Source organism: Rhodococcus sp. T2V, from assembly GCF_029269925.1.
Taxonomy (GTDB): domain Bacteria; phylum Actinomycetota; class Actinomycetes; order Mycobacteriales; family Mycobacteriaceae; genus Rhodococcus_F; species Rhodococcus_F koreensis.
The window spans coordinates 1-57,671 of record NZ_JARJBD010000008.1 but is presented as its reverse complement, the minus strand read 5'-3'; the positions used below and the strand labels follow the sequence as shown (position 1 = coordinate 57,671).

The following is a 57,671-nucleotide window of genomic DNA, read 5'->3' as shown; positions in this document are numbered from 1 at the left end:
CGCCGCCGACCAACCGCCGGCTCCATCAGCAATCCGTAAAACACTGCGCACCATAGACATTCACGCCCAACAGTGCATCGATAACGCCAGGCTTCTGCCCACAGCAGCCTGAAACTCGAGACAACTCTCGTACTTCTAGCGGCCAAGGTTCACTAGAGTCTGTCTTCAATCGGAACAGTCCGGCAATGACTTCGCACGCGACACCGACAATTTGGACGCTACTGTTTCGATCGTGGCGGCCGGTGAGGAGCGCAGCAGTGGCTTGGGCGACCCCAGGGGCAGCCCGTCGATTGCGGAGCGCGGGGCTGGGAGATTGCCGGCGCCAGCCTGGTCAGACAGGTTTCGGGCTGCCGCTTTCGTCGTCGCCGAGCTTGTTCAGGGCGTCGAGGCTGCGCATCGCCATGTCTGCGAGAAAGGGGCCGACATCGCTCGAGCGGGCGGCAGAACCAGACCGAGTGGCATCCGATACCAACAGAGCTTGCACAGCTCGAGTGGCGGTGCGTAGGCGATCAGCGGACCACCCGGGATAGAGCTTGTCCAGGCAGTCGGTCCAGCGACCGATGTAGCTCCGGAGCCGCCGTTGATACCGTCGCCTATAGGGTTCGGCGAGGGCCCGATGTTCGCGTTCCCAGATCCCAGCCAAGCGACGATGTGCAAGTGCGAACTCGACGTACGTATCCACTAGGTGTCGCAGTTCCTCCCGCGGGTCGTCGCGGGGTGCCTCCAGCCCGACGAGCAACGCATCGATGGCGCGATCGAAGAGCGTCGCGAGTATCTCGTTCTTCCCCTCGAAGTGCCGGTAGATCGCCGAGCCGGTGACGCCGGCTGCCTTGCCGATCTCGTCGACTCCCACTCCGTCGAAGCTGCGCTCGAAGAACAGCTCTTCGGCCACTTCCAGAATCTTCTCGTCCCGTCCCACCGGAGGTATCGTACGCGATCGGATCCTGTGAACGACCGTTGCCGGATGATGAATGGGTTTCGGAAATCCTGGTTCCGGATCTTCCGCGTGCCGGCAGGGGCATCTGCTTGAGGATGACGCAACGGCGGCGGGGCGCCGGACCCGACGGGTGACAGTTGATGACACGGGTGTTCTACGGCGTGGCGGGGAAGCGCGGACCCTGACGCGGCACCGGCGCCGCGTCAGGCCAACTCCGGATCGAGCCCGACGGACCGGGTCCCAGCGAAGCGGTCGATCAACCTTCACCGACCAGCGCGCGCCGGAGCTCGACCCGGACGCCGGCGTGCACACCGATCGTGTCGAGATAGGCGTCGAACGATCCATGGAGATTCGTCACTGTGTCCACGGCCGCGAGGAAGTAGCTTTCACGGACCCCGAGGACGAGTTCGGACAGGTCCGCGTTCGGCGAGTGACGTCGTTGCACCTCACGCAGATATTCGACCGCGTCGTTGCTGACCAGGAAGTCATCGACAACAGCCTGGTCGGGAACCCCGGCAGCGCGCAGGACAGCCCCGACAACCCACCCGGTCCGATCCTTTCCGGCAGCGCAGTGAACGAGAACCGCGTCGTGTGAGCGATCGATTACCGCGGAAACCACCCGCTGGATCGCTCGACCTGCCCCGTCGAGAGTCGCGAACTTGCGATAGGCCGCTTCCATGTAGGCGATCCGCTCCCGATCGGACGTCATGATCGGTAGTACGTGTGGCACCACGGTGGCGACACCGCGCTCGAACGGGTGGCTGTGCACGAGCGTGCCGGCCGGCACCCGGTCACTGCCGTACTCCGCGACTTCTCGAGCTCCGCGGAGGTCGAAGACGTTTTTTACATTCAGGGTCACGAGGCGGTCGACGCCTTCAGGGTCCAACAGACTGAGAGCGGAGGATCGAAACAGAATGCCGTTCTGCAGGGCACCACCGCCTGAGACGTGCATCCCGCCCACGTCTCTGAAATTCCACGCGCCGCGGAGTGTGGCGGTGTGGGACCCACGACGGCGGGTGGCCTGGTCGCTGTTACGCATACCGGACTACCGGTCCACATTCTCGAGTGCTTCGACGGGGACTTCGATGAACAGCCCCTGCGCCTCGGCCAACAGCCGGCCGCTCGCCTTGTCATGTGCGGTTGCCTCGATGAAAAGCTTGCGGCCCTCTCGGCGATCAAGTCGCCCACGAAACTCGACCTCGATACCGATCCGAACCGGCGCCCGATAGGAGACCGTCATACTGGCTGTGAAGCCGGACAGGCCATTCAGCGTCGACAGCACGAAACCCATCACGTCGTCGAACACTGCTGCGACCGGACCACCGTGTGAGACACCAGGCATGCCGGCGCACCCCGCGTCGAATAACGCTGTGGCGACAACATCGTCTCCATCGCGTCGCACTGTCACTGCCAAACCCAATGGATTCTCCTGCCCGGACACCGGACAGGAGGGGTAATGGTCCATCGACTCCCCGTCGCGAGGCGGTGGGCACGAGAGTTCCTTCACCAGGTCGTCGACGGAACGCCTCACAGTCGGGAACGCGATCACCGACTCCGCCAGCTCCTCCGCCAACGCCTCGATGCGCTCCAACAACGCCTCGTCGATGTCGTGTTCTACGAGGCGGTGCCCAAGCTTCCGCAACGCGGTGGCGGTTCTTACTCGCGCGCCGTTGCCAAGCACCTGTGCAGTCATATTCGCTCTCTCCGCTCTTACTGACAATGAGGCAACTCGGCTCGGTGGGCCGCGCATACGCGCGTCGGTCCGGAATTCCGGAGCTGCGTGGGACCGACACGATCCTCGTGTATGCGAACCGCGCCACCTCGTGCCGGAGCCGCTTATCGAATTCGTACCCCCTTCAGGCGAGTCCGAGCTGCCTGAGGAGATCGAGGTTGTTCCAGAAATCTCGGTTACGCACAATCTTGCCATTCTTTACACGTGCAATAGACGCGCCGGGAACGGTGAAGAATTTTCCCGTTGCGGGCATGCCAGGAAGGTCGTGTTCATGTATGCCGCCCATGTGCCAGGCGATAGCGAACCCCTCGTCCGTGGCGTAGCAGGTGTCCACGAGCCACCGGACACCGAGCGCGCTCATCGACTTGGTGTAGAACTCCTTGACCGCGTCGATGCCGTAGTACACCTGATTCACCGCAGTGTCCTCGTAGACGATGTTGTCCGCATAGAACGCCCACACCCGTTCGAGGTCACCGGAGCCAATGGCGCGCACGTAGCCTTTGACGAGCTCTTCGGTCTCCGGGTCGTTCGGCATAGGCGCTGTCCTTCTCGAAGCGGCTCCCGACGGTCTCAGGACGCCCCACACTCATTTTGATTACGTTAGTCTCAATATATGTGGGCGCAGCGGGGCGGTCAAGACCGAAGTCGGCCCCTGATCGCCCAGGGCGTGCTCCAGCGCGCCCGCTACCGGCCGATCGAAGGAGCACGATTGTTCACCGCCCGTCCTGTACAACCCGAATGCGGAACGATCGTTTACAATGACTCTGTCACCCGGTTCGACGAGCGGCGATGCGGACGCCCGCGGCGACTCCCCTGTCCGCAAGCTGGCATCGAAATGCCCAGCGGGCCAATCGAGTAGTAACCCACAGCCCGATCCTAGGAGAAAATACATGACATCGACACCTTCCGGAGGTCCCCTCACCGGGCTCCGAGTTGTGGAGCTCGCCGGCATCGGCCCCGGCCCTTTCGCGGCAATGCTGCTTGCCGATCTCGGCGCCGAGATCGTACGCGTCGATCGGCCCGGAGAGGGGCCGAGCGTCATTCCACCCGAACTCGACGCCATGCGCCGGAGCCGGAAGTCGATTGTCCTGAATCTTCGTTCCGAAGCAGGTGTCGGTGCCGTCCTCGATCTGGTCGAGAAGGCCGATGTACTCATCGAAGGCTTCCGGCCGGGTGTCACCGAGAGGCTCGGGTTGGGCCCGGACAAGTGCTGGGAGCGCAACCCGAAACTCGTGTACGGGCGGATGACCGGATGGGGACAGGATGGGCCGCTCGCCACATCCGCCGGTCACGACATTTCCTACCTCGCCCTGACCGGCGCCCTCCACGCGATGGGCCGCGCGGGCGAGGATCCAGCCGTCCCACTCAACCTCGTCGGCGACTTCGGTGGCGGCTCGCTCTATCTCGTCGTCGGGGTTCTTGCAGCAGTCTACGAGGCCGCGCGCTCAGGAAAAGGCCAGGTCGTCGACGCGGCAATCGTTGACGGTGCAGCCTCGTTGACGACAGTTCTACACGGAATGATGTCCGCCGGGATCTGGCGCGACGAGCGCGGCGTCAACGAACTCGATACGGGGCGCCCGTGGTACGACGTGTATTCGACGTCCGACGACAAGCACGTCGCGGTCGGGCCGATCGAACCCAAATTCTTCGCCGAGTTCATGACAACGCTCGATCTCGATCCCGCCGAGTGGGACCGCACAGCGCCCGAATCCTGGCCAGTCCTCCGCGAACGGATCGCCGCGATCTTCCGAACCAAGTCTCGCGACGATTGGGCAAAGGTCTTCGAGGGCACGGACGCTTGCGTTTCCCCGGTCCTGAGCCTCACGGAAGCTCCGACGCATCCCCATCTCGCCGCGCGAAACACCTTCGTCGAAGTCGGCGGCGTCACCCAGCCCGCGCCTGCGCCCCGTTTCAGCCGGACTCCCGCAACAATCCAATCGAATCCGTCCGCACCGGGCTCACACACTCGCGAGGTTCTCGAGAGCTGGGGTGTGCGAGACGTGGATTCGTTGCTGGAGCAGGGAATCGCGGTGCAGTCGTGAGCGCAGAAGCCCAACACGCAAGCGCCGACGACCATGCGGACAGCGAGTTGCAGGTACTGCGCAGCGGCCCGGTTGCGACGGTGTACCTGAACAGACCCAGTCGGCTCAATGCGCTCAGCCATGACCTGCTCGTCACCCTTCGCCGACAGTTTGCCGAACTCGACGCCGACGACACGGTCCGCGCGATAGTGCTGACCGGGCGCGGACGGGCCTTCTCGTCAGGCGCGGATCTGCGTGGCGCTCCGAGCGACGCCGAGGACGTGGTGCGGAGCCTGTACAACCCGTTGATTTCCGACATGCTGGCGATGAGAACACCACTAGTGGCAGCGATCAACGGGGTTGCGGCCGGTGCCGCAGTCTCTCTCGCGCTGGGGTGCGATTTGCGCGTCGCATCGGACAACGCGACCTTTCAACTCTCTTTCGTGAAGGTCGGACTCGTACCCGATGCCGGCGCAACCTGGATGCTGCCCCGCGCCATCGGGACCGCCCGCGCCGCGGAAATGGCCCTCCTCGCACGTCCGGTGGAGGCACAGCAAGCGCTGGCCTGGGGTCTCGTCAATGACGTCGTCCCAGTCGGCAACGCAGTCGATCGCGCCACCGAGATCGCGATGCAGCTCGCCCACTTGTCGTCGTCGGTGGGAACCACCCGGTGCCTACTCCACCGTGCCAGCGTGGTGGATCTCTCCGACCAACTCGACGCCGAGGCGACTGCCCAGGGGCTCGCGCAGCATAGCGACGACTACAAGGAAGCCCGGCGAGCGTTTGCCGAGAAGCGCATACCCCAGTTCATTCACTGATCCCGGGAACACGGGCCACGGAGAGCTCGCCGCCGACTACGCGGCGAGCTCTCTCTATTACCTAGAGAAACGACCTATAGAAACGACCGCTCACCTCTACAAGTCGTGCTCATCCCACGAACCTCGGATCCCATTCACGCATTGTCCCGCAACCCAGGCAGCCAAGTCTTCCAATCTCTATCCTGCACTACAGGTTACGGAAGCCGACTACACGGGACGACGGAATCGTTAGCAACGCGAGAGAATCATGCCAAGTTCCGAAGAGGCCCGCAGGCGCAGTCTTGATATCAACGATCGTTCACACGGACTTGCGTTTCGTGACGCCCGTCACTAAGCTCACTGGTGTCGCATCCCCACTGGGAGTCAACGCAAGGCGCCCAACCATCGACTGCTGGGACCGACAACTCGACCGCACCTTTCCAGCATTCCAAATCAGACAAGATCGCTGGGCCAACCGAGAGGGAATCCACATGTCCGACCTCACTCCCGAGGACGTTGTCCGCAGCTTCTACGACGACTGGGACTCGCTCGGGTTCCGCAAGTCCTACGAGAAGCACCTCCACCCCGACGTCACCGTCGAGAACACCGGGTTCCCCGACTGGCATGGACGTGAGTTCGTGCTCGAGATGCTCGACATCTACATGGACACGTTTCAGCGCCCCTTTGCTCGGGTGGAGCTGCACAACATCGCATCGAACGGAAACACAGTCCTCACGGAGCGGACCGAGCACAACGAGAATCGTGAAACCGGCGACGTCTACACCGGCAAGTTGATGACAACGTTCGTCATCGAGGACGGCTTGATCAAGAGGTGGGCCGAGTACTACGACCCCGCGCCCTACAAGTTCGGCTCAGCTGTCCCGCTCGGGCAGTCCGGGTACAAGGAGAAGCACGCCTCCTGATCCCGTGCAGTCGGTTCAGCCCTGTGGCTCTGGATGTTCCATTCAGAGCCACAGGGCTGTTCGGCGTGTGGGGGCGCATTGCCGGCCGCCGACACCTCGCCAAATTCACCTCACACAATTTGAGATTTTCTGTACATAAATCTGGGAACCGAACTACCGTACAAAGTTCGAGGCGCCTCGGCGGACGGGGCGTTGCGCACTCACCAAGGAGCGACCGCAGATGACCACCCTGTCCCCTTCTCGCACCGCCGCGCACCCGGGTCTCCCGCTGGAACCCACACCTGACGAGTTGCTTCTGCGCCAATCAGTGGCCGCCATCTCACGCAAGTACGGGCCGGACTACTTTCAGAAGCTGTCCACCGCGGGCGAGCCTCCAGCCGAGCTGTGGCGGGAACTCTGCGCATCGGGATTCCTCGGGGTGCACCTTCCGGAAGAACACGGCGGTGGCGGTGCGGGCCTCTCCGAATTGAGCGCTGTGATCGAAGAGACCGCCGCAGCTGGAGTGCCTGTTCTGAGCGCCATCTTCTCTGCCGGCGTCAATGGAACCATCCTGGCCCAGCACGGCACCGCTGAGCAGAAGGATCGCTGGCTGCGGCCACTCGCAGAGGGAACGGCCATGAGCTCGTTCGCCATCACAGAGCCCGACGCAGGAACCAACTCGTTCGCGATCAACACATGGGCCAAACCGGACGGCGACGACTTCGTCATCAACGGCATGAAGTACTACATCTCGGGCATGGAGGAAGCGTCGTTCGTACTCGTAGTAGCACGGACGGGAACGGACGAACGGACGGGCCGCGGACGGCTCTCGCTGTTCATCGTCGATGCAGACGCCGACGGCCTGACGCGACAGGTGATTCCGACAGCCCTGCAGGTACCGGAGCGGCAGTCCACGGTGTACTTCGAGAACGTTCGGGTGAGCGCCGATCGCGTGGTCGGTCGGATAGATCACGGTATGAAGGCTGCGTTCGCGGGCATCAATGCCGAACGGCTCTTGGTGTCGTCCATCTGTACCGGCGTCGGACGATATGCGCTCGACAAAGCTGTGAAGTACGCGAACGAGCGTTCCGTATGGGGCGTACCGATCGGCAGTCATCAGGGTGTCGCGCACCCGTTGGCCGAATCGAAGATCGCTCTCGAGTCCGCGCGCCTGATGACTGCGCGCGCCTGTGCGCTGTATGACGCCGGTATCAACCCGGGCGAATCCAGCAACATGGCCAAGGTCCTCGGAGTTGATGCCGGTCTGCACGCTTTGGACGCCGCGATACAAACGCATGGCGGAAACGGGGTGGCGCTCGAATACCAGCTGTCCAACTACTATTTCCTGCTCCGGATGCTCAAGATCGGACCTGTCTCCAAGGAGATGGTGCTGAACTTCATCGCGGAACACACTCTCGGACTTCCCAAGTCGTATTGACGGCCGTCGATCCTCTAGAGATTCGCCCGGCCCGGGAGCGGGATGAGATGAAGACTGCGTCACGAAGCGGCGAAAAGCGCACGCACTGCGTGCTTCTGCAGCTTCCCTGCATGGTTGCGGGGAACATCCCCGATGACGACTTCACGCGGCAGCTTGTAGTCCGCGATGAGCCCGCTGCAGTGCTTGCGCAGTTTCTCCAACGACGGCTGTGTACCCGGAGCCGGCGTCACCACGGCTACCACTGTTTCACCCCAATCCGAATTCGGACGGCCCACCACGGCGCAGTCGGCGACCTCGGGGTGACTCACTAACGCATGCTCGACCTCCGCGGAGTACACGTTCCGGCCGCCGGAGATGATCACGCCCTTCGCCCTGTCGACGAGTCGCATCGCGCCACCGGGCGCGATCTCCATCAGGTCGCCGGTGTGAAGCCACCCGGACGTGAGCACTTCCGCCGTCTCCTCCGGCTTGCGCCAGTACCCCTTCATCACCGGCTCACCCGACAGGAGGAGCTCACCAACCGCGCCGGGTGCCACATGATTGCCGTCGCCGTCGACAACGCGCGCCTCGACAAACGGCTGCGCTAGGTGCCCGGACGAGTACGGCTCATCTCGCACCTGCGCCATCGTCGAATAGATCCCGGTCGGTCCCGCTTCCGTTTGGCCGCACTGCTGGAAGAACTCGACGTCAGGAAAGGTCTCGAGCAAGGATTCGACCGTGTTCGCCGGCATCGGTGCAGCACCGAAGATGCCGGTCCGCCAGGACGACAAGTCGCGTCGGTGAACGTCGTCATGGCGCAGCAGGAATCGATACATCGTGGGCACACCGAGAAGAGTGGTAATTCGGAAGCGCTCGATCGCCTGCAGGACGGCGCCAGGCTCGAACTTGTCGATCAGGACGTTCGTTCCACCGAGAAGCGTGGTCGCGTTGAGGAATACGACACCGCCGGAATGGTAGAGCGGAGGCAGGTGAAGGTATCGGACCCCGTCGCGCAATCCGAGAGATACGATCTGCGCCATCGCCGCCCACACTGCCCGATGGTGGTCCAGCAGAACCCCTTTAGGTTGTCCCGTCGTTCCAGAGGTGTAGACGATGTAGGCATCGTCGTCCTCTGCAGCGTGATCGGAGGTCACCGACTCCCGATCGCAACGCGCTGTCAGCAGGTTCGGATGTGGGCCCTCGTCATCCAACCCGAACAATCGCGGGCCGGAACCGCCGACCTCATCACAGGCAGCACGCACGACATCATTCGATGACGAGCCGAACGCAAGGACCGTCGGTTCGCAGTCCCGCAGGATGTAGGCAATCTCGGGGGGCGCCAGCCGCGTGTTCACGGGCACGGCGATCGCGCCCAAACGTAGCGTTGCAAGCGCTGACACCACATAACCTGGACTGTTGCCCGCGAGCAACGCGACACGGTGGCCTCGTGAGACCCCCGCAGCGGCGAGAGCGGCCGCGACCTGCCCACAGTGGCGGTCGAGCTCGAACCAGCTCCACACGAGTGGTCCGGAGATCAGCGCATCACGATCAGGCACGCGTCGAGCGTTCTGGATGACGCACCCACCGATGGTCGGCATTTCCGGTTTCTCCATTCACCCCGCGGGGAAGACAACGTGCTCAGGTTCGGTTGTCGCTACGGATGAACAACCCGGTATCGTCGCGTAGCTGCGGCGGGCCGGTGCGATACCGGGCCGGTGTCCGCGACAGTGTGATCGGATTGTTGATCTGAGCCACCCCGTCAGGCTCGTCCTCGGGACGGACGACGGGAGTCAACCCCAGTCGATCAGCCAGTTCGAGCGCCTGCTTCATATCGTTGATAGGGGCGCAGGGCACACCGACCTGGCTGAGTATCTCGAACCAGTGATCGGCCGGCGCCTTGGTCAGTTCGCTCTCGAGTTCGGCGACCAGGTCCTCGCGATGCTCGACCCTCCCGGTGTTCGTGCTGTAGCGCACGTCTTCTGCCAAGTCGTCTCGTCGGATCGCGGACACAAGCTTCCGAAACTGGCCATTTGTGGTCGCAGCGATCGCCAACGGACGGTCCGATGTTCGAAGCGGCTGGTACGGAGCGACGCTGGGGTGAGCGTTTCCGAGAAGAGTCGGTACAACGCCCGTGAGAATGTGGGCCGACGATTGGTTGCTCAAAGCCGACAGAACCGACGACAAGAGGTTGACCTCGACCCACTGGCCCTCGCCGGTCCGGAATCGATGGTGCAAGGCCGCCTGGATTCCGATCGTCGCATGTAGTCCCGTAATGATGTCGACCAATGCGACGCCGGCCTTTGTGGGGCCCGACTCAGGATGTCCAGTGACGCTCATCAGTCCACCGGCGGCCTGCGCGATGAGGTCGTATCCGGCGAGGTGGGCCCCACCTGCCGAACCGAATCCCGTGATCGAGCAATACACGATTGCCGGGTTGACTTCCTGCAGCTGCTCGAAGCCGAGGCCCAGTTTCCCCATCGTGCCGGGTCTGAAGTTCTCCACCACCACGTCGCAGGTCGCGGCCAGCTCGAGCAGCTGGTCACGACCCGCCTCGTCCTTGAGGTCCAATGTGTACGAGGACTTGTTGCGATTCACCGAAAGGAAGTACGTAGACCGATCCTCGAACCACGGCGGGCCCCACGATCGGGTGTCGTCACCATCTCCCGGGCGCTCGATCTTGATGACTTCTGCTCCGAAGTCGGCAAGCAGCATCGTGGCGTAAGGACCGGCCAGCACTCGGCTGAAATCAAGTATGCGCACTCCGGCGAGGGCACCGTCCACCGCATCGCTCATGTCATGCCTCGTTCCGCGACAACGGCCGGATCGGCGCCGTCACCAGCTTCTCACTGAGACCGAGAGCCGGGGTACCAACCACGGAGGTGCCGCCGGACTCGACCGTCCAGTGCGCGTGGTTGAGCTGGTGGATCGAGAAGCTCGCATCCAAAGCCGTGGTGAAGCCCATGGCATCGACGCTCTGATTCACGGAATCCTTGATAGTCAGGGCGGTCATCGTCGGTAGTTGCGCGATCCTTCGCGCGAACTCCAGAGTTTTGTCGGCAAGCTGGTCATCGGCGAAGACCTTGCTGACCATACCGAGACGATGCGCCTCGTTGGCACCGATCGAATCGCCAGTCAACAGAAGTTCTTTCGCCTTCCGCGCCCCGAACTCCCACGGATGCCCGAAGTACTCGACGCCGCACATTCCCAGCCGGGTACCCACCACATCGGCGAATTCGGTGTTCTCGGCCGCCACGATCAGATCGCAGCACCATGTCAGCATCAGCGCCGCGGAGAGAACCTTCCCGTGAACTTGGGCGATCGTGATCTTCCGGAGGTTTCGCCAGCGGCGCGTGTTGTCGTAGAAGTAGTGGTATTCCTGGCGGTACCGACTCTCGACCCTTCCGCCCGTGGCTCCGTTGCAGGTGAAAGTGGGGTGCTGATGCGGACCTGGTCCGCGCTCGGCGACCATGTCCTCGGTACCCAGATCGTGTCCGGCCGAGAACGAAGAGCCGTTTCCACTGAGGATCACGACACGGACGGTATCGTCGCGTTCAGCACGGCCGAAGGCGTCGTCGAGTTCGACGAGCAGGCCGCGATTCTGCGCATTTCGATACCGCGGTCGATCCAGGGCAATGCGTGCAATCGTGCCGTCGTCGATTGTCTCGTAGGAGATGTACTTGTATTCCGCCATCCGCGTGCTCCTGTGTCATCGCACGGGTCGCGTAGCACCCGTACCCACCGCGGTCCATTATGAACCTATTGGTCTCAATACTATCCTCGGGCGGCTGACCGATCAACCATCCAAGCGTCGGACCAGATCGGAATGGGCTAACGCTCCAGCGCCTGAACAGCGTTCGTAGCGGCGGACACCAGCAATTCTTTCAGATGCGCCGAGCGCGGCACCTCCGACGGCCGGGTTCCGTCGGAGGTCATCATAGCGAGAACGGCCCTCGTGATACTTGCCAGGTCGGAGCGGCGCCAACCCGGGTAACACGCATCGAGGCACTCGATCCATCGGTCGATGTACTGCTTTTGTCTGCGTTGCACGCGACGCCGGTAAGGCTCAGCGAGCGCGTGTCGTTCCCGGGTCCAGATCGCCGCGAGCCGCACGTGTGTAAGGGCGAACTCCGCGTGCCCCGCGATGAGATAGGCCAATTCTTCTTTCGGATCAGGATGGACGACTGCAGTATGTCGCTGCAGCGCGTCCATCGCCTCATCGAACAGAACAGCGAGGATCTCATCCTTGCTCTCGAAGTGACGGTAGATTGCCGACGGTGACACACCTGCGCGGGCTCCGATCGCTGCGACGCCGACGCCGTCGAAGCTGCGCTCGTAGAATTGCTCCTCGGCGGCTTCGAGTATCAGGCGATCGCGTCCCACCGTTCGAGTGTACGGGCAAACCGGCATGGACGCGGACAGGACGCCGGGTTCGGTCGGACCGATCGTTCACCACCTCGACCGCACCCTACTCGTGCGGACCGGACTCCGGCCGCCCAGATGAACCTTTCAAAGGTCAGCAGCGCCGACTGATCGGAACCGCCGGCTCCTACGGAGGCGACGCAACGCCGCGCTCAACAGCATCGCGACCTCACACAACCAGCTTTGCCCGCAGCCCCTGGACAGTCTCCGGCGAGAGCTTCAGCCCCATTTCAACGAAGTTGTCAAATGTCCCATAGAGCCGATCGACCTCGTCGAATGCCGCCTCGAGGAAATCTGCGTTCACTCCGTATGCGACGCGGGTCGCCTCCGCCGCGTCAGCGCCTTTGTCCTGCGACACCGAGGCAACCTTGGCGTCGATCGCGCCCCGCGAGTACTCATTGGTCAGGAGGTAGTTCGCGATGACGTCTGCGCGATCGACGCCCGCGATGGTCAGCAACAGCGCGCTGGCCCACCCCGTCCGATCCTTACCCGCTGTGCAGTGAACCAGCACTCGTCCTTCAGCCTTTCCGATGTCGGATATCAAGGCGGCGAACTGTGCCCGCTGATTCGCATTCGCGACGAACTGGCGGTTCGCCTCCAGGAGAAGTGCACGCGATTGTTCTGGCGAGGAAAGACTCTCCGCAACGGCGGCGTTGGAGTTCGGCGCCGCATCTCCCATGATGTTCACCCGAACGTAATTGGCGCCGAGCGGCACACGGTCGGGTGCCCTGTCGATCTCGGCGGTTCTGCGTAGGTCGAAAACGGTGGTAATTCCCTGACCGTTCAGTACAGCAAAATCGGAGTCGTCGGGGTTCAGGGCATTGGATCTGAGCACGACTCCGGTCTGCACGGCCCTACCGTCTGCGGTCCTATAGCCTCCACCAGGACCTGCAAGATCCCGAAAGTTGTCGACCGAGCGCAAGCGGGGGGCCGAATACGTTTGCCCCGAGTCTACTTCGGCGGGCAAGGCCGCTGTCGTGTCCAGGGTCGGCGAACTGCAGGCTCCGGCGACGAGAGCGCCTGCGGCCGCGGTCGTCAGAATGCAACGGCGTATTATGCGCTTCTTTGTATCATAAATGGTCACCAGCTCAGCATCTTCCCCGCTCGGGCACGGACGCAGGCCAGCGAGTGAACAGATGTGAAACAGGAGCGAAACCTCCCGGAATGCGGGAGACCAGTGAGTTCGCGGAGGATCCGAAATGCGGCATCCCGCGCTCTGCCGACGGTCCCATCAGGTCCTGCTCGCACCGCCCGGGCGACGGCGCCTGACCCGGGCGATGCATCTGGCCGTCACCGACGACGAACCACCATTCCCGCAGCTTCCCGGTCCCAGGTCGTGGTAGTGACACCCTCGGCTCGTAGATGATACTTCTGAATCTTGCCGTTCGGGGTCCGTGTGAGTGTCGACCTGAATTCCACGTACCGGGGAACGGCAAAGTACGGCAAGTGATCGATCGACCAGCGGCACAACTCTTCCTCGGTGAGCGACGCGCCTTCCTTGAGAACGATTGTGGCCTTCACGCAGTCCTCACCGCGACCGGTCTCCACCGAATGCACCGCCGCTTCGCTGATAGCGCTGTGGCTCACTAGCGTTCGCTCCACCTCGAAGCTCGAGATGTTCTCGCCGCGCGATCGCAGGTAGTCCTTCTTCCGATCGACAAAGTACAGATATCCGTCTTCGATCCGGCCGAGGTCGCCGGTATGCATCCAAAGGTTTCGCCACACTTCAGCGGTGGCGTCCGGGCGGTGCCAGAACCCCGAGAACATGGTGTTCGGGGCTTTCGGTCTGTACACGATCTCGCCGACCTCGCCCGGTGGAACTTCGACGTCTTCGTTATCGAAGATCCGCACGTCGAAGTCCTCGTCTGCGATGTGCCCGCATGAGCTCAGCGGTGCCGGATCGGACTCCGGCGAGAACGCGATGAAGACGCCCTCGGACTGACCGTATCCGAAGCTGTTGACGAACTTGACTCCGAACCTCTCCTGCCAGATCTTCCGCACTTCTGGTGTCACGGGAACCCCAGTCACTGTGTGCAGTTGTCCGATGCAGCGCTTCATGGCGTCGTCGTCCGGTGCGTGCGCGACCCACGGAAAGATCGATGCCATGATCAGTGCGCGAGTTGCACCAGATCGTTCGATCTCCTCCCAGAAGGTGGACACGGAGAATCGAGCTTCGATCGCGACCCGACCTCGGTTGATCATGGCCGACATGACCAGCCCCAACGCGGACTGATGGAACAGCGGTAGGCATGTCCAGACCGCTTCCCCTCGAGGCTGGGGGACGAACTGTTGCCATTGTCTGCCCTGATTGCACAGATAGTTGTGACTGAAGATGCATCCTTTGGAGGGCCCCGTCGTGCCCGATCTGTAGATCAGGCACGAGATGTCCCCGGGCCTGGTCACAGCCGGGATTGGGGTCTCGTCGGTACCACGGAAGGCATCCACCGTGTCCACAGCGACCTCCGCGGCGTTGGATGTGGCGTCCCCACCACGAACCAGGATCCGCTTCAACTCTGGTGCTCCACCGGCGATATCGGTGAGCGCTGGGAGATACTGCACCTCGCAGATCGCCAGCGTTGCCCCGGCGTCGGCGATCTGGTGTCGGAGAAACTCGCCCTTGTATGCGGTGTTGATCGGGACCCAGATGGCACCCAGCTTGTTCACCGCAAGCCAGATTACTATCAGGTCTGCGTTGTTGTCGAGAACGCTGACAACGGTCTGGCCCTGGGTTATTCCGAGTTCGGCGAACGAATGAGCCAGCCGCGTCGACATCCTGTCGATGTCACGGTATGTGAGTAACTCACCACTGAAGTCGAGGAACACGTCGTCCGGACCCTGGGCGACGGCGCGTTCGAGGGCACCCAGCACAGTATCGGGATTGACCGGCTTCAAAGGGTCTCGTTGCTGAGCGGTGGCAGCGGTCATCACAGTGCCCTTTCCACGATTTGGATGTCTTGTATCGGATCCTCGGCGGCGAGCGCGAGCTCGGTGTCGATTCGGTACCCTGTGACACCGCAGATGAACTCTCGCAACACGAACCGATCCGCAACTACCCTGTCTGCAGCGGCGTACTCGGGACCTATTTCGCAGACCGCGGTCTCGCGAACGATTGCCTGGGCTTTGTACCCGGCGGTCAACGGGCCGAGGTCGGCCCCATTGCACCACCAGCGGCCGTCCACCACGTAGACCAGCTCGCCGACACGGCGAGCACCGTGCGGCGGCGTCACGAGTTCCTTCGGTTCGTGACCACCGAGGCGCTCACGGCAGGCCGAGAGCCTGCATTCGTTGGTGCTTGCTGTGTCGACCGCTTCGTCCGAAATGACCACACCGTACACCCGAGTCGCAACCGCCTCGTCGAGCATTTGCGCCCGAACATCAGCCAGGACGAGGGCAGGATCCCGGAGTAACGGGTCACCGTAACCCGCTGCTCCGGGTGAGACCCATTCGACGACGTCTCCCGGCCCCATGGCCTGGGGCGCACCCTTGTAGGGCAACACGGTTTCCTCGCCGGCGATGTCGTCGATCGATGTGTTCACCTCACTGCCCTTGAACTTCTCCAGGACGTCGGTGCCGTGTTTCACGCGGCATGTCGCCAACGATCCGGGGTTGCCACCGAACAGACCCTGTCCACGCGGAAAGGATTCATTCTGGTAGACGACCAGCGAGGCCCCGAGAACGCGGTGTGCCATCAGGGTCTCCTTGAAACCCACTCCCGCGCGGTATTTCCCGCTGCCGTCCAGCCCGACGGGAAGCAGCTCGCGGGACAGCACCAGGAAGGGTGTCTGGGCCTCCAGATCTTCGGAGTTTGCGGCCGTCGCGTCCGGGATCCACCAGTGCCCGCCCGAGTCGACGCCGTCACGGGAGGCGCGTCCGGCAAGGGAGCCCATCAGGCCGTTGGCATCGATCAGCATGAACTGGTTACCGCTCTCGTCGAGGCCGGCACCGATGAGTGAGGCCAGGTTCGGGGTCGGCGCTCCCAGCGTGAGGTTGCGGGTCTCGTCACTTCCACTGGCGAGCATCTTGCAGACTGCGCTGGCGGCCACGTTCATCATGGCCTCGGAGGTGAACACACCGGATGAACTCACAGCGGCCGGATGATCCGCGCAGTTCAGCAGGCCGGGGATCGGCCGGAACTCCACCCGACGGTATGCCCCGCCGTAGGCGCCGGCCATTTCCGGGAGCATCTGCTGTGTCAGTGAGGACAGCACACAGCCGCTGAACCCGGCGAAGCTCAAATTGATTCCACCGGCTTGCGGGTCGGTGCCCTCGTTGTCGACGATGAGCTGATCACCTGTCTTGGTGATGTTGACCTGGTAGACGTACGTGCTGCGGTCACCAGGGACGGCCCCTTCTATCGCACCGCGGTGGGACCAGCGACCGTCCGGGATGTCGGCCAGCCGCTCGACGAACACTGCCTCGCCGGCGTCCAGGACACGGTGCATCACGCCCTTGACCACGTCGGCTCCGTACTTGTCGATCAACGACGTGAGCTTCGTGCGGGTCGCCGCGAGCGCGCCCATGCCTGCCCGGAGGTCCATGCGCGACAGCCCGGGGTACCGGCTCTGCCGAACGAAGAGTTCTTCGATGTCGGATCGCAGTCGGCCATGTTCCACCAGAGTGACCGGTGGCCAGACCATCGGCTCCTGCCATGAGTCGATTGCCTCGACGCACTGACTACCCGGCGTCGGTCCCCCGACGTCTTGATGGTGCATGGAATTGGACAGCCAGCAAAAGATTTCGTCGCCGACCATGACCGGAGCGGCCAGTGTTACATCCGACTGATGAGAGGATCCAATGTAGGGGTCGTTGGCCAGGAAGATGTCCCCTTTTCGGATTCCATGGGCAGCGCGGTGCTCGAGAATGAATTTGACCGTCAGCGAATTCTGATTCGAGAAGTACTGCACGCCTGCACCGAGATTGACGACTTCACCGATTTCCGTCAGCACAGATGTCTGAAAGTCGCGAGCCGTCATGACGATCGGAGACAGTGAGAGTCGCTGGATCAGATCTGCATGCTCGAGATTGGCGTTCATCAGCGAATACCTGATGACTTCATAGGTCACTGGATCGATCTGATCGACCACGGACCGGTGTAGTTTCACCGCCGGATCGACACGGGGTGGATCGGCGGGGATGTATCCGCGCGCAACCCCGTCCCAGACGACGTTGGATTCGCGAGAGGGCAGGGTGTCGGTCATCAGCACGCATCCTTGTTCACTGTCAGCACACAATTGCCTGAGGCGTCGGTGTGCAGGAATTGATCTGGCGCCACCGAGATGGTGGTGTGCGCCAGCTGGACGACGGCCGGACCCTCGATCTTCGCATCTCCCCGCGGTTGACCGTCGTACACAGCCGTGGTGATCCAACGTTCGGCGCCGGGCCAGAAGACCTCGCGCGTACGGACGGGGTCGGGCGAACCAGTACCCGTCGCGCATCCCGGAGCGGCGCCGAGGCCTACGGTGGCCGTCACGCGAACCGCGAAGATCTCGGGTGCATGGAACGGCGACAGAGCGGCTTCCCCATAGAGCCGAGCATATTCGGAGGTGAAGGCGCTCGTCAGCTCCGCACACATAGCCTCGTCGACAGGGCCGCTGCCCATCGGCAATGGCAGTTCCTGCATGAATTGCTCCGCATACCGCGCGAGCGCGGTACGTTCGAGCCGAACCTGGCCGGCCTCGAACCCAGCTTCTGCCATCTCCGCCAGCGCGCGCGCCTCGACCGATTCAGTGACGACGGCCAAAGCCGGAGCATCGAACGGCACCCGGATCGTGCATTCCTGCTCGAGTACATGCGTGGCGTCGCTGACCGCAATGCCGTACGCGGAGAGGGTGGACGCGCCGTTACCGAGCGGGATGAGGACTTCGCGCACGCCGAGCTCACGCGCGAACGAGAACGCGTGGACCGGTCCGGCACCACCGAACGCGTACACGACGAAGTCGCGGGGATCCAACCCCTGTTCAATCGTGCGTTGACGAATCAGGGTGGCAGCGTTGGTGCCGTTCACCCGCAGGATGCCGGAGGCGGCCTCCTCGACCGACAGTCCGGACTCCTTCGCCAGCAACTGAACCGCATCAATGGACGCCTGCTGATCGAGTTCCATTCGACCGGCGAGAAAATTGTCGGGGTCGATCAGGCCGAGGACCACGTCCGCATCGGTCACGGTCGGTGCGGTGCCGCTTCCGTAGCACGCCGGTCCGGGGTCGGATCCGGCCGATTCCGGACCCACTTGGAGTGCGCCACTGTGCCTGTCGACCCGCGCGATGGACCCACCCCCGCATGCGATGGACCGCACGTCGAGCTGAGAAATCTTGAATGTGTACTGTTCGATGACGTTCTCGCTCGACAGGACAGGATTGCCGTCGATGAGTAGGCCCACCTCGAACGAGGTTCCGCCCATGTCTGTGGCGATAACGTTTCGGTGCCCACTGGATTTCGCGATGGCTGCGGTGCCCGCGAGACCACCCGCGGGGCCCGAACCGATGGTTTGCACGGGGCGTCGACGCGCCACATCGACCGGGAGCACGCCGCCATTGGACTGCATGATGAACGGAGGCCGGTTCAGGCCCCGCCCTTTCAATGCGTCCGCGAGTTCACCAAGGTACCGGCTCGATGCGGGCCCGACGTAGGAGTTGATGACCGAGGCCACCGTCCGCTCGAACTCTCCCTGGCGAGGTGCGATGTCCGAAGAAATGCTGACATACATCTCCGGACAGATCTCATGAACCATGTCGCGAAGTCTGCGCTCGTGCGCCGGATTGCGAAACGACCACAGCAAAGCGATGGAGATTGCCTCGACGTCTGATCGCAGCAATTCGGTCAGACTCGCGCGCGCGGATTCCTCGTCCAGGGGAGCGAGAATCGATCCGTCCGGAGCCACACGCTCGGCCACTTCGATCACATTCCGGCGAGGGACGAGCGGAGCGGGCTTGTCGGTGTCACGAACGTTCAACACCCGGTCGGCCGGAGCGCCGGCCGTCCGGCCGCGGCCGCGCATCATAACCAGCGCGTCGCTGTGCCCTTTGGTTGCGACGAGGCCGACCCGCGCGCCTTTCCGTTCCACGACAAGGTTTGTCCCGATCGTTGTTCCATGACTGAACTGGTCTGTTGCCGCGAGCAACTGTTCCACCGTTTGACCGGTGGCTTCTGCCAGTTGACCGAGCCCGTTCAGTACACCTTCCACAGGACTGGTCGAATGTGTCGAGAGCGCTTTGCCATGGAAGACACGCCCGTCCTCACTCACCGCGACACAGTCGCTGAACGTGCCGCCGATATCGACACCTATTGCGTACGTCATGCCGCGGCCCCGTTCCCTTCGACGCGTTCGTGCTGTGCCATTATCGTTCCTCCTGTGTTCGCGTGAATCTTGTTGCACGGTGGGCGTGCGCCTCACAAACTGCCGACGGCGTAAGAGCCGGCTTCGAGTCGCGTTGCCAACCAGGATCGAATGGATTGGTCAAGGCACATACAACGCGTCGATCGCATCGACGTATTTGCTGTGGATCACCCGGCGTTTGAGCTTTGCTGTCGGAGTCAGTTCGTCGCTGTCCGGAGTCCATGCCGTGGGGAGCAGCGCAAACCGCTTGACCTGCTCGTTGCTGTTCAACCGATCGTTGGCGCGATCGACCGCAGCTTGTACCTCTTGGCGGATCTCTGCGGATTCAACCAACTGTGCGAGTGGTGCATCGCCGAGTCCGAGACGAGCCGCGTACACGGGCACCGCCTCCGGGTCCAAGGTGATCAAAGCCGTCACGTAGCGACGGCCGTCACCGATAGCGACCACCTGGCCGATCAGCGAACTCTCGCCACGCACTGTGGATTCGATCAAGGCCGGCGACATGTTCTTTCCCGCCGAGTTGATGATGATTTCCTTCTTGCGGTCGACGATCGCGACGTACCCGTCGGCGTCGATGGTCGCGATGTCCCCCGTGTGGAGCCAGCCCTCGATGTCCATCGTCTCGGCGGTCTTCTCAGGGTCGTTCCGGTAACCCACCATATTGCCGTCGAAACGGCACAGCAGTTCTCCGTCGTCGGCAAGGGACACTTCCACTCCGGGCAACGGTTTTCCAGCGGTCCCTGTTTTGAAGTCGTCGACCCGATTGAAGATGTTCAGCGACACCTCGGTCGCTCCATAGGCTTCGAGCAGCGGCACGCCGATTGCGCGGAAGAACTGGACCACCTCAGGCGCGCAAGGCGCGCCACCGATGTAGGCAGCCTTGATCCGGTCGAGTCCGAGTCGAGCCACAATCGGCTGCAGCAGCTTCACAACGCCGGGGCGCTCCCACTCCAGCTCATCAGCCACCGCGGAGCTGACGTCGCTACCAGCGTCGACAGATCGGACCCATCTGAGTCCGAGATCGACGGCATTCTTCATTTCCCGACGCACTCCCTCGTCGGGAACTGCCTCGATCAATCCCTCCACAGCTACCTGTAGCTTCTCCCAAAAGCGCGGTGGGGCGAAGAAGGCGTCGGGGCGTGCATCGACCAGGCAAGCGGGAACCTCCCAGATGTCCGGACACGCAGTCAGAGAGGCGCCGTGGATCAATGCCATATAAAGCGCGTTGATGCGACCACCCGCATGCGCCAGCGGCAAGAACGACACAATAGCCTCGGACGGAAGTGGCAGAGCGGCCGCCAGCGCACGCTGCTGTGACATCACCGTGTGGTGCGACCACTCCACCCCCTTTGGCGGCCCGGTGGTTCCGGAGGTGTAGATCATCGTGGCCAGGTCCCCCGGCAACACTTCGCGCCAAGCAGCGTCGAAGTCGAAGTCGGGATCACCGGCAGCAACCACAGAATCGAGGGTCTCCATTGTGTCGTTGCCGTCCACGACAACAAGATGTGCAACCCCGGAACCGACCTCGTCTATTGCACGTCGTGTCTTGGCGAGGGCTTTGCGCTCCGTCACGATCACACGCGCCCCCGCGTCACTCACCTGGAAGGCAATCTGAGAAGCCGACGAACTGTTGAAGATGTTGAACGGCACCGCACCGATATGAGCCGCGGCGTAGTCGATGACATGTGCATCGATGGAATTGGGCAACAGAAGTGCCAGCGTGTCGCCGCGTTGCAGACCCAGCGCGCGCAAACCCGACGCGACCCTACGAACACGAACTCCCAGCTCCGACCAGGTCAGTTCCGTTTCACCGCCGAGTGAACGGAGCGCGACCCTGTCGGCAAACGCCACCACGGCTCGTTGAAAGGCCTCGGGTACGGTCGTGCCCTCTACCGGGGCACCCCAGTCCCGCCTACTCTGCTCGACCACTGCCGAATTCATGCTCATAGCGTCGCCCTTCGATGCTCGATTCGACCGTCAGTACACTCGCCGGATGTATCCGTATTCGGACAGGCCGTATCCGAATTCGTTGTCGGGCCCCACGAACCCGACGACCTCGTCGAACGCAGCGAACGTCGGACCGTTCCGCTTGGGCAAGCCGATCGGGCACCAGCCACCCCATACACGCTCATCGCGCGCGAGTGTCCGACTGGTTCCGTCCTCGAGATCCACGGTCACCTCGTATGCGAAGCCGGCGCGATCCTTCGGCAGGTGCACATCCGTGATCATGATGGTCTCCGTCTCGTTGACGAGGGCCCCTCCAGTCTTCTGACGACCGTCGGGGTGCACGTGCTTGATCACCGAAACGGCGTAGTCGTCGAACGTCGCCCACAGGTAGAAGTACTCCGGGAACTGCTCGGAATCATCCCGATATCCCCACGTTCTCGTCCGGAATCCGAGAGCGTCGATGTCGTAGTCGACACCGTCCAACTGCAGACGTCCCTTCAGAGTCAAGCCGCTCTGGAAGTGCTGTAGCGGTTCCTGATCCGCCAGGGCCGGAATGGAGCCGCCCGGACCGTAGTTGATGGCACCGAACTGCGGGGCCATCGTCAACGTGCCCTTCAGCCGTTCGTGCTTATACTCGATGGTGCCTTCGAGATCGAACTCGGCCGAGTCGCTGGAGAAGTGAGTCGCCTGCGGGGGAAGTTCCTCGATGAGGTCGAACTCCTTGCCTCCGAGTGCGATGTTGGCCTGGACCTTGGTGGTCGGATGGTTGGGCGAACCATTCCAGTGAAGAAATCCGTATGATGCAGACTTCGGATCCCAGAATGCAATGTAGATGTGGTCCTTCCACGGCTGCCTACCCTCCTCGATCGTCTCGAGGGCCGGATGGCTGAGCGGTCCCCACACAGGGTCGCGATCGTATTCGAACTGGAGGGCACTCTTCGCATCGGTGACTGTCATTGGTGGTTACCTTTCGTCTTCTGGTGGAGGTCTTCTGTTCAGAGGAGATTGTCTGCGCGGGAAAGGATCTCGACAGTTCCCTTCGCGCCGTCGACCCTCAGGAGATCACCTGTGGAGACGGTGCGGCTGGCGAGTTTCGTGTTGACCACGCAGGGAATTCCCAGCTCCCGAGCCACGACCGCGGTGTGACTCATGACTCCGCCGATATCGGCGATCAGCGCGGATGAGAGGAACATGAGCGAAGCCCACGCCGGATCAGTGTCTCGCGCAACGAGGATCTCACCTTCTTCGAGGTGTGCATCCGTGGGGCGGAGAACGACGCGAGCGCGCCCTTCCACGGCACCGGGGCTCGCCGGCGTTCCCTCGATGAGCTCGATCGCCGCGCGTTCGCTGGGATCGATCTGCTCCGGTATGCCCTGCCAGGCATCGGGCACCTCGAACGTCTGATAGCGAGCTCGAATCTCCCTCCGCTCGTGAACAAGCATGCGCGCATTGCCCGGGGGAGTACCGATCACTTCGTCGCGAGTGAGATAGAAGACGTCCTCGACATCGTCGATCACGTTCTCGGCCACAAGGAATTCACCCATACGCCGAACGACGGACCGCGCAACATCCAGCGCCTGCAGGAAGGAGACCTTGGAGATGCCTCGCATGGGCAAATAGGTGGACGCCAGCTTCAGAACGAAACGTGCCCACGATCGTCGCCTCGCCGGGAGCGCTTGCAGGAAACGATCTTCGAGCCCAACTCGGCGCTCGAAACGACGATCTTCGGCATCGTGGGGATTCTCGCTGTCCGGCCGAAGCCTGTAGGCGGCGGCTTGCGCGAGGACCATCGAGGGATCTTCACGCCAGGTCCTATTGGAAAGCTCGCCTTCCTGCCACCCGTGGTATCCGTGCTTGGAAAGGAAATGATCCAGCGTGATTTTCTCGCGCGACAGGTCCCACATGTCTTTGACCAGTTCGGATTCCTCGTGACCGCCGTAGCCGGCGACCAGCTCGTGCGCCGATACCTCCGACTGCTCGGCCGCCAGCGCCCCAAGTAGCTTACTAACGGTCGCAAATGCGCCCATCGTGAGCCGGACCTGTAGACCGAGGCTCAAGCTGAAGTGGTTGTACGCCTCCTCGATCAGTTCCTCTACCTCGGAGCGCGAGGACTGCTCGAGGTCCGCCAGCGACGATCGCCAGAACTCCTCGACTCGGGCGCGGTTCTTTCGCATCAGCGGCGGCACGGCGAGAAACTGTGTCGGCATCTTGGCCAAAGCGCGCGGATAGTACGTGCGGTTGCGCTGGCTCGTCATACTTCCCGGGAGCGAGGAGAAGAACTGCATCACCAGTGCTTCTCCGCTCATGCCGGGAACTCGGTCAGCCCACTTTCCGAGTAGATCGACCCGCATCGCACAGCGGCCGTAGAACAGGCCGAGGATCCATTCCTTCCGATCGGCCGGGGTGCGCGCTTCGGAAGCGGACAGTGCACCAATGTGATGAAAGTGATTGCGCAATGCGTACTCACCCCCTGGTCCGAAGTAAGACCACGTCATCGGCGTTTCGACCCCGGGGATCGACTCCTGGATATTCGTCACCGTCCACAGGGCAGAAGTGTCGCCCATACCGTGCAGGACGTTTACTTCGTTGGGGTCGACGAGAACAGAACCGGTTGCGGCGTCTGGTGCACGCCGCTTGCCCTCACGGCTCCACACCGTCTCGGGCCGGGTCTGCAGCAGGACGAGAACGCGCTTACCCTCCGCTCCAGGCGCCAGGGCCCACTCGATGTCCTGAGGCGATCCCAGAACGCTCTCGATATGCGCACCCAGCTCGGCGATCTCACGAAGTTCGGTGTCTGTGATCGACGGGCGATTCCGTTCGTCGTCGGGAACGTCGACCAGTTCTACTGTGTCGGACGATTCGACGAAGCGATGTGCGTGTGCCTTCTCCCGAACCTCGGAACGTGCTGTGGTGAACGTGTCACGGTCCACCCAGAAACTGTCCGAACCGGTGTCACCCTTGACGACACCCTCCCCCAGTCCGTACGCCGACTCGACGTAGATCTGCGAACGATCTCCGGTCGCGGGATCCAACGTCATCATTACCCCGGCAGCCTCCGCGGGCACCATCCGCTGAACCACCACGGCCATCGCAAGATCGTCCACCGGGACCGCGAATCGAGAGCGGTACCCGATCGCCGCCGCAGCGAACAAGCTACCCCAACAACGCAGTACATGGTCGACGACCGAGTTCGCGCCGTGGATCCACAGATACGTGTCCTGCTGGCCTGCGAACGAGGCTTCGGCAGTATCCTCCGCGGTGGCACTCGATCGCACGGCAACGGGCGTGCTCGGGGCACCCAGGCTCGCATATGCAGATTCGATCTCCGCAACCACATCGGGGAGCATCTTGTCCCGCGTGAACAGAGCGCGAATGCCCTCTGACGCCGTAGTCAACTGTTCATGCGTTCGAGCACCCTCGGCCAGTTCTGAGATGCGCGCCCTCACATCGCCCGAGATGCTCGAGCGGTATGCCTCCGTGGTGACCACGAATCCTTCGGGAACCATCAGATCGTGCGACATCAACTGCGCCAGTCCGACAGCTTTACCGCCCGTCAGGGTCGTCGAGTCGGAGCCACATTCATCAAGTTTGAGTACGTACTTCATTGATCCTCCGGTAGGTCGTGACGACTTGGGGTGCGCCTCGTGTCCTCCATAGGACCGGGCGGCGGAAACCGCAGACATCCGCCATGGCCTGCGTCACTCACCAAGAAACGTGCTGCATGTGATGAAGATCGTAACTAGTAATCTTCATCACGTCAACGATCATTCACAGGTATGCGGTACTGAGCACATCGGCCCGCAGCTGCGAGGCAGTGCAGTTGCCGATTTTCGGCCTCGACATCGCATCTCTGAACGCTATCTGGGGTGCGATGATCAGAGGCGCGACCTTCCAGGCTCGCGATATTTGAAGGCGATTCTGATGTGAATGATCGTTCCGCCGGTGTGCGGCGCAGATGCCATGCAGGTCATACGGTCGGAAGGTTGTCGGACCGCCCCAACTCGGTTCGGGCTCCCCATTGCGAGGCCGCAAGCCCCGGCCCCGCTCTCATTCCTTCACGAAGCGATGAGCGCAGCTGCCCACAGGATGGTCGACTCCAGCGGGGACCTGGCCCCGCGACGACACGCATCCAATGCCTGGCGCGACATCGGTCGATATCGCGGCTCGTCGAGTCCCGCCCCTGCCACGGATGCGACGGACGGTTGACACACAGTCACGACCGGCCATATATTTGAGACGACCAAGCTAATAATTAGCGAGCTGCGACTCCGCTCAGCCTGAACCACGCAGCGCCCACGAAGGAGTCATGCGTGTCAGCATTCATGATCCAGCACGAAGGGAGTACAGAGTGACCACCACCTCTCGAGGGCTGATTGCCGAGAGCGAATCGAGCAGCGATCTGCTCGGGGATGCATTGCGCGATGCCAACATCCCCACTCTCGTCGCAGTACTTGCTCATCTCACCGAAGACGACAAGTGGCTGCACAAGCCCTACGCCCCAGAACGAGCCAGGGGCCTCGACGACAACGACGACGGAGGCCTTCCGGCTGAGATTCAGGACGAGATTCGTCAGGCCGTCCATGCGGCTGTGGCGGACTTCGAGGCGGGACTTCTGATCCCAGCCGATCCCAGCCCGGACCGCATCACCGAAATTCTCAGCGCCGTCCTGCACGAGCCGGTTCCGACGGCGTATGGCCCGCTTCTCAGCGAGGAGCTGGGTATCACCAGCCGGTCGGTCGCCCTCACGACACCGGCGGCCGGTACCGGATTCAAGGTCGGCATCATCGGCGCAGGAATGTCGGGCATTGCAGCGGCACGGGAACTAGAGGCTTCCGGCATCGAGTACGAGATCCTCGAGAAGAACGACGGTGTCGGCGGAACGTGGTTGGAGAATTTCTATCCGGGCTGCGGTGTCGATACACCGAGCAGTCTGTACTCCTACTCGTTCGCCCCGAAGAGCGATTGGTCGCGCTACTTCGCCAAACGCGGCGAGGTCAGCGCCTATTTCGAGGATGCGGCCGAGGCCGCTGGAATCCTTGGCAATGTTGTGTTCGGGCTGGAGGTTCAGTCCGCGACCTACGACGCGGCCCTGAGCAACTGGACCGTCATTGCTCGTGATCGAGCCGGCGAAGCAATCGAGCGCACCTACACCGCGCTCATCTCTGCTGTCGGTCAGGTGAACCGTCCCAGTATCCCCGACATCGAGGGCGCCGACACGTTCCGGGGCGACACGGTGCACACCGCGACGTGGAACGCAGACCTCGATCTCAGCGGGAAGAGGGTCGTGGTCATCGGAACTGGCGCGAGCTCGATGCAGCTCGTGCCGGCCATCGCGGACCAGGTGCAGGACGTCACCATCTTCCAGCGCTCCAAGCACTGGGTTCTGCCCCACCCCAACTACCAGCGATCCGTTGCGGATGAAGTCAAGCTCGCCAACGACTTGGTGCCCTTCTACACCCGGTGGTATCGACTTCGCGCTTTCTGGAACTTCGGCGACCGTCTACACGAATCGCTGGTGATCGATCCAGAATGGCCGCATCCCGACCGTTCGATCAACCGAATCAATGACAGCCACCGGGAATTCTTGACCGGATACGTCAAGAAGCAACTCGGTGATCGCCTCGATCTCCTCGACGCCACGCTGCCGACCTACCCCCCTTACACTAAGCGCCCGCTTATTGATAACGGCTGGTACCGGACTCTCACCCGCGACAACGTGCACCTGGTCGAGTCCGGAGTCGTGCGGATCACCGAGACGGGTGTCGTCGCGAGCGACGGATCCGTCCACGATGCCGACGTCATCGTCTACGCGACCGGATTCAAGATCCAGCAGTTCCTCTACCCGATGGAGGTCCGCGGCAAGTCGGGTCGAACCCTTCGGGAAGTGTGGGGACCCGACGATGGGCGGGCCTATCTTGGTGTGACGGTTCCTGACTTCCCCAACCTGTTCATCTTGAACGGCCCGAACACCTTTGCAGGCCACGGAGGTAGCGCAATCCTCGCAACAGAGTTCCAGCTGCGTTACGCGCTGCAAGGAATCGAGCGGCTCACTTCGGGGGCGGCGAAGTCCGTCGAGGTTCGCCAAGATGTGTGCGATGAGTACAACGAGAAGGTCGATACGACGATGACCGGAATGATCTGGTCACACCGAGGTACCAAGTCGTACTTCAGGAACGACGCGGGGCGTGTGGTTGTCAACAGCCCGTGGAAGTACATCGACTACTGGCGCATGTCGCTGGAGTATCAGCCCAGCGAGTACATCGAGACCCGTTGACACGACGACGTACGGCCCGATCGAGACGATCGGGCCGTACGTCGTTGCGGTCGAGACTCACCCCGTGCAGGTGCTCAGCTGAATGTCGCTCAGCGATGAGCACTGCTCGCAATCGGTCGAGTCAGTGCTCATCGCTCCCTGCGAGGACGCGAACGAGGAAATCGTTCAGTGCAGCAGGGTTCTCGAACATCGGGTAGTGACCGACAGAGGGCAGGACGTCGAGTGTGGAAGCGTGCAGGCGCGCCTGCAACCACTCGGCTCCAGCAGGCGAATGTACCCGGTCCCGCTCACCGACGATCTGCGCCACTTGCATCGTGGTGCGGTCGATCATCTCGATCTGGTCTGTTGCATACATCGCTCGGAAGCATGCAACTGCCGACCACGACGGCATGTCCAGAAATATTCCGGTCAGGAAGTCGAGCACCGCGTCCTCGGGTTCGACGGCGAAACCAGCTGCGAGCGTCGCACGTCGGCTGACGACACGGTTGGCACGCTCGGCCGAGATCAGCGCACCGCTCATCTTGTCGCCGTCCGCTCCGAACGGGAACCTGTCGCTACGGCCCGCCCGCACTGCATTGCTACCGACCAACATCAGTTTCGCCACTCGATCCGGCTTGCAGGCAGCAATGTTGAAGGCGACCATGCCACCGAACGAGTGTCCGACGAGTGAGAACCGTTCGACGCCGACCCCGTCCAACGCCTTGATGACCAGTTCGGCCTGGTTCGCGGTGGAGTAGCCGTCCAGCGGCTTGCTGGACTGCCCGGTTCCGAGAAGGTCCACGCAGATCACTCTGTGGCTCTCCACCAGGTGCTCGACCTGGCCGTCCCAGATGCGGTGGTCGAGGCCGAACCCGGCAATGAACACCACCGCCGGGCCGCTCCCGATGGCGTGCACGTTCAGGGCGAGACCGTCGCCCACGCCGACGGCCGTCACCGGATCCGTCGCTGACCGGTTGCGTTGCCGTCCTGAATCATGCCGATTCCGCCTTACGGAAATCGAATCCCTGCGCGATGATGACCTTCATGATTTCGCTCGATCCGCCGTAGATTCGGCTGACGCGACCGTCGAGGTAGAACTGCCCGACGATGTCGTCCGCGTTGTAGTGTGACAGTCCGAGAACTCTGGTGCATCGATCGACCACGCGTCCGTGCAATTCGGTCGCATATAGCTTCGCGATCGCCGCGTCGAGCGGATCCAGGCGACCTGCGATCAGGGCCTCGAGCGAGCTATCCATCAACGCCTGGCCGGCCGCGGTCTCTGCGCGGCATGCAGCGAGTGCAAACTTCGCGCGCTGATCGGGTGACGTTCCAGCGAGTGCTGCAACGGTGGCGTCGATAGTCGCCCGGGCCGAGGCCTGAGAGTTCAGCGCGATGGACAGTCGCTCCTGCGCAAGGTTGAACGTGAGCATGGAGAATCCGTCGTTCTCGTTGCCGAGGAGATTCTCGATCGGGACCCGCATGTCGGTGAACGACAACTCTGCCAGGTCCTGGGCGTGCAGGCCGAGCTTGTTCAGCCTCCTGCCTCGCTTGAATCCCGGCGTGTCTGTTTCCACCACAATGAGGCTGATCCCGTTTCGTCCCGCGCTCGGGTCCGTCTTACAGGCCAGCACGATGAGGTCTGCCCCACCCCCGTTCGAGATGAAGGTCTTGGATCCGTCGATCACGTAGGCGTCGCCGTCCCGGCTGGCGCGCGTTGACATCGCTTTGAGGTCCGACCCGGCGCCGGGTTCTGAAATACCGAGCGCGACCACAGAGTCCCCGGACACAAGACCCGGCAGCCATCGCGCGCGCTGCTCCGCGTTCGCGTACTCGAGGAAATAAGGCATCGCGATGTCGGTATGAATTCGAAGGCCACCCAGCGCGAACCCGAGCCGCTGGGCCTCCTCGGTCACTACCGCGCTGTACCTCAGATCCGAGTCGGGCAGTCCGCCGTACTCCGTCGGCACGCCGATTCCGAGGATGCCGAGTTCACCCGCGCGCTTCCAGAACCACCGCGGCGGCATTCCATGCTCTTGCCAGTTCGGGTAGTCCGGCAGAACCTCGTCGGTGAAGAACTTCCGAATCATGATCCGGAACTGCTCGTGTTCGTCGCCGAAAACACCTCTGTCCATCAGCTTTCCTTTCGACCGGGGCGGGGCGACTGGCGCAGGCGGCTCACGATTACTCTGCCGTCCTGGTCGACGGTACCGCTCCGAAGACGCTCCACGTCCCGTTGAACTTCGTGCAAAGCTGCCCTTTTCGGTCGAGGACATCGATCTCGACGAAGAGCAACGTCTTGCCGCCCCTGACGACGCGGCAGTCCAGCTGGAGACCTGGAAACGCGGGTCGTAGATACTCTGCATGAAGCGTCGCCGTGGCCGGCAGCGCCCGCTCGCCGAGCGCAGCGACGGCCGCGATGCCGCCCGCCTGGTCCGCGGCCGCTGCAACCAGCCCGCCGTGCACAGCCGAGTTGGGGTTGAGAGGCCACGGTGACTCGTCGAGAAACGCGGTGGCGGTTCCAGGGCCGACAGAGGTGACTCTCAGGCCCAGGCATCGGGATGCCGGTAGATTGCTTGCCCACGTCGGCCATGCGCTCCAGTCGTCGGTCGACGGAGCAAGAAAGGCCGAGTCGAAGCTCGGGGTGGTGTCGATATGCTTTGTCATCGGAGTGTTTTCCTTCTCAGCTGGCTCGTTCTGATCGGCACGACTCCACGAGTCCTCCGCTGCTGTCTGCTCCGCAACACGGTTGCGAAGGGCACATTCACCGGCTGACGCGTGTCTCGCCGGCTATCTCGAGAAGACCTGCATCACGTGCCACCGTCTCGGTCAGACCGGGCAGTGCGTCGACAACGAGCCGGAAGTAGCGCGCGGCCGCATAGGCATGGGAGATGGGATATTCCAGCATGTAGCCGTAGCCGCCATGCAGCTGTAGACCGACGTCCGCGCACTTCTCGAAGATCGCGGCACCTGAGCGGGCAGCAGAAAAGGACTCGGCCGATCTCGCAGGGAGATCGGCGGGAATCGACGCGAGAGCCGTGTGGTACCCGGTGACGGTGAGCAGTTCCGACTGAATCTCCGCGATGACATCCCGGGTGTTGTCGAACAGAGCAACCGGGCGGCCGAAGACCGACCTCTCGTTTACGTACTCGACCGTGCGGTCGATACAGAACCGTGCCGCAGCAACGGCAATTCCGCCGACCAGCAACGACGCGCCGGCGACCAGCGACTCGGCCGCGGCAGGATCTAGGATGTCGCTGTCTCCCACCTCCACGCCGTCGAATGTCACATCTCTCGTGGCGGATTCCGATGCGCCGAGCAGCGTCGTGGATTCGCGAATCGAAGCAGCGTCGGACGGGACGGACGCGACCCGCAGGGAGCCGTCGTCACCGGTTGCCAACACGACGAGTATGTCGGCGCCGGCTGCTCCGGGTACAGCGGTTGCGACACCGCCCAGACACCATCGGTCCGCACGCTGCGTGATCGACACACCGCCCGACAGGCCCGCCACCGTCAGTACCTTCTCGCCGATCGATGCGGCGCGCAAAAGGATCTCGCGATCGGCTCCGCGGTAGTACGAGGCCAGCGTGGGGGCGGCTACATCTGAATGCAGACCGAGCGTCCAGGCAAGGCCGAACGCACCCGAACCGACGATCGCTCTACTCGATAGTTGACCGAATCGGCGGTCTAGAATGCCGAAGCCCCCGAAGTCGCGGGGCGTCCGCACACCGAGGAGACCGGTATCTCCAGCCTTCCGAAAGAACTCGGCCGGAATCGAGGATTCCTCACGCCACCGTTCGAGATTGTCGCTGATCTCTCGACGGACGAACTCCTCCGCGGCCTCCAAGAATGGGCCGCTGTCCTCCTCGAAGACCAGTTCGGGGTCTGCGCTACCGTTCATCGACGCCATGTCTCACTTCCCAGACCACACGGGAGATCGCTTCTCCACGAAGGCTCGCGCACCTTCGGCCGCATCGCTGGAGCTGCGGACCACGCTGGTAATACGGCCCTGTCGTTCAAACATGTCATTCACCGTCCAATCATCGGATTCCGTGATGATCTGCTTGGACGCGCGCACGGCCAGCGGCGCGTTGGCCGCAATCGTGGAAGCCAAGTCCAGCGCCGCCTTCGTAGCCATGCCCTCGGCAACGACATCGGTGACCAGACCCAGTGCCTGCGCCTGCGTCGCGGTGATCGGTTCCCCGGTCAACGTCATGTGCAGCGCGACATTCCGGGGCACCCGCCGCGGCAGACGCAAGAGACCTCCCGCCGCAGCAACGAGGCCACGCTTGACCTCCGGAAGACCGAACATCGCGGTGTCTGCGGCGACAATGAGATCGGCGGCCAGCGCGATCTCGAATCCGCCGCCGAGCGCCTTGCCCTCGACCGCCGCGATAGTAGGCTTGGACGGTGGCACCTCGACGATTCCGAAGGCACCGCGCCGGTCGGTGATCGGGCGCTCACCCGTCGCGCTGAATGCCTTCAGATCCATGCCGGCGCAGAACACCGACCCGCTCCCTGCAAGAACTATCACGCGCACGTCAGGATCGGACTCGGCGTCGTCGATCGCCTTCTCCAGAGCAAGCGCAGTTGGCCGATCTATCGCATTGCGTACGTCCGGGCGGTCGATCGTGACGACCGCGATATGGTTCGCCACTGCCAGGTGGATAGCCTCGCTGCTCATCGCGGAGGCATCCGGATCGCGCCGTCGAGCCGGATGGTCTCGCCATTCAAGACACTGTTGTCGATGATGTGCAGCGCGAGCTTCGCGTACTCGTCGGGTTCACCCAACCTGCTGGGGTGCGGAACGGCGGAAGCGAGTGATCCACGGACCTCGTCGGACAGCCTGTTGAGCAACGGCGTATCGAAGGTGCCCGGAGCGATCGTGCAGACCCGGATGCCCTTGCCCGCCAGGTCACGTGCCGCAACGAGGGTAAGTCCGACCACGCCTGCCTTCGCAGAGGCATAAGGAACCTGTCCGATCTGGCCCTCGAATGCGGCTACGGATGCGGTGAGGATTGCAACGCCACGGTCTCCGTCGAGGGGCTCGTTTCGCGCCATGCTTGCCGCTGCCAGTCTCAGGACGTTGAACGTTCCGATCAGATTGATGGAGATTACTTCTGAGTACAACTCCAACGAGCCGGGATTTCCGTCGCGGTCGACGAGTCGAAGCGCCCCGCCCCGCCCCGCACAGTGCACGAGGGTCCGAAGCGGGCCCCGCGCCTCGGCGGCGTCGATCGCTGCCTGGACTTGTTCGGGATCACGGACGTCAGCCGCGATGAACTGCGCGGCGTCGCCCCGCTCGGCTGCGATCTGCGCACCGTTCGAGGATGGGAGGTCGACGATGACGACGTGAGCGCCACCCGCAATCAAACGATCGGTGGTTGCCAAGCCGAGCCCGGAAGCACCGCCCGTCACCAACGCAACTGTGTCAGTGATCTGCATGAATCTTGTACCCTTTCGACTGTGTCGGCTCCGGATTTCGGTAGCCGGAGCGAGGATCGGCAGAGATGCCGATTCGTCAAATGCGCTCGATGAGAGTGGCGTTCGCCATTCCGCCGGCTTCGCACATCGTCTGCAACCCGTATCGGCCGCCGGTGTCTTCGAGCGCGTGCAGCATGGTGGTGAGTAGACGAGCCCCTGAACCACCGAGCGGATGGCCCAGTGCGATGGCCCCGCCCCGCGGGTTGAGCTTGGCCTGATCCACCCCGAAATGATCCGCCCATGCGAGCGGCACGGAAGCGAAAGCCTCATTCACCTCGAAGTGATCGATATCCGAGATCCCGATTCCGGCGCGTGCCAGAAGTTTCTCGGTGGCCGGAATCGGCCCGGTCAACATCGAAATGGGGTCATCGGCGGCGACCGCGAACGAGTGGAACCGTGCACGGGGGGTCAACCCCAATGCGGTGGCCCTTTCCTCGCTCATGATGAGCACGGCAGCGGCGCCGTCTGTGAGCTGCGATGAGTTGCCCGGCGTGACCGACCAGTTGATCTCGGGGAATCGAGTAGCGGTGGCCTCGTCGTAGAACGAGGGCTTCAGCGTCCCGAGCTTGTCCACGGTGGTGCCCGGACGAATCGTCTCGTCCTGGTAGACGACTGTCGTGCTTCCATCCGGCTCTTCGACCGTGATCGGCACGATTTCGCGACGGAAGTCGGACGCGGCGGCCCGACTGTGTGAGCGCGCCGAGAATTCGTCCAGGGCCTCTCGATCGATCTTCCACCGGGATGCGATCAACTCGGCGGACACGCCCTGGGGAATCAGACCCGGCGCGTAGCGTTTCGCGACCGAAGGCCCGTACGGATCCTGGCCGATTCGGGAAGTGAACATGGGAATGCGACTCATGGATTCGACCCCGCCGGCGACAACGATGTCGTACGCCCCCGCGATGATGCCCTGCGCGGCGAAGTCAGCAGCCTGCTGACTGGATCCGCACGCACGATTGATCGTCACTCCAGGAACGTTCTCTGCCAACCCGGCCGCCAGCCATGCGAAACGGCCGACGCCGCCGGATTGCTCGCCGACCTGGCTGACGCAACCCGCGATGACGTCGTCTACGAGCGACGAGTCGAGCCCGTTGCGATCGATCAGCTGTCCGAAGACCTGACTGAGAAGCTCCACCGGATGCAGTCCTGAGAGTGCACCTCCCGGCTTGCCGTCCTTAGGCGCTTTGCCCTTCGCCATGGGCGAGCGAATCGCGTCCACGATCACCGCTGTGGTCATCTCTCGGAACCTGCCGTTCGTCCGTTGGTCATGTTCAGACCTCTTCTATCGATTGTCTAGAGCCGCATTGCCTGCGCCAGGATTCTCGGGTGTGCGTTCGATCCGTTGCGCAGCCGTCCACGAGCCACTGGCCGAGACGACGAAGCGACCCGAGGGACACGAGCGCGGCATGCCTCGAATGTAATGTGCCCACTGACGAATGTCAACGATCGTTCACGCACACCGAAGGGAAGGAGAACTTCCGAAATACGAGCTCATTTGCGCTTTACTGCGACTCGAGCAGCGACGAGGCCGATACTCGATCGGAATATGTGACCGATCGTTTCCAGTCTTGATGGCGATACGGTTAGCTGGACGAGACCACGGCAAGTTCGGTCCAGACCCACTCCTCGCCGCGCTCGACGGCGCTGCGGGCGACCAGGCGAGCCCATTCAGTCTCGGGCAGCCCCGCGTCTCGCCACGCCCACAGCTTCACAGTGAATCGGTGCAGGGGATACTCACTCGTCACACCCATCGCACCGTGAAGTTGGTGCGCGAGGCGGGCGGTTTCGGTGGCGCACCGCGCGGCGACCACCCGGGCCGAGAATATCGGGGTCGCCGAACCCGAGAACTCCCCCGGCCACGCCGACAAGGCCGACTCGAGGGCAGCTTCGCCCTCGAGAACCTTCGTTCGAATCGTCGCGAGACTCCCTGCTACTGCGGGAATCTTGATCAGCGGTGCCCCGAATTGCTCGCGCGTCTTCACGTATTCTCGCGTCAGCTCGTACGCACCCCGGACCGCGCCGACGAGGGCTGCCGACTGCATAAGGGCGAAACGTGCCCTGATCGCCTCGGGGGAGGGTGCGTGGTCGAGAACCTCGCGGCTTCCGCTTGATCCGACTGTGACGGTGTCGTCGGGGGTGCCCGACAAGTCGACGCATTCCTCGATTCCGACGGCGGAGTCGTCCGTACGGACCAGCACCGGACGTCCGGCTCGCGGACACAGGACCACGACGCCGGCGTGGCGACCCCAGACCACCGACCGAATGCTCAGCCCGTCCGCCAGCAATTGCTCTTCGGTGAGATCGGTCAGGACGGCAGTCGGCACTCCGCTCCCGTCCACAGCGGTGCCGGATTCGCCGAGTATCCAACGAGCCGTATTGATCTCGATGATCGGCAATCCTTGCCCGTGCCGGGCCAAGGCCTCGACGATCACCACGAGATCGTCGACGGATCCGCCGGACCCGCCGCAGCTCTCGTCGACCGCGACGGCCCCGAGCCCCAATTCCTCGACTTTCGCCCACAAGTCCGGTGATGGACCGGACTCGGCGGCCGGCGCTGCCGCCACCAGATCCGCGATCAGCTCCTGAAGTGACTCACGCTCGGTCATGCTCGCGCCTCCTGCTTGGCAATGATGGACAGCAACACGTCCGCCGCCCCACCCCTGATACTGAATCCAGGCGACGCCAGCAGCGCCTGTCCGAAAACACTGTCTGGACGTGAGTCGTTGCCGCTCAACAACTCACGCGCAACAGAAATGACGTCGCGCTCGAACTCATTACCCAGCAGCTTCAAAGTTGCCGCCTCTTGGACGGGCGCCTTTCCCTGGTCGAGACTTCGCGCCACGTTCCAGCAGAGCCGGCGCAGTGTGCCGAGTCGCGCCAATAACGTGCCGAGCTGCGTCAGTGCAGCAGGCTCGTCGGCGTGTGAGCAGGCATCGATCATCGCCGAGAGGACAGGGTAGGTCGACAGGACACGCTCGGCACCGCCCCGCTCGAACGACAGCTGTTCCACGACCTGGCGCCATCCTTGCCCTTCCACACCGATCAGGCGGTGTTCGGGAATGAACACGTCATCGAAGGCGACCTCGTTGAAGTGGTGTTCACCGGCCATGTCGACGATCGGTGTCACCTCGATACCGGACTCGGACATGTCCACGACGAACTCGCTCAGCCCGTCGTGTTTGCGCTCCGCCTTCTCGGTCCTCGCCAACACGTACGCGTGTGTGGCCTTGTGGGCGCCACTGGTCCAGATCTTTCGCCCGGTCAACCGCCACCCGCCCTCCGTGCGGTGGGCGACGGTCCTCACGGCCGCCAGATCGGAGCCCGCACCGGGCTCACTCATCCCGAGGCAGAACAGATTCTCCGCCCGGGTGATGCCCGGCAGAATCTCGTCCTTCAAGCGATCCGATCCATGCCTGAGAATCGACGGCCCGATCTGCCGATCGGCGATCCAATGCGCCGCAACCGGCGCGCCGGCCCGCAGAAGCTCCTCGGTAGCCGCCAGACGAGCGACATTGCTACGTTCACCGCCGCCGTATCGGGCCGGCCATGTCATGCCGATCAGCCCGCGCGCAGCGAGTTCCTTGCTGAACTCGAGGTCGAACGAGCGCACCCAGGAGTCGCTGCGTGGCTCGAACAGCCCACGTCGATGCCACTCCTCGGTCAGTGCACGAACGGTGGAACGGATCTCGTCCAGCTCACGATCAGCGAAGACGATGTCGGTAGTCGCCATTGACGACACACTCCTAGGGTCGGACCAGCTATCGGCGCTGGAATACGGGATCTCGGCGTTCCTTGAATGCCGCGAACGCCTCCGCGGAATCCTGCGTCGACAACACGACGGCTTGGTGCGAGGAGATGGAATCGAGGGCGGAGGTCAAACTCTGGTCCAGTCCCTGGTAGACGGAACGCTTGATCATCTCTACCGCTATGGGCGCGCGAGCGGCAATGGTCTCGGCCAACGTGTAGGCCTCACCGAGAACCGACTCGTCGTCGTGAACCTCGCTCACCAGGCCGAGCGCGAGTGCGCGGTCCGCGTCGACGAACTCTCCCGTCCACAACAAGCGCAACGCGTCGGCGACACCGATGATCCGCGGCAAGTAGTAGCAGCCGCCGTCACCGGGAACCAAGCCGACTCGGATGTAGCCCTCGGAGAATCGCGCGGAGCGCCCTGCCAGCCGGATGTCGCACATGAGCGACATGTCCATGCCGGCTCCGACTGCGACGCCGCGCACCACCGCGATCACCGGCTTGGGCAAGGCCGCCATGGCATGCGCCACCTGATGGACGCGGTCCGTCAGCAGTTCCTTCTCCTGAAGTGGACCCCTCGTCTCACCCTTGAAGGCATCGAGGTCGACACCAGAGCAGAAGGCATCCCCCGCTCCGGTCACCACGACCACCCGCACCCGATCGTCAGCCGCCGCACTCTTGAGCGCGGCGGCCCACTCATCCACCATCTCCAGGGTGAAGGCATTCTTTCGGTGCGGGCGGTTCAGCAGGATCGTCGCAACGGCGCCGTCCACGCTGTACTGCAGATCACTCACGTTCTGCTCCCATTCATCCAAGATCGTCCCGGTCCCCGCCTGCTGCGGCCGAGATCCCTCCGCGATCTTTGAGACAACCATTCTCACAATTATGGGAGGGGGTGTCAAGGACGAACAGAACGATCGTTCACCTGGGTTGGATCTACGCAAATAAAGCCAGACCTGGAGCTACAGCACCACGCCCCAGGTCTGGCAAAACTAGTGGCGCCGGCCCCCACGAAACTCCGATACGCCTCGCTGCCCGGCGGCGCTGGCGCTGACACGCTCGACGAGTCCGCGCTCGACCTCGAGCGCGTCTTCGAGTGACAATCCCGCACCCCGCGTCACGGCGGCCCGTATCAGTTGCTGCGGCACCGACTCGGATGCAAGAAATTGCCCGAGGAACACCTCGGCCTGGCCGATGGGGTCACCATTCGATACGGCGTCGACGAGACCGATACGTAGCGCGGTGGGGGGCATCGACAGGATCTCCCGACAACAGGATGCGTAACGCCCGAGACTCGCCGACGAGTCTCGGCAGCAGCTGCGTTCCACCAAAACCCGGCATCAAATTCATCTTGATCTCGGGCAAACCGAGCGAAGCGTCCGCCGCCGCCATCCGGAAGGTGCACCCCATCGCCACCTCGAGCCCGCCGCCCAACGCCGGGCCGTTGATCGAGGCGACGATGATCTTCGGGAAGTCCCGCAGTCGGAGCGCGAGCGCGTGCATGCGTCGGACCCTGGCCATCGGCTCGACCCCGAGTTCGTGCAGGTCGGCCCCAGCACTGAACGCACGCCCAGCACCGGTCAGAATGGCCCCTGCGAACGCGTCGGATCCCGCAACCACGTCGAGCGCGCAATCCAGCGCGTCCAGCAGAGGTGTGTTCAGCGCATTCAGCGATTGCGGTCGATTCAAGGTCAACACCGCGATACGCGCGTCACTGGCCCGCGACACCGTCACGAGCCCGGACGGCCCCATCACGCCGTTCTCAGGCACCACACCGCTACCTCACCCTGGCCGATATTGGCTCACAGGAAGGCCGCCTTCACACCCTCGTCCAAGAAGCGGGGGCCATGGACGTATGCGGCGACAGCAGACGCATAACGCCCGGTTTGCTGGAAGTTCTGCGCCAGCCAGAGACATCCGATGTGGCGCCAGACGTGCGACCAGACCTCGAAGAACTTCATCGCGTCAGGCGCCGGGGCGATGCCACCGGCGGCGACATACCGTTCCACGAACTCGTTCCAGGGCATCACAGGCTCCACCGATGGCTTGAGATACGCCAGTTCCTCGGCCGGGTCGCCGACGTGCGCAGCCTCCCAGTCGAGCACCGCCGACACGTGCGAATCCCGCACCAGCAAGTTGGAGAACGCGGCATCGCCATGAATAAGCGCTCTGCGCGGCGGCTCCGCCGGAATGTGTGATTCGAGCCATTGGAGTAGCGCCTTCAGCACCGGCTCGATCTCGATCCCCCGCTTGTCGAGTGTGTCCTTCTGCCAGGTGATCATTGCGTTGAGTTCGTCGGGAGTGCTCCGCGGCGAGATCGGTGCGTTCACACCGGCCGTCGGCAATTGGTGCAGTGAGGCGTACAGATCTGCCATCTCCAGACACAGCTCGCGAGATGCTCCCTCCTGTCCCCATACATCGCCGATGTTGGCTCCGGGTGCACGCTCTGTTGCGAAGAACGCGCCACCGAGTTCGTTCTCGGCTGTCTCGATCCACAACGGTCGGGGTGCCGGCAACCCATGGCCATGTACGAACGTCAATACATCGAACTCCGGGCTCAGCGAACTGGCCTTTCGTCCGCGCGGAATCTGCCGAAGCACGATCTCTTGGTCGATTCCGTTCAGCGTGCAGTTCACCAGCAGGGTCACCTTCGAGAACCCGCCAACGAGTGTCCGCACCGCGTGGGCGCGGTCCTCCGAGCCGGGACGCCGACGCTGCAGATATGCCGTCACCTCTTCGACTGTCGGCGGCTTCGGTGGCGTTGCGGCCTGGATCGCGGCCGCGGATTCACCGGCGTCGAAGGTCGGCCCTTTTCGTGCGTCCAGCAGGCGGCGGACGGCAGCCCCCAGGGACGGGTCCGGCTCATTCCGTACCGATGGAGCATCTCGCAGCCGAGCCTCGGCGTCGGCCACTTCGGCTCTGTCCATCGTGAGCTGCGACCGGACCCAGCGCAGGAGCTGACCAGAATTGTTCAGTCGTGCGGACAACCCAGCATCCGTCGTGAGTCGCCCGACCTCGACCAGTTCGTCCGCTATGGACGCTGCCAACGCTGCGAGCAGAGATTCGTCCACGTCCCCGATCGGTCGCGATTCGACGTGTGATGTCATCAGCGTCTCCTGACGATGATGCCGGCGGAGTCCCGGTCCCACGTCGATGCGGTCCGGCCGTCGGCACGCAACAAGTGTTTGGTGATCTTGCCGGTCGGGGTCTTGGGAAGCTCATCTCTGAACTCGATGAACTGGGGCACTGCGAAGTACGGCACGTGGTCGATCGCCCAGAGGCACAGCTCTTCCTCGGTCAGTACGGCGTTCTCCCGGAGCACCACCGTCAGCTTCAGGCAGTCTTCGGCGATCCCGTCGCTGATCGCGTGTGCTGCAACCTCGCTCACGGCGTCGTGGCGCATGAATGCGCGCTCGATCTCGAAGCTCGAGATGTTCTCGCCGCGGCTACGAAGGTAGTCCTTCTTGCGATCGACGAAGAACAGGTAGCTTCCCTCGATGCGACCGAGGTCGCCCGTGTGCATCCACAGGTTCCGCCAGGCTTTCATCGTGTCTTCGGGACGGCGCCAGAATCCTTCGAACATCACGTGCGGCTTCCGGGGGCGGTAGGCGATCTCGCCAATCGACCCTTCGGGAAGGACATTGTCGTCGTCGTCGAGGATCACCACCTCGAAGGCGTCGCTGTCGATTCTGCCGCAGGATCCATCGGGAGGGGTCGGCTCGCCGTAATATCCGGTGCTGATTCGCACGCCCTCGGACTGCCCGTATGCGTGCGAGTTGAAGTAGTGGACCCCGAATCGCTCCTTCCAGATGTTGGCGATTTCGGGTGCGGCGTATCCGGTGACGGCACGCAGTTGCCCGATGCATCGTTTCATCTCGGGACTGTCCGGCGCCTTGGCCATCAAGGGATAGATCGCCGAGAGCAATCGAACGTTTGCGGCGCCCGAACGCTCGATCTCGGACCAGAAGGAAGAAACGGAGAATCGCTTGCCGATCGCGATGCGGGAGTGGGAGAGAATCGCGCTCATGGTGGTGTCGACCGCGGCCATGTGGAACAGCGGCAGGCAGGTGTACATGATCTCGCCGGGTAGGGGGGGGACCGTCGCATTCGACTGATATCCCTGATGGCAGATGTAGTTGTGGCTGACCATGCATCCTTTGGACGGTCCCGTGGTCCCCGAGGTGTACATGAGAAACGCCAGATCCGACGGCTTCGCTTCGAAGGCAACGGGTTCGGTGTTGCGACCGCGGTGCTCGTCGAGCAGTGCCAGCGGCACCGACATATCAGGTGCAGTCCCGGAGTTGCCCCGCTGCAGGACCAGCTCCACGTTCTCGAGGTCATTGCTGACCGCAGCTACATTCGCGAGGTAGTCCGCCTCTGTGATGACGATTTTTGCGAGTGAGTCCCGAATTTGATGACTGAGGAACTCCCCTCGATACGCGGTGTTCAGCGGCACCCAGATTCCGCCGATCTTGTTGACTGCCAACCAACTCACGATTTGATCGATGTTGTTGTCCAGAATTGTCGCCACCGTTTGCCCAGCGGTGATCCCGAGCCGGGACAGTTCGTGCGCGAAGGCGTTCGTCAGACGGTCCACCTCGCCGTAGCTGTACAGGTCGCCGTCGAAGTCCAAGAACACTTGATTCGGCGCTGCTGCCACTGCACGTGCCAGCGCATCCAATACGGTATCTGTCGTGTGGACCGTACGGGACGGCGCAAGTTCTTGCTCGAGCACGTTGATCTCCTCTGAAGAATGATTGTGACGCGGCCGCCAGTCGCGCAATCATATTTACTGACTTTGTCGTCTCATAATTGTAGGTGACGCCGAGCACAGAGTCCACCTGGCGTCGCGGCGACGGCATTGGGCGTCGATCAGGGCAGGTGCACTCCATCGACGACGCACCAGCGGAGCGCGTCACCGCCCTCATTCGGTGACGCGCTCCGCCTCTCGTCACGCGGTAACCGACCTACGGCCGGCCGGCACCCGGCACCTCGACCCGCACAGTCTGCAACGTCCCTGCAAGGTCTCCGAGCCGGTCGTTGTCCACAAGCCCCGGCGCCACGCACAGGACAAGCGTGCGCCCGTCCTCGCCGCCGAGCATGCAGGCGAAGATGTTCTGCCCTTCGGGGGCGACGATCTCCTCGACGACTTCGCCACCCTCGCGGATCCGCAGGCACTTCGCATTCTTGGGGTCGGCCGCCCAGATCGCACCTTCGGCGTCGATACAGCATCCGTCGAAGATCACGTCGATCTCAGTCATGAGCTCGGCAAACGAGTTCATGTTCGGAGGGCTCGACAGCGTTGCCCAGTCCCGCCGGTCGGACAGCGAACCGTCCTCGTTGATTGTGAACGCAGTGTATTTTCCAGCCATCCCCTCGCCGACGATGAGGGTCCGGTCGTCATCGGTGATGACCGATCCGTTCGGGAACATGAGATCCTCGGCGACCACCTCGTGGCTACCGTCGGGATCGATCCGGATCACCGAGGCCGCCTTCGGCGGGCCGCCCGCGAAGGGGTCGAATCCGAAGTGGCCGACGAACGCGCGGCCCTTCCCGTCGACCACCATGTCGTTCAGATCGCCGGTGCAGTGCTCCGACACATCGGCGTGGAGGGAAACCACGCCGTCCTCGGTCCGCTTGTAGACCTTGTGGTCCTCCTGCGACACAAAGAGGAGCGAACCATCAGGGAGCCAGCCCAGCCCGGACGGCTGGTGTTCGAGCTCGAGAATCTTCTCCTCTTTGCCCTCCGGGGTGTAGGTGAAGATTCCCTTCCGATACAGATCGGATGTCCACCACACGCCGTTGTGCCATCGCGGCGCCTCGAAGTACGCGCCGCCTTTGGCCAGGACAGTGAGTTCACGGGTCATCTTTGTTCTCCGGTTCTATGATAAGGGACAGAGGTGTCACGAATTGGTAACGGGCGACGTGCGCGGGGGCGGTTCGACGAGGGCACCACGGGGTTCCGGCTCTTGCCGAACGGTCCGAGAGACAATACTCAGGACTACGACACAGACGGCACACACGACCGCCGGTGCGACCGACAGCAGGAAGATGGATTTCGACGAGAAGCTCAGCGCCAGGAACATACCTCCCAGCGCAGGGCCGAGCACTGATCCGACGCGGCCGAAACCATTGAACCAACCGATTGCCGTCGAACGGATCCGGGCCGGGTAGAGGCCGGCAGCCACCGGGTTCATGCACACCCCTGTCCCGATCACTCCGAATCCTGTCACGAAGAGAGCGACGAACAGAGCGGGCACGACACTTGTGGAATACGCGCTGACCACGATGGCAACGGCACCGACGACATAGCTCGACGCGAGAATACGGAACTTCGTCGCCACACGATCGACCGTCATTCCCAGGATCACACCGCCGATCATTCCGCCGAGCGTGCAAGCAGACGTGGCGAGAAGCGCCGCGGTTTCGTCGACGCCCGCATTGGTGAGAACCGACGGCAGCCAGCTGAAGATGAAGAAGCTGCCGATGAACTGGCACAGGTAGAGCACCCAGAGAACGATCGTCATCCGGCCACGTCCGTGATCGAACAGGGACCTGAACTGGGACTTTTCCGCGACTCTCTCGGGGAGTACGAAGCTCGCCTCACTTCCCACGACGGCCGCGGAGTCGATCGCAGCGATACCGTCGAGCACCCGCTGCCGCTTGCCCTTGACTGCCAGGAACTGCACTGTCTCGGGAAGCATCTTCAGCGCGAGCACCAGCAGCACCAGCGGAGCGACTCCGCCGAGCACGAAGACGGACCGCCACCCCAGCGCGGGAATCATGAACCCTGCCGCGAAGCCGCCGAAGAATCCGCCGGCCGCGAGACCTGCGCCGATCACCGTGACCAAGGTGCCGCGCAGTCGGGTGGGAGCCATCTCGGTGCCATAGGCGATGAGAGTGGCAGGCACCGCGCCGAGACCAAGTCCGGCGATGAATCGCAGCATTACCAGTAGCTCGACGTTGGGTGCGGCCGCCGCCGCCAGAGTGAAGACCCCGAACACTCCGGCACCCGCGAGGATGACGGGGCGACGTCCGACCCTGTCCGCAAGCGGCGCGAGGAGCATTGCCCCGAAGATGGTGCCGATCACCGCTGCCAGGGTGACTGGTGTGAGGCTCGCGACGCTTCTCCCCCACTCGCGCGCGATGGACGGTACGACGAACCCGATGATCAGCGCGTCGAATCCGTCCACTATGCCGAATGCGAGACACAGCGCAAGGGCCTTTTTCTGCATGACGGACACGCGCGCGCCGTCGATAAGTCGTTGAACGTCAACGGTATGAGTGGTGCTCACCGGCGTCCTCTCTGAGTGGAACGAATTGTTGTGTTCGGCTGCGGCTGAAGGGATCCCGTCCGCGGGAGCATCCACGCCGCCGGCCAGACCGACAGACCACCACGTGATGGCAGTTCAACATGCACGAGGTTTTTGACTTCGTCGTCTCACAAAGACTAAGTGATCCACGCCACTGTGTCCAGCCCTGTGTTCAATTTCCCCAGGGGCGCCATAGCCACGCACACGACAGCGGCCGGTACGGTCATCCCGCACCGGCCGCTGTCGCCGATCTCTCAACAAATCGTCAATGCGCCGTCAGGACTCACCGCAAGGAGATGAACCCCAGCTGATCGAGGAGGGCGGCATTGCTCCAAAAATCACGATTACGGACAATCTTGCCATTCCTGACCGTCGCGATCGAGGCACACGCCACCTTGAAGGTCTTGTTGGTGGCCGGCATGCCGGGGAGATCCTTGACATGCCTTCCTGCCATGAACCCGCCAATGCCGAAACCCTCATCCGTGGCAACGATCTCGTCCACCTCCCAATGGACATCCAACCCGCCCATGGTCTTGACGTAGAAATCCTTGGTGGCCTCCAGCCCGTGATAGACCTGGTGCACAGACGTATCCTCGTAGATGATGTTCTTGGAATAGAACGACCAGATCGCTTCCAGATCACCGGCAGCGGCTGCTGCCAAGTAGCCGCGCACGACGGCTTCGGTATCGGGGTTGTTCGGCATAGCATTTCCTCTCCACGCCAGGCAGCCCAGAGCGACAGGGCCGCAACGCGATTATGAATATTCCTGTCTCAGCACGTATCGCCGGCTGACCAGCCGATCAATTCGGCCTGCACTCGAATGCAAGCACCCCTACATGTCCACGAAGTCCGGAGTAAATGGCTGATGCGCAAGCAGCCCACCATCTACCCGAAGGATCGCACCGTTGATCCCGCTCGCGTCGTCCGACGCCAGGAAGGCGAAGGCACGCGCAAGATCTTTGGGGGTGTTCAACCGCGGGTTGAGCGTGTGGCGCTTGTACGCGCCCTGAACCTCCGCAGGCATCTTGGCTGCCGGCGGACTCAGGGTGGTGCCCGGGCAGATTGCATTGCACCGAATTCCCCTGCCGCCGTATTGAGTCGCGGTATACATTGTCAAAGCGTTCAGAGCAGCCTTCGAGGCGCCGTACCCCGTCAAACGCAAGTCCCCGGCAAAGGAGTGGGTTGACGCCGTATTCACGATCGCGCCGACACCATTCTCGAGCATCACGGGAAGGCTGTGCTTGGTGAGAAGCATCGCACCACGGACGTTGACCGCGATGACGTCGTCCCACACCTCGACCTCGAGATCAGCGATCTCACCATCGCCACCAGGGAAGACACCGGCATTGTTGATGACGATGTCGATGCGTCCGAACGCCTCGACCGTGGTGGCGACGAGCCGCCGAATATCGTCCTCCCTGCGAATGTCGGTGGTCACCGCAAGAGCCACCTTCCCGTCCGCTTCCGCGTTCAGCCGCTCGGCAAGTCTCGCCGCCCCGTCCTCGTTGATGTCCGCAACCACCACGCGCGCTCCGCGGGCTACCAACTCGGTCGCGGTCGCCCCGCCGATGTTCAGTCCACCGTCGACAATGTCGGTCGCGCCGGTGACTATGGCAATCTTCTCATCCAAGCCTGACATGCTTAATGCTCCCTTATCTCGGATACTCTCAATTGACGTTCGGGACAACGATGCTCGGCAGAACCTCCGACGCGAACAACTTCATGGAGTCGGTGAGGACGTCGATCGGCATTCCGGGAAAGTGCATACGCAACACCCAGTGGTCGCACGGAAGTAGTTGCTGGTGCCGTTCGAACTCAGCCACGAGCGTGTCCGGGCTGCCGATGAGCATGCGGTCGCGCCCGAATTCGCGAAGCGATCCGTAATCCGAGGTGCTTGCATCGGAATCCGCCTGATAGGAGCCGTCCGCGTTGACGCTCGGAAGCTTCATGAACTGTCGATATTCTGCGAACAGCATCGACAGATACGGGGCGGCGTAGTCCCACGCCTCGTCGTCGGTCGGGGCGCAGAAGCACTCGCGAACGATCGGCAGTTCTACATCCTGTTCGCTTCTTCCGGATCCACGCAACGCGTCCAGGTAAATCTCCCGTTGCCGCGCGGCGATCGGAATCGGAGCACCCGACAGCGGCAGTGCCAGGCCCATCTCACCCGCACGAGTCAGGCCCGGCCTCTTTTGCGCACCCATCCAGATGGGAAGAACTGACTGCACGGCAGGTGGACGAACCTTGATGCCCTGGAGTTTGTGCACCCGGCCGGCAAAGTCGAACACTTCACCGGTCGATGCGCGCCGCAGAATCTCGACTGTTTCCACAAGGTGGGAGACCTTCAGCTTGGCGTTCACACCGAATCGCTCGAACTCCTCTTGGCGGTATCCCATGCCCACACCAACCGTGACACGCCCGTCGGACACGTTGTCGAGAGTGGTGACGTCCTCGGCAAACTTGACGGGGTTGTAGAACGCCGGGAGTGCCACGGCGCTTCCGATCCGGATGCGGCTGGTGACCGCTGCCGCTGCCGCGCTCACGACCAGCGGCGACGGGACTTCATTCAGGTCACTACCGTGGTGCTCGGTAAAGAACATAGACCCGAAGCCCTGCTCTTCTGCCATAGCCGCCAGACGCGGAACAGCAGAGAACATCTCCGAAGAACGAAGGCCGCTATCAGCGGGCGCCTGGAGCGCGAACAGAAGACCGACGGTCATCGCGCCCACCCGGCAGCACGATCCCGAACAAGGTCGGACTCGTGATCTTCTACGATGACACGACTCTTCTTGTCTCGATCGAAGAGCCTCTCCTCGTCCGCAATCAGCGCGGCGAGGGCTGCGGGATTCTGCATGAGTTCCCCATTTTCCTCGAACGCTTCGCGGCTGGCGAAGTGAACCTCCGTAATCACGTCGTACTCGGGCTCGCGCACTGAGCCTTCGAGTACATCAGCGACCGGTCGCAGATAGTGACGGCTGTAGTGGATCATGTTGGGTGCGAACCGAACACCTAGCGGGGCGTGATGGGTTTCGTAGTAGTCGATGAACTCCTCCATCGAGAGACCTGGGCGACGCTTGAGTAGAATCATTACCTTGAACAAGGTTCCTCCAGATTGGACAATCGGGCGGCGGGCACCATCCGGGTAAGCGAGGTCTCCATTTACAACCCCGCCGAACGGCGTGCGGACTGTGACGCGTCTCACCCCTACAATAAGAGACAAAATGTCCCGAAATCAAGGCTTGCTCAGCCTCTCCACGGCGGCCGATCAACTGCATCGATAGATACAGCCGTCCGAGTGTTCGACCCGAATGCGTGCGTCTCGCAGAGATCAACCACACCCCGCACGCCGAGGATGGGCGTCATTGCACCGTCAGGTCACGTCCATGATTCTCCAACGCCACCGATAAGCCCTGCCCTTCGAGCAATCGACTCAGCGGAAGTCCATCCAGTGGCCATGCGCCGTCCAACCCAACCTGAACGGCAGGTCGATTCGCGCGATCGGCCCGACCGTGATGTCGTCGGTGTCGAAGATCAGATACTCCCCCCGATTTTCAGCCCACCACGAGACGGGAACGATGATGTAACCGTCACCCTCCGCCGAATCCTTATGGCGTGGAGCAAAAGTTGCTTCCAAAACGGCGGCCGGCTGGTCGGTTCGGATGACGTACTCTTGATCGGACAGCGTCGTCATGTCCGTAACCACGAGACTGTTCATCGACATGCCGCTGCGCTTGTTGACACCGCCGACCTGGTACCCCCATCGGTAGCCGCGCCCATAGAATCGCTCGTCCACCTTGGGGAGTTCCGACGGTCGATCCGACAACGGCTCGGACTTGGTCGACCCGGTTCCGAGGTCGACAGTCCACCGCCCCAGCTGACTCTTCGCGATACTGAAGAACAATGCGACGTCGTCTCCGTCGGCGAAATCCTGCTCAAACGGGAACGGCGGTCGATTGAAGATCGGCGCATCCAGCGTCAGCTGGTTTCCGACGATATTCGCCGACATCGTGTGCATGACATACTGCGGGTCGATATCCATCGTGACCCAACGGATGTCGGCGTTGATGTCGGTACGCGAGATCAGACCGAGCACGATGGGAAGGTCCGGCTCCCACGCGTAGACGCCAGTACCTCGGTCGATTCGACTCTTGTCGACCAGGAAGGGCTGAAACGGAAGAACGACATGTTCCGGGGTCAGCCAGATATCGTGAGCCACGGTATTGTAGGGCGCATCCCAGATATCGCGAGACTCGACAGAACCGTCCACATGCACATAGTGCATCGTGACGTACGGCGCCGTGTCACGATAGGTCAATCCGTACAGCGTTCCAGTCGCATGATCCCACTTGGGATGCGCAGTGAATCCTGCGTCACCGAACGCGGCCTTCTCGTGCAACCCGGCTGACAGCTTCGTCGACCACGGCACGATACCCACGGTGTCCAACGTCATCGGATCGATCGCGATCGGCGCGCCGACCGAGTCGGCGGTAGCGATCATCTTGCCCGCGAAGGGAAAGATGTTTACGTTGTTCGTGCCCTGCGGAACGCCGGCCGTGTATCGATCGCGCTCGACGGTGCCCAGCCCGAACGTGCGCCAGTCGTCCCAGCATCCATCGGACCAGCTGAACATGCCGCGACGGTGTTGTTCCTCGAGTAGATATTTCGGTGTTCGGATCCAGCGGTTCCGGAAGTCGGCTCGGCCGTTCTCGAACGTGATGCCCTGCACCATCCCGTCGATTGCGAGCAGCCCATTTGTTCCCTGCTTCGTCGGCCGCTTCCAGGTGGGGCCGGTTCGGTAAAACCCTCCCGCGAGATCCTTGGGGATCTCGCCGTGCGACACGATGCACTCCTCGACAGTGGCTTCGAAACGCATCGGCTGAAAGGGGCCCTTGAGCCGGGTGTCCGAAGGGATCGGATAACCCATGATGAGAACTCTCCTTGTGTGATGGGACTGCTCGGGATCGGGTGACTGGATCTACTTCTTGCCGAGGCCGTACCGTTCGATACGGCCCGAGCTCATGACGGGTAGGTGTCCGTATCCGCCGCGGCCGTTGATGGTCACTCGCGCCGGTTGCTCACGATGCCCTGGGAAGTACGGCTCCCCCAGGCGTGTCACCTTGCCCGGCACGGTCAGGTCGACCACGTCGTGCTCGATGAGCTCACCGCGCACGACTCCGACACCCTTGCTGTCCTCGTACCCGTTTTCGTACCCGGTGCCGCGGTATGCCCATGCACTCTGCAAAGCCTCGGCATCCATCTCGAAAACCGTGCCGTCCTCGAGGTGCAGTGTGTAGTGCAGCCGACTCCAGTCTCGCGTCCCGGAGATGAATTCGATGTCGTGTTCGACGCGGGAGATCCTGACCGGTTCGCGTCCGGCCGCCTCCGGCCACGACACCTCTCCGTCGAGGTGGCGCACGTTGCCGAGCGTGTCCTCGCGGAGCTGGAAGTGCACGCACAACTCGTCGGTGGTTGCGAATGTCCACAACCAGAGCATCGGCTCCCTGCGGCGACCGTGAGAAGGTTCGAACCCTCCCACGTCGGGGCGGACGCCCCACGAGTGGTCGCGGACCCCCCACCAGTCGGTGGCCTCGAAACGCTTCCCGGCCACCTCGAGCCAGCCGGACCATCTGCCGATCTGGTCGTAACGATTCGTGTCCTGGATGACTCGACCGTCACTGAACGTGTAGTGGGGCGCTTCGAGGTAGACCGGATAGACGCTGCGCCATTCGAGTTCGGCCGCGATGGGATGGTCGCCACGCTCGAGGGATACCCGGATCCGCTCGTAGGGCTCGATCACATCGACGACGAGAGGGCCGACGCGAGACTCGAGGTCGTTCTCGAGGTGCCGTGAGACCCGTACGTTGGTCTGTTGCCGGTTCTGCTGGACGACCATGAACCCGTCGGCGACACCCATGTTCTTGTAGATGCCCATGCCGGCCAACATCATCACCTCGCCGTCGGTGCTGATCGCCTCGAACCAGTGCCGGTCGTAGAACCGATGGTCGGTTGTCCCCGGCACTCGGAACGGTTGTGACGTCTGATGATTGAGCTGCTCATCGAGCGGTCCGAGCAAAGACATATCAGATCCTTTTCTCCCGTGTCCCCGGGCGGTGATGCCCGATGGTTAGCCTCGGTTATCGCAGCCCGAGGGTCGACGAAATGACCTCGCGCTGAATTTCATTGGTGCCGGCGTAGATGGTCGGGGCGATCGCATCGCGCAGGTGCTTTTCCATGCCATATTCGACGGCGTAGCCGTATCCGCCCATCAATTGCACACCCTCGAGCGCCACCGCCTTCGCGGTCTCGGTGAGCTTGACCTTTGTCATCGACGTTAGGCGAACCAACTCGTCGGCGGGTGCTGTGCCCTCCTCGACGGCGGCAATGGTCGAATAGGCCAGTGCTCGCGAGGCCGCGATCTCGATAGCGAGGTCTGCTACGCGGTGACGAATGGCCTGGAATGATCCGATCGCCTTGCCGAATTGTTTCCGTTCGCGCAGGTAGGCGAGCAGGTCGTCGAACGTCCGCTGTGCCATGCCCAGCGCCTCCACACCGGCGACCAGACGCTCCCCGTTCAGGCCGGCCATCAGCTGGTGCCACCCTTCGCCCTCGGCACCGACCACGTCGGACTCCGGAACGAAGACGTCTGCGAAATACAGATCGTTGACGAGCGCGCCGCCCATGGTCTCGATACCTACGATGGTCAAGCCCGGTGCATCGGCAGGAACCTCGAACATTGTCAAACCGTCGTGCCGCTTGTCGCCACGTGACGTCCGGGCGACCAGAAGGATCGACGACGCATGCTGTGCAGCCGAGCACCAGGTCTTTTGACCGTTGATCCGGAACCCGCCGTCAACACGTTCGGCCTTGCAAGCGATGTTGGCAGCGTCCGACCCCGCCTCGGGCTCCGAGATACTGATCGACATCGGGGCACCATCTGTGATCGCGGAGAGCATGGCCTTCTTCTGTGATTCGCTGGCGAATCGCTTGTAGATGCCGGCGACAGTGTGTGTCGAACCGATTGCGTGCACCGGCGCGAGGCCGCGATACAGCTCCTCGTGCAGCAGGCACTGGTCCATCAGGCCGCCGCCGCTGCCCCCGTATTCCTCGGGGATCGAGATGCCGAGGTAGCCCGCCGCAGCGAGCTTGGCGTAGACCGCGTCGCTGTGCGCCTCCACACCACCATTTGTCAGCGCGTCCCGTTGTTCCCTGGTTCCGCATTCCCGCTGGCAGAAGTCCCGCAACGCCGCAACCAGGTCCTGTTGCTCCACCGTCAGTGACATGTCAACGTCCCTCATACTTTCCGACGCGCTTTTCCTTGAACGCCGCGAGGGCTTCGACCAGGTCGGCTGAACCCAGCGTCGCGCCCTCCCACATCAGCGCGGTCTCGACGACTTCCCCGGCGCGCTGCCGGATGAGCTGGTTGAGGGCGTGTTTCGTACCTCGGACCCCGAGCGGCGGCAATGCGGCGATCCGCTCTGCGATCGCCCGCGCGGCCGGCGCGACGTCGGCCGGTTCATCGACCAGGTCAGTGACGAGGCCGAACTCGTAGGCCTTCTCGGCGGTCAACGCATCTCCGGTGAGGAGATAGCGTCGCGCCCGGAGAGTCCCGATGGACTGCGGCCAGAACAGCGCTCCACCGTCGCCGGCCGTCAACCCGACGGCGACGTGCGTGTCGGCGATCCGCGCATTTTTCGACGCCACTACGGCGTCGCTTCCGACGGCGACGGTCGCGCCCAGGCCGATCGCCGCGCCCTGCACACCGACGACCAACGGCACAACCAGGTTGTTGATCGCCCCGAGTAGTTCCCGTGCGCGCTGTAGCGCCGCGAGTCGGGCCTCGATATCGACATTGCATTCGAGCATTAGTTCGAAGTCGCCGCCGGCCGAGAACACCTTGCCCCTCGCCAGGAGAACAGCGACGCGGACGTCGGGATCCCCGGACAGCGATCGCAGAGCGTGCGTCAGTTCCGTCTCGAGCAAAGCGTCGAAACGGTTGAGGAGGTCGGGTCGATTGAGGGTGATCTCGCAGATACCCCCGTCCGACTCGACGGTGAGTGCGTCGTACTGGGTCACAAAGTTCTCCTGGGTGTCGAACAGGTCGGTTCGGCTAGCTCAATCCGAGTTGCTTGAGAAGGTCGAGGTTGTTCCAGAAATCTCGGTTTCGCACGATCTTGCCGTTCTTCACCCTTGCGATCGAGGCGCCAGGAACCGTGAAGAACTTGCCGGTCGCGGGCATACCCGGGAGATCCGCGTCGTGGATGCCTCCCATGTGCCAGGAGATACCGAATCCCTCCTCCGTGGCGTAGCAGGTGTCGACGATCCAGCGGACATCCAGAGCGGTCATGGACTTCACGTAGAACTTCTTGACCTGGTCAATTCCGTAGTAGATCTGGTTGACCGCAGTGTCCTCGTACACGATGTTGTCGGCGTAGTACTCCCACACCCGTTCGAAGTCGCCAGACCCGATCGCTCGTACGTAGCCCTTGACCAGTTCTTCGGTCTCCGGATGGTTCGCCATCGAACCCACCTCTCGTCGTCCGCCCCGAGCGCAGGGCCCGGGCGCAACCATTTTTGAATGTAGTCGTCTCAATATAACCACGGTGGTGACGTGGGTCAACCGTCTTCGCGCAGGCAGATCGAGCACACCCGGTGAGCGGCAGCTTCCACAACCGGCGAGCCGTCGGCGCTAGCGGTCGTTAACGGCGGGCCCGAGTGAGCTCACGGCGCGTCCCCTTGTCGACACTGCTGGCGGCTACCACGACGTCACCCCCGATGAGCTGGACGCCATTCCTCAATCCCCGGCGGCAGACGAAGTCCGGCAACCCACGCCACGCCAGACTCGGAACACGCTTCTACCAGGTAGTAGGTCATAACCTTCGCGGCGCGACGAGCCACAGCCCCACCCCGGCGTCGCTCGCCGTCTGGCGGTTGCCGCTCGCAGGCGTACCCCCTCGAGCATCACGCACGCAAGCGGTCCAGGCCGATCGCAACACGGTCAAAAATCAAACGGAAACGATCGTTTACTTCTGGTCGAGCGAAGTGCTATCGTTCAACCAAGGCATACAACGCTTCGTGGACAGCACGTGACACGAGATCAACACTCGCGAGACCTCACCCGAGGCGTCATCTACTTGAAGGAGAAACCCCATGGGTTACCCCATCCCGAACGACCCGCGGTTCAAGGGTGTGTTCCAGCCAATGCGGTTCGAAGCGACCGTCGAAGAGTGCATCGTCACCCATGGCGAAATCCCGAAGGATCTCTCGGGAGGCTTCTACCGCACCGGTCCGACCTGGAGGCGGCCGACGAAGCAGGGCACGAACGGCATCCTCTCCATGGACGGAATGGTTCAGGCTCTCGTGCTCGACAACGGGCGGGCCGACTTCAGGAACCGGTGGATTCGCACTCCCAAATACATGCTCGAAGAACAGCACGGCCGCGGAATGTTCGAGTGGTCGGACGGCGGGTTCGAAGATTGGCGCGTGTGGGGGTACGGCGACGTCAAGCGCGATCAGTACACCACCGGCGTGCCTCAGGGCACGAACAACGTCAACATCTTCCCGTTTGCCGGGGAGGTCGTCGCGTCCGGTGAGCAAGGCGGACCGCCGATCGCGTTGGATCCGATCACGTTGGAAACCAAGGGAATCGTGAACTGGTCCAACAAGTTGGGATCCGGAATTCACGAAAAGTCGAGCTACGGCGACGCGGCCTTTACTGCGCACCCGAAGTGGGACCACGACACCGGACTGCTGTACGGATGGTCATACCGGGATACGAAACCATACGTAACGCTCCACTGTGTGAGCCCCGATGGAGGCGTCGAGAGCCGCGAGCTTTGGGACGCTCCCTATAACACGGTTGCCCACGACATCTGGCTCACCGAGGACTACATCGTCATGCCCTTCCAGCCGATGCTCATCGACAAGAAGCGGATCACCGAGCGTGAGCTTTCCGTCTTCGGCTGGGATCCGGAGCTCCCGATCGTCCTGGCAGTAATCCCCCGCAACGACATTCACGGCACTGTCCGGTGGGTGAAGACCGACCTCGAGCCCCAATACGTCATGCACACCATGTCCGCCAACACCACGGGCAACATTCTGACTCTCGACGCGCCGATCTTCAATCGTCCTCCGTTCCCCTTCGAGCAGGACTTCGCTGCCGGCGACGATGTGGCACTGTTCTTCAGCATCGCCAAGAGCGCACTCGGCCGGTGGACCATCGATCTCGACTCAGGAGCGAGCAAGACCGAATTCCTGTCTGATCGCCCGTCTGAACTACCCAAGGTGGACGAGCGCTTCTACGGCAAGGCTTATCGGTTCGGATTCCAAGTCGGGGGCGTCAACAAACGCAGCGGTATGTCCATGAACAGTCTGGTCGTCACCGACATGCATACTCTGTCCGACCAGGAGTATGTAATTCGAACAGATCAACCGGCCGGAGTTCTCGAGGCCACCTTTGCGCCCCGGCGCCCGGATTCGCCGGAGGGTGATGGATACATTATCGTACCGGTGTCGTGGTGGGCCGAAAACCGCGGCGAGTACCTGATCTTCGATACCGATGACATCACGCAGGGCCCTGTTACCCGAATCGAACTTCCTTTCAAACTCGGCTGGACTGCCCACGGCCACTGGGCCGACTTCCGATAGCTCCATGACATCGCCCGAGACACAGAAGGACCGATCAATGACGACGCTTGAAACGACCGACACCAACGTGCTCGCCCGACTGCTCGAGGACCGCTGGAGTTGCCGCGGATTCTCGGAGGAGCCCGTCCCGCGGCCGGTCATCGAACAAGTCCTGGATCTCGCGCGGCTGTCGCCGTCATGGTGCAACACGCAGCCATGGCATCTCGTCGTAACCGACGGCGCAGGCACCGAGCGATTCCGGAAGGCATTGTCGGAGCAGGCGTCCGGTGCGGACCTCACACCAGACTTCCCTTTTCCTGATCGCTACTCAGGCGTCTATCAGGATCGGCGCCGAGAGTGCGGCATGCAGCTCTACGAAAGCGTGGGAGTCGTGAAGGGCGACAGAGCAGCATCGGCGACGCAGGCGGCACGAAATTTCGAGTTTTTCGGTGCACCCCACACAGCGGTTGTGACAACCAGCGCTGATCTGGGAGTGTACGGCGCCGTCGACTGCGGCCTGTACGTCCAGACATTCCTCCTCGCCGCGCAGAGCCTCGGCCTCGGCGCTATCCCCCAAGCCGCGTTCGCCGCGCACTCTCCGTTCATCCGTGACTTCTTCGATCTGCCTGAAGATCGGCTTGTCGTCTGCGGGATTTCCTTCGGATATCCCGACCGTGACCATGCGGCCAACGGATTCCGCACCCGCCGTGCCGCGGTCGGCGACACCTTCGCCTGGGTTGACCGCTGACAGATCCACATCACACGACCGAGGCCATCCAACCCCTTCACAACCTGGGGCGGATGGCCTCGGTCGCGTCGTGCACGTCAGCAACGTGTGACGGCTTCAGGTATTCCCCTCCCGCCGTCGTGAGCCGCCCTGGCCAGGGGGTGCTTCCATCCTGGCGGAAGTGTCGAGCGCTTCCAGACTCGCGAGGGCCATATCGCAAAGCAGCGAGCCGATTTCCGGCGTGGACGCTATCCCGCCGGACCTAGTCGCATTCGACATCATCAGCGCCTGAGTCGCACGAGTCGCTGTCTTCAGCGTATCTTCTGTCCACCCCGGGTAGCACTTCGCAAGGCAGTTCGACCACCGCTCGACATACTGTCGCTGTCGGCGTTGATACCGCCTCCGGTGCTCCCCCTCGAGGGATCTGTGTTCGCGTTCCCACACTCCTGCCAGCATGCGGTGTGTTTGCGCAAACTTGATGAAGCCCCGCACAAGTTCGCCCAGTTCAACACGATGATCACCCCCCGACTCGGGCATACCCATCAGCAAGGCATCGATCGCACGGTCGAACAGCGTCGACAGAATCTCATTCTTGCCTTGGAAGTGCCGGTAGATCGCTGACCCACTGACGCCAGCAGCCTGACCGATCTCATCGACACCCACACCGTCGAATCCCCGTTCGAAGAACAACTTCTCCGCCGCCTCGAGGATCCGTTCATCCCGTTCCATGTACGTAACATTACCCCACTACCACGTGGAAACGATCGTTCATCGACAGATCGAATCTATACAAGCGGCTCGGCGGCGAGCAAGATCATCCAACTGAGCCATACACGGAGTTCACAGCTATACCAGGCGCGACCGCGACACACGCCACATAGGATGAACACCGTTCCTGCCACCCTCCATACCTCTAGCTTTGTCGTAAACGACTATTTACAATACGCACAGTAGTGAGATCGAGACGATCACCGTTCGTGCGTCGGTACGGCGCCCTGAAGCTTCTAATCACTGAGCGGGAGGATGCACCGTACTCAGGCCGAGCATCGTCAGTGTCGAAGGCAAGATGCTGCGGTTTCCGTAGATGAATAACAAAGAAAGGCCGAGAAATTGAGTAAATTCGATGCGGCGATCCTCGAGTTCGCGCGCAGATGGCTGCCCTACGGCGGTCCCCCACCGGACGAAATTTGGGTCGAGTTCGGTATGAGCGCCCGCAGATACGAACAACACCTGCTGACGATGCTCGATACCGTAGCGTCGCGAAACATTCCGCCCAACGACCGCGCCACCTTGCGAGCACAACTGGTCGAGAAACGTCTACCACGGAGGATGCTGTCCCGACCCGCTATGACGAGGTAAGCCGATCATCCTTGTTCACTTGCGCTTCTTTCCGACCCACGAAAGCACTCCTGATGCCCAAACCTGTGCCCGAATTTGACGAGTCATTGCTCGTCGTGTCCGAGATCAAATCGTATGCGGCGGGTGTTCCTGCGGTGTTGGTTTCGCTCAGGCGTGGGGTGGAGCAGATGGGTCCGGTGCGCACGGCCCGGACTTTCTTCCGGCTGAATCAGCGGCACGGGTTCGACTGCCCGGGCTGTGCGTGGCCGGAGACGCCGGGGCACCGTAAGCATGCGGAGTTCTGTGAGAACGGGGCGAAGGCGGTCGCCGAGGAGGCGACCACCCGCACCGTGACCCCGGAGTTCTTCGCCGAGCATTCGGTGGCGGACCTTCTGGGTCGCACCGAGTTCTGGCTGGGGCAGCAGGGCCGCCTGACGCATCCGATGGTGCTGCTGCCCGGGGCCACGCATTACGAGCCGATCGGGTGGGACGCGGCGTTCGCGCTGATCGCCGGGGAACTGCGGGGTCTGGCGTCGCCGGACGAGGCGGTGTTCTACACGTCCGGGCGCACCAGTAACGAGGCGGCGTTCCTGTATCAGTTGATGATCCGGGCGTTCGGGACGAACAACCTGCCGGATTGTTCGAACATGTGCCACGAATCCTCGGGTAGTGCGTTGGTGGAGA

At 62.6% G+C, this 57,671-nt stretch carries 50 protein-coding genes and 1 pseudogene (1 of these 51 running past the window's edge); 10 read left to right on the top strand and 41 right to left on the bottom strand.

Annotated features, from left to right (window positions below; genetic code table 11):
• Positions 1-56: the 3' portion of a hypothetical protein gene (locus P3H15_RS09785; protein ID WP_276137039.1), read on the top strand. Its footprint begins 184 nt before the window's first position; the window shows 56 of its 240 coding nt (coding positions 185-240); its start codon lies beyond the left edge, outside the window; the stop codon is at positions 54-56.
• 275 nt (positions 57-331) lie between these two features.
• On the opposite strand, the gene P3H15_RS09780 is transcribed toward P3H15_RS09785, so the two are convergent.
• The 4 genes from P3H15_RS09780 to P3H15_RS09765 all read right to left on the bottom strand — a co-directional run bounded on the left by P3H15_RS09780 (position 332) and on the right by P3H15_RS09765 (position 3,204).
• Positions 332-919 (bottom strand): TetR/AcrR family transcriptional regulator, encoded by a 588-nt coding sequence (locus tag P3H15_RS09780; protein ID WP_276137038.1) that lies wholly within the window; start codon positions 917-919, stop codon positions 332-334.
• 274 nt (positions 920-1,193) lie between these two features.
• Entirely contained in the window at positions 1,194-1,976 is a 783-nt protein-coding gene (locus tag P3H15_RS09775) for a tyrosine-protein phosphatase (RefSeq protein ID WP_276137037.1), read from the bottom strand.
• A 6-nt stretch (positions 1,977-1,982) separates the two neighbouring features.
• A complete protein-coding gene (locus tag P3H15_RS09770) occupies positions 1,983-2,630 on the bottom strand; it encodes a PaaI family thioesterase (RefSeq protein WP_276137036.1) in 648 nt (215 codons plus the stop codon).
• Positions 2,631-2,793: 163 nt separating this feature from the next.
• A complete protein-coding gene (locus P3H15_RS09765; RefSeq protein WP_276137035.1) occupies positions 2,794-3,204 on the bottom strand; it encodes an ester cyclase in 411 nt (136 codons plus the stop codon).
• Between the two features lie 355 nt (positions 3,205-3,559).
• Between P3H15_RS09765 and P3H15_RS09760 the strand changes: the two genes are divergently transcribed.
• The 4 genes from P3H15_RS09760 (at position 3,560) to P3H15_RS09745 (ending at position 7,827) form a co-directional block, all read left to right on the top strand.
• Positions 3,560-4,711: a CaiB/BaiF CoA-transferase family protein gene (locus P3H15_RS09760; protein ID WP_276137034.1), complete on the top strand. Its 1,152-nt coding sequence runs from the start codon at positions 3,560-3,562 to the stop codon at positions 4,709-4,711.
• Positions 4,708-5,508, top strand: a complete 801-nt coding sequence (locus P3H15_RS09755; protein WP_276137033.1) for an enoyl-CoA hydratase/isomerase family protein — start codon at positions 4,708-4,710, stop codon at positions 5,506-5,508. Before P3H15_RS09760 ends, P3H15_RS09755 begins: the two co-directional genes overlap by 4 nt.
• Positions 5,509-5,978: 470 nt before the next feature.
• Positions 5,979-6,410 carry a limonene-1,2-epoxide hydrolase family protein gene (locus P3H15_RS09750; RefSeq protein WP_276137032.1) on the top strand — a complete coding sequence of 144 codons (432 nt, stop codon included), beginning with the start codon at positions 5,979-5,981 and terminating at the stop codon, positions 6,408-6,410.
• A gap of 220 nt (positions 6,411-6,630) precedes the next feature.
• Entirely contained in the window at positions 6,631-7,827 is a 1,197-nt protein-coding gene (locus tag P3H15_RS09745; RefSeq protein WP_276137031.1) for an acyl-CoA dehydrogenase family protein, read from the top strand.
• Between the two features lie 59 nt (positions 7,828-7,886).
• Here the strand turns inward: P3H15_RS09745 and P3H15_RS09740 are convergent, their stop codons facing one another.
• The 11 genes from P3H15_RS09740 to P3H15_RS09690 all read right to left on the bottom strand — a co-directional run bounded on the left by P3H15_RS09740 (position 7,887) and on the right by P3H15_RS09690 (position 25,110).
• Positions 7,887-9,404: a class I adenylate-forming enzyme family protein gene (locus tag P3H15_RS09740; protein WP_276137030.1), complete on the bottom strand. Its 1,518-nt coding sequence runs from the start codon at positions 9,402-9,404 to the stop codon at positions 7,887-7,889.
• 40 nt (positions 9,405-9,444) lie between these two features.
• The gene (locus tag P3H15_RS09735; RefSeq protein WP_276137029.1) at positions 9,445-10,599 is read right to left on the bottom strand and encodes a CaiB/BaiF CoA-transferase family protein; all 1,155 of its coding nucleotides are present in this window, start codon (positions 10,597-10,599) and stop codon (positions 9,445-9,447) included.
• Between the two features lies 1 nt (position 10,600).
• Positions 10,601-11,497: an enoyl-CoA hydratase gene (locus P3H15_RS09730; protein WP_346348769.1), complete on the bottom strand. Its 897-nt coding sequence runs from the start codon at positions 11,495-11,497 to the stop codon at positions 10,601-10,603.
• Between the two features lie 137 nt (positions 11,498-11,634).
• A complete protein-coding gene (locus P3H15_RS09725; protein ID WP_276137028.1) occupies positions 11,635-12,186 on the bottom strand; it encodes a TetR/AcrR family transcriptional regulator in 552 nt (183 codons plus the stop codon).
• A 208-nt stretch (positions 12,187-12,394) separates the two neighbouring features.
• Positions 12,395-13,309, bottom strand: a complete 915-nt coding sequence (locus P3H15_RS09720; RefSeq protein ID WP_276137027.1) for a tyrosine-protein phosphatase — start codon at positions 13,307-13,309, stop codon at positions 12,395-12,397.
• Positions 13,310-13,515: 206 nt separating this feature from the next.
• Entirely contained in the window at positions 13,516-15,150 is a 1,635-nt protein-coding gene (locus tag P3H15_RS09715) for an AMP-binding protein (RefSeq protein WP_276137026.1), read from the bottom strand.
• A complete protein-coding gene (locus tag P3H15_RS09710) occupies positions 15,150-17,423 on the bottom strand; it encodes a hydantoinase B/oxoprolinase family protein (protein WP_276137025.1) in 2,274 nt (757 codons plus the stop codon). The genes P3H15_RS09715 and P3H15_RS09710 overlap by 1 nt, the downstream gene beginning before the upstream one ends.
• Complete coding sequence (locus P3H15_RS09705) at positions 17,423-19,519, bottom strand: hydantoinase/oxoprolinase family protein (protein ID WP_276137024.1); 2,097 nt, start codon at positions 19,517-19,519, stop codon at positions 17,423-17,425. The genes P3H15_RS09710 and P3H15_RS09705 overlap by 1 nt, the downstream gene beginning before the upstream one ends.
• A gap of 159 nt (positions 19,520-19,678) precedes the next feature.
• On the bottom strand, positions 19,679-21,499 hold the full coding sequence (locus P3H15_RS09700) for a long-chain fatty acid--CoA ligase (protein WP_276137023.1): 1,821 nt from the start codon (positions 21,497-21,499) through the stop codon (positions 19,679-19,681).
• Between the two features lie 36 nt (positions 21,500-21,535).
• On the bottom strand, positions 21,536-22,462 hold the full coding sequence (locus P3H15_RS09695; protein WP_276137022.1) for a hypothetical protein: 927 nt from the start codon (positions 22,460-22,462) through the stop codon (positions 21,536-21,538).
• 38 nt (positions 22,463-22,500) lie between these two features.
• Positions 22,501-25,110, bottom strand: coding sequence for a PEP/pyruvate-binding domain-containing protein (locus P3H15_RS09690; protein ID WP_276137021.1), 2,610 nt, complete (start codon positions 25,108-25,110; stop codon positions 22,501-22,503).
• Between the two features lie 743 nt (positions 25,111-25,853).
• Here P3H15_RS09690 and P3H15_RS09685 point away from each other — a divergent pair.
• The gene (locus P3H15_RS09685) at positions 25,854-27,779 is read left to right on the top strand and encodes an NAD(P)/FAD-dependent oxidoreductase (protein WP_276137020.1); all 1,926 of its coding nucleotides are present in this window, start codon (positions 25,854-25,856) and stop codon (positions 27,777-27,779) included.
• Between the two features lie 121 nt (positions 27,780-27,900).
• Here P3H15_RS09685 and P3H15_RS09680 read toward each other — a convergent pair whose 3' ends face one another.
• From P3H15_RS09680 to P3H15_RS09565, 24 genes are all read right to left on the bottom strand, one after another.
• Positions 27,901-28,713, bottom strand: a complete 813-nt coding sequence (locus P3H15_RS09680) for an alpha/beta fold hydrolase (protein WP_276137019.1) — start codon at positions 28,711-28,713, stop codon at positions 27,901-27,903.
• Positions 28,714-28,750: 37 nt separating this feature from the next.
• Positions 28,751-29,890, bottom strand: a complete 1,140-nt coding sequence (locus P3H15_RS09675; RefSeq protein ID WP_276137018.1) for an acyl-CoA dehydrogenase family protein — start codon at positions 29,888-29,890, stop codon at positions 28,751-28,753.
• A gap of 49 nt (positions 29,891-29,939) precedes the next feature.
• Complete coding sequence (locus P3H15_RS09670) at positions 29,940-30,422, bottom strand: PaaI family thioesterase (protein ID WP_276137017.1); 483 nt, start codon at positions 30,420-30,422, stop codon at positions 29,940-29,942.
• Positions 30,423-30,519: 97 nt separating this feature from the next.
• Complete coding sequence (locus P3H15_RS09665; protein ID WP_276137016.1) at positions 30,520-31,665, bottom strand: acyl-CoA dehydrogenase family protein; 1,146 nt, start codon at positions 31,663-31,665, stop codon at positions 30,520-30,522.
• Positions 31,666-31,668: 3 nt separating this feature from the next.
• Positions 31,669-32,439 carry a crotonase/enoyl-CoA hydratase family protein gene (locus P3H15_RS09660; protein ID WP_276137015.1) on the bottom strand — a complete coding sequence of 257 codons (771 nt, stop codon included), beginning with the start codon at positions 32,437-32,439 and terminating at the stop codon, positions 31,669-31,671.
• Entirely contained in the window at positions 32,436-33,200 is a 765-nt protein-coding gene (locus P3H15_RS09655) for an SDR family NAD(P)-dependent oxidoreductase (protein WP_276137014.1), read from the bottom strand. The genes P3H15_RS09660 and P3H15_RS09655 overlap by 4 nt, the downstream gene beginning before the upstream one ends.
• Positions 33,201-33,276: 76 nt before the next feature.
• Positions 33,277-34,476, bottom strand: coding sequence for a thiolase family protein (locus P3H15_RS09650; RefSeq protein ID WP_276137013.1), 1,200 nt, complete (start codon positions 34,474-34,476; stop codon positions 33,277-33,279).
• 346 nt (positions 34,477-34,822) lie between these two features.
• Complete coding sequence (locus P3H15_RS09645) at positions 34,823-35,845, bottom strand: acyl-CoA dehydrogenase family protein (RefSeq protein WP_276137012.1); 1,023 nt, start codon at positions 35,843-35,845, stop codon at positions 34,823-34,825.
• Positions 35,842-36,969: an acyl-CoA dehydrogenase family protein gene (locus P3H15_RS09640; protein ID WP_276137011.1), complete on the bottom strand. Its 1,128-nt coding sequence runs from the start codon at positions 36,967-36,969 to the stop codon at positions 35,842-35,844. The genes P3H15_RS09645 and P3H15_RS09640 overlap by 4 nt, the downstream gene beginning before the upstream one ends.
• Before the next feature lie 28 nt (positions 36,970-36,997).
• On the bottom strand, positions 36,998-37,780 hold the full coding sequence (locus P3H15_RS09635) for an enoyl-CoA hydratase/isomerase family protein (protein ID WP_276137144.1): 783 nt from the start codon (positions 37,778-37,780) through the stop codon (positions 36,998-37,000).
• 406 nt (positions 37,781-38,186) lie between these two features.
• The gene (locus P3H15_RS09630; protein ID WP_276137010.1) at positions 38,187-38,720 is read right to left on the bottom strand and encodes an enoyl-CoA hydratase/isomerase family protein; all 534 of its coding nucleotides are present in this window, start codon (positions 38,718-38,720) and stop codon (positions 38,187-38,189) included.
• A 68-nt stretch (positions 38,721-38,788) separates the two neighbouring features.
• Complete coding sequence (locus P3H15_RS09625; RefSeq protein WP_346348768.1) at positions 38,789-39,634, bottom strand: phosphotransferase family protein; 846 nt, start codon at positions 39,632-39,634, stop codon at positions 38,789-38,791.
• A gap of 458 nt (positions 39,635-40,092) precedes the next feature.
• Positions 40,093-41,721, bottom strand: coding sequence for an AMP-binding protein (locus P3H15_RS09620; protein WP_276137009.1), 1,629 nt, complete (start codon positions 41,719-41,721; stop codon positions 40,093-40,095).
• A gap of 232 nt (positions 41,722-41,953) precedes the next feature.
• Positions 41,954-42,853 (bottom strand): SMP-30/gluconolactonase/LRE family protein, encoded by a 900-nt coding sequence (locus P3H15_RS09615; protein ID WP_276137008.1) that lies wholly within the window; start codon positions 42,851-42,853, stop codon positions 41,954-41,956.
• Between the two features lie 36 nt (positions 42,854-42,889).
• Complete coding sequence (locus tag P3H15_RS09610) at positions 42,890-44,281, bottom strand: MFS transporter (RefSeq protein WP_276137007.1); 1,392 nt, start codon at positions 44,279-44,281, stop codon at positions 42,890-42,892.
• A gap of 301 nt (positions 44,282-44,582) precedes the next feature.
• Entirely contained in the window at positions 44,583-45,002 is a 420-nt protein-coding gene (locus P3H15_RS09605) for an ester cyclase (RefSeq protein ID WP_276137006.1), read from the bottom strand.
• A 129-nt stretch (positions 45,003-45,131) separates the two neighbouring features.
• Complete coding sequence (locus P3H15_RS09600; RefSeq protein WP_276137005.1) at positions 45,132-45,938, bottom strand: SDR family NAD(P)-dependent oxidoreductase; 807 nt, start codon at positions 45,936-45,938, stop codon at positions 45,132-45,134.
• A 28-nt stretch (positions 45,939-45,966) separates the two neighbouring features.
• A complete protein-coding gene (locus tag P3H15_RS09595; RefSeq protein WP_276137004.1) occupies positions 45,967-47,019 on the bottom strand; it encodes an LLM class flavin-dependent oxidoreductase in 1,053 nt (350 codons plus the stop codon).
• Positions 47,016-47,387 (bottom strand): EthD domain-containing protein, encoded by a 372-nt coding sequence (locus P3H15_RS09590; RefSeq protein ID WP_276137142.1) that lies wholly within the window; start codon positions 47,385-47,387, stop codon positions 47,016-47,018. Before P3H15_RS09590 ends, P3H15_RS09595 begins: the two co-directional genes overlap by 4 nt.
• 342 nt (positions 47,388-47,729) lie before the next feature.
• On the bottom strand, positions 47,730-49,172 hold the full coding sequence (locus P3H15_RS09585; protein ID WP_276137141.1) for a carotenoid oxygenase family protein: 1,443 nt from the start codon (positions 49,170-49,172) through the stop codon (positions 47,730-47,732).
• Between the two features lie 102 nt (positions 49,173-49,274).
• The gene (locus tag P3H15_RS09580) at positions 49,275-50,378 is read right to left on the bottom strand and encodes a hypothetical protein (protein ID WP_276137003.1); all 1,104 of its coding nucleotides are present in this window, start codon (positions 50,376-50,378) and stop codon (positions 49,275-49,277) included.
• A 55-nt stretch (positions 50,379-50,433) separates the two neighbouring features.
• On the bottom strand, positions 50,434-51,579 hold the full coding sequence (locus tag P3H15_RS09575; protein ID WP_276137002.1) for an acyl-CoA dehydrogenase family protein: 1,146 nt from the start codon (positions 51,577-51,579) through the stop codon (positions 50,434-50,436).
• Position 51,580: 1 nt separating this feature from the next.
• Entirely contained in the window at positions 51,581-52,372 is a 792-nt protein-coding gene (locus tag P3H15_RS09570) for an enoyl-CoA hydratase/isomerase family protein (protein WP_276137001.1), read from the bottom strand.
• A gap of 34 nt (positions 52,373-52,406) precedes the next feature.
• Positions 52,407-52,817, bottom strand: a complete 411-nt coding sequence (locus P3H15_RS09565; RefSeq protein WP_276137000.1) for an ester cyclase — start codon at positions 52,815-52,817, stop codon at positions 52,407-52,409.
• Positions 52,818-53,446: 629 nt separating this feature from the next.
• On the opposite strand from P3H15_RS09565, the gene P3H15_RS09560 reads away from it, so the two are divergent.
• Both P3H15_RS09560 and P3H15_RS09555 read left to right on the top strand, forming a co-directional pair.
• Positions 53,447-54,943: a carotenoid oxygenase family protein gene (locus P3H15_RS09560; protein ID WP_276136999.1), complete on the top strand. Its 1,497-nt coding sequence runs from the start codon at positions 53,447-53,449 to the stop codon at positions 54,941-54,943.
• Between the two features lie 37 nt (positions 54,944-54,980).
• A complete protein-coding gene (locus P3H15_RS09555; RefSeq protein ID WP_276136998.1) occupies positions 54,981-55,670 on the top strand; it encodes a nitroreductase in 690 nt (229 codons plus the stop codon).
• 96 nt (positions 55,671-55,766) lie between these two features.
• On the opposite strand, the gene P3H15_RS09550 is transcribed toward P3H15_RS09555, so the two are convergent.
• Positions 55,767-56,378 (bottom strand): TetR/AcrR family transcriptional regulator, encoded by a 612-nt coding sequence (locus tag P3H15_RS09550; RefSeq protein WP_276136997.1) that lies wholly within the window; start codon positions 56,376-56,378, stop codon positions 55,767-55,769.
• Positions 56,379-56,657: 279 nt separating this feature from the next.
• Positions 56,658-56,879 (bottom strand): hypothetical protein, encoded by a 222-nt coding sequence (locus P3H15_RS09545; RefSeq protein ID WP_276136996.1) that lies wholly within the window; start codon positions 56,877-56,879, stop codon positions 56,658-56,660.
• Here P3H15_RS09545 and P3H15_RS55750 point away from each other — a divergent pair.
• Complete coding sequence (locus tag P3H15_RS55750; protein WP_369426190.1) at positions 56,781-57,008, top strand: DUF3263 domain-containing protein; 228 nt, start codon at positions 56,781-56,783, stop codon at positions 57,006-57,008. The two genes, P3H15_RS09545 and P3H15_RS55750, sit on opposite strands and share 99 nt — an antisense overlap.
• Positions 57,009-57,061: 53 nt before the next feature.
• A pseudogene (locus P3H15_RS09540) lies at positions 57,062-57,671 on the top strand (hypothetical protein); the annotation flags it as partial.

Bases quoted from the DNA above. Each gene is read 5' to 3' on its own strand.
- P3H15_RS09775 (WP_276137037.1), bottom strand. From the start codon at position 1,976: ATGCGTAACAGCGACCAGGCCACCCGCCGTCGTGGGTCCCACACCGCC.
- P3H15_RS09770 (WP_276137036.1), bottom strand. From the start codon at position 2,630: ATGACTGCACAGGTGCTTGGCAACGGCGCGCGAGTAAGAACCGCCACC.
- P3H15_RS09765 (WP_276137035.1), bottom strand. From the start codon at position 3,204: ATGCCGAACGACCCGGAGACCGAAGAGCTCGTCAAAGGCTACGTGCGC.
- P3H15_RS09760 (WP_276137034.1), top strand. From the start codon at position 3,560: ATGACATCGACACCTTCCGGAGGTCCCCTCACCGGGCTCCGAGTTGTG.
- P3H15_RS09750 (WP_276137032.1), top strand. From the start codon at position 5,979: ATGTCCGACCTCACTCCCGAGGACGTTGTCCGCAGCTTCTACGACGAC.
- P3H15_RS09745 (WP_276137031.1), top strand. From the start codon at position 6,631: ATGACCACCCTGTCCCCTTCTCGCACCGCCGCGCACCCGGGTCTCCCG.
- P3H15_RS09740 (WP_276137030.1), bottom strand. From the start codon at position 9,404: ATGCCGACCATCGGTGGGTGCGTCATCCAGAACGCTCGACGCGTGCCT.
- P3H15_RS09735 (WP_276137029.1), bottom strand. From the start codon at position 10,599: ATGAGCGATGCGGTGGACGGTGCCCTCGCCGGAGTGCGCATACTTGAT.
- P3H15_RS09730 (WP_346348769.1), bottom strand. From the start codon at position 11,497: ATGGCGGAATACAAGTACATCTCCTACGAGACAATCGACGACGGCACG.
- P3H15_RS09715 (WP_276137026.1), bottom strand. From the start codon at position 15,150: ATGACCGCTGCCACCGCTCAGCAACGAGACCCTTTGAAGCCGGTCAAT.
- P3H15_RS09710 (WP_276137025.1), bottom strand. From the start codon at position 17,423: ATGACCGACACCCTGCCCTCTCGCGAATCCAACGTCGTCTGGGACGGG.
- P3H15_RS09705 (WP_276137024.1), bottom strand. From the start codon at position 19,519: ATGACGTACGCAATAGGTGTCGATATCGGCGGCACGTTCAGCGACTGT.
- P3H15_RS09700 (WP_276137023.1), bottom strand. From the start codon at position 21,499: ATGAATTCGGCAGTGGTCGAGCAGAGTAGGCGGGACTGGGGTGCCCCG.
- P3H15_RS09695 (WP_276137022.1), bottom strand. From the start codon at position 22,462: ATGACAGTCACCGATGCGAAGAGTGCCCTCCAGTTCGAATACGATCGC.
- P3H15_RS09690 (WP_276137021.1), bottom strand. From the start codon at position 25,110: ATGAAGTACGTACTCAAACTTGATGAATGTGGCTCCGACTCGACGACC.
- P3H15_RS09675 (WP_276137018.1), bottom strand. From the start codon at position 29,890: ATGGACAGAGGTGTTTTCGGCGACGAACACGAGCAGTTCCGGATCATG.
- P3H15_RS09670 (WP_276137017.1), bottom strand. From the start codon at position 30,422: ATGACAAAGCATATCGACACCACCCCGAGCTTCGACTCGGCCTTTCTT.
- P3H15_RS09665 (WP_276137016.1), bottom strand. From the start codon at position 31,665: ATGGCGTCGATGAACGGTAGCGCAGACCCCGAACTGGTCTTCGAGGAG.
- P3H15_RS09660 (WP_276137015.1), bottom strand. From the start codon at position 32,439: ATGAGCAGCGAGGCTATCCACCTGGCAGTGGCGAACCATATCGCGGTC.
- P3H15_RS09655 (WP_276137014.1), bottom strand. From the start codon at position 33,200: ATGCAGATCACTGACACAGTTGCGTTGGTGACGGGCGGTGCTTCCGGG.
- P3H15_RS09650 (WP_276137013.1), bottom strand. From the start codon at position 34,476: ATGACCACAGCGGTGATCGTGGACGCGATTCGCTCGCCCATGGCGAAG.
- P3H15_RS09645 (WP_276137012.1), bottom strand. From the start codon at position 35,845: ATGACCGAGCGTGAGTCACTTCAGGAGCTGATCGCGGATCTGGTGGCG.
- P3H15_RS09640 (WP_276137011.1), bottom strand. From the start codon at position 36,969: ATGGCGACTACCGACATCGTCTTCGCTGATCGTGAGCTGGACGAGATC.
- P3H15_RS09615 (WP_276137008.1), bottom strand. From the start codon at position 42,853: ATGACCCGTGAACTCACTGTCCTGGCCAAAGGCGGCGCGTACTTCGAG.
- P3H15_RS09605 (WP_276137006.1), bottom strand. From the start codon at position 45,002: ATGCCGAACAACCCCGATACCGAAGCCGTCGTGCGCGGCTACTTGGCA.
- P3H15_RS09600 (WP_276137005.1), bottom strand. From the start codon at position 45,938: ATGTCAGGCTTGGATGAGAAGATTGCCATAGTCACCGGCGCGACCGAC.
- P3H15_RS09595 (WP_276137004.1), bottom strand. From the start codon at position 47,019: ATGACCGTCGGTCTTCTGTTCGCGCTCCAGGCGCCCGCTGATAGCGGC.
- P3H15_RS09590 (WP_276137142.1), bottom strand. From the start codon at position 47,387: ATGATTCTACTCAAGCGTCGCCCAGGTCTCTCGATGGAGGAGTTCATC.
- P3H15_RS09585 (WP_276137141.1), bottom strand. From the start codon at position 49,172: ATGCGTTTCGAAGCCACTGTCGAGGAGTGCATCGTGTCGCACGGCGAG.
- P3H15_RS09580 (WP_276137003.1), bottom strand. From the start codon at position 50,378: ATGTCTTTGCTCGGACCGCTCGATGAGCAGCTCAATCATCAGACGTCA.
- P3H15_RS09575 (WP_276137002.1), bottom strand. From the start codon at position 51,579: ATGTCACTGACGGTGGAGCAACAGGACCTGGTTGCGGCGTTGCGGGAC.
- P3H15_RS09565 (WP_276137000.1), bottom strand. From the start codon at position 52,817: ATGGCGAACCATCCGGAGACCGAAGAACTGGTCAAGGGCTACGTACGA.
- P3H15_RS09560 (WP_276136999.1), top strand. From the start codon at position 53,447: ATGGGTTACCCCATCCCGAACGACCCGCGGTTCAAGGGTGTGTTCCAG.
- P3H15_RS09555 (WP_276136998.1), top strand. From the start codon at position 54,981: ATGACGACGCTTGAAACGACCGACACCAACGTGCTCGCCCGACTGCTC.
- P3H15_RS09550 (WP_276136997.1), bottom strand. From the start codon at position 56,378: ATGGAACGGGATGAACGGATCCTCGAGGCGGCGGAGAAGTTGTTCTTC.